Source organism: Arthrobacter sp. JUb119 (assembly GCF_024807995.1).
In the GTDB taxonomy this organism is placed as follows: domain Bacteria; phylum Actinomycetota; class Actinomycetes; order Actinomycetales; family Micrococcaceae; genus Glutamicibacter.
Genome location: NZ_JANUFE010000001.1, coordinates 1,260,299 through 1,306,681, shown reverse-complemented (window position 1 = coordinate 1,306,681; position 46,383 = coordinate 1,260,299). Strand labels below are relative to the sequence as shown.

The 46,383-nt window shown below is 62.3% G+C and carries 33 protein-coding genes and 1 pseudogene (1 of these 34 running past the window's edge); 16 read left to right on the top strand and 18 right to left on the bottom strand.

Translation table 11 applies throughout. The annotated features are described in order from the left end of the window. A pseudogene (locus M2368_RS06050) lies at positions 1 to 315 on the bottom strand (acyl-CoA desaturase); the annotation flags it as partial. Between the two features lie 127 nt (positions 316 to 442). Continuing rightward, positions 443 to 2,083 carry an ABC-F family ATP-binding cassette domain-containing protein gene (locus M2368_RS06045; RefSeq protein WP_498724183.1) on the bottom strand — a complete coding sequence of 547 codons (1,641 nt, stop codon included), beginning with the start codon at positions 2,081 to 2,083 and terminating at the stop codon, positions 443 to 445. An 83-nt stretch (positions 2,084 to 2,166) separates the two neighbouring features. Between M2368_RS06045 and M2368_RS06040 the strand changes: the two genes are divergently transcribed. From M2368_RS06040 to M2368_RS06020, 5 genes are all read left to right on the top strand, one after another. Beyond that, a complete protein-coding gene (locus M2368_RS06040) occupies positions 2,167 to 2,532 on the top strand; it encodes an ArsR/SmtB family transcription factor (protein WP_105658020.1) in 366 nt (121 codons plus the stop codon). A 27-nt stretch (positions 2,533 to 2,559) separates the two neighbouring features. Then, on the top strand, positions 2,560 to 3,804 hold the full coding sequence (locus M2368_RS06035; RefSeq protein ID WP_498724182.1) for an MFS transporter: 1,245 nt from the start codon (positions 2,560 to 2,562) through the stop codon (positions 3,802 to 3,804). Positions 3,805 to 4,114: 310 nt separating this feature from the next. Next, complete coding sequence (locus M2368_RS06030) at positions 4,115 to 5,350, top strand: CaiB/BaiF CoA transferase family protein (RefSeq protein WP_498724181.1); 1,236 nt, start codon at positions 4,115 to 4,117, stop codon at positions 5,348 to 5,350. After that, positions 5,347 to 6,228, top strand: a complete 882-nt coding sequence (locus tag M2368_RS06025; RefSeq protein WP_286134517.1) for a hydroxymethylglutaryl-CoA lyase — start codon at positions 5,347 to 5,349, stop codon at positions 6,226 to 6,228. Before M2368_RS06030 ends, M2368_RS06025 begins: the two co-directional genes overlap by 4 nt. A 93-nt stretch (positions 6,229 to 6,321) precedes the next feature. After that, a complete protein-coding gene (locus tag M2368_RS06020; RefSeq protein ID WP_105661065.1) occupies positions 6,322 to 7,725 on the top strand; it encodes a 2-hydroxycarboxylate transporter family protein in 1,404 nt (467 codons plus the stop codon). A gap of 81 nt (positions 7,726 to 7,806) precedes the next feature. On the opposite strand, the gene M2368_RS06015 is transcribed toward M2368_RS06020, so the two are convergent. Next, the gene (locus tag M2368_RS06015; RefSeq protein ID WP_105661066.1) at positions 7,807 to 8,451 is read right to left on the bottom strand and encodes an IclR family transcriptional regulator; all 645 of its coding nucleotides are present in this window, start codon (positions 8,449 to 8,451) and stop codon (positions 7,807 to 7,809) included. 210 nt (positions 8,452 to 8,661) lie between these two features. Here M2368_RS06015 and M2368_RS06010 point away from each other — a divergent pair, with 210 nt between their 5' ends. Beyond that, the gene (locus M2368_RS06010) at positions 8,662 to 9,756 is read left to right on the top strand and encodes an isocitrate/isopropylmalate dehydrogenase family protein (protein ID WP_105661067.1); all 1,095 of its coding nucleotides are present in this window, start codon (positions 8,662 to 8,664) and stop codon (positions 9,754 to 9,756) included. Positions 9,757 to 9,766: 10 nt separating this feature from the next. Continuing rightward, a complete protein-coding gene (locus M2368_RS06005; RefSeq protein ID WP_105661068.1) occupies positions 9,767 to 10,759 on the top strand; it encodes an NAD(P)-dependent oxidoreductase in 993 nt (330 codons plus the stop codon). 68 nt (positions 10,760 to 10,827) lie between these two features. Here M2368_RS06005 and M2368_RS06000 read toward each other — a convergent pair whose 3' ends face one another. The 5 genes from M2368_RS06000 to M2368_RS05980 all read right to left on the bottom strand — a co-directional run bounded on the left by M2368_RS06000 (position 10,828) and on the right by M2368_RS05980 (position 16,465). After that, the gene (locus tag M2368_RS06000; protein WP_105661069.1) at positions 10,828 to 11,490 is read right to left on the bottom strand and encodes a phosphoribosyltransferase; all 663 of its coding nucleotides are present in this window, start codon (positions 11,488 to 11,490) and stop codon (positions 10,828 to 10,830) included. A gap of 200 nt (positions 11,491 to 11,690) precedes the next feature. After that, complete coding sequence (locus M2368_RS05995; protein WP_181148970.1) at positions 11,691 to 12,137, bottom strand: HD domain-containing protein; 447 nt, start codon at positions 12,135 to 12,137, stop codon at positions 11,691 to 11,693. A gap of 187 nt (positions 12,138 to 12,324) precedes the next feature. Then, entirely contained in the window at positions 12,325 to 13,833 is a 1,509-nt protein-coding gene (locus M2368_RS05990; protein ID WP_498724179.1) for a carboxyl transferase domain-containing protein, read from the bottom strand. After that, positions 13,830 to 15,059, bottom strand: a complete 1,230-nt coding sequence (locus M2368_RS05985) for a CaiB/BaiF CoA transferase family protein (RefSeq protein WP_332488669.1) — start codon at positions 15,057 to 15,059, stop codon at positions 13,830 to 13,832. The genes M2368_RS05990 and M2368_RS05985 overlap by 4 nt, the downstream gene beginning before the upstream one ends. Positions 15,060 to 15,103: 44 nt before the next feature. Then, the gene (locus M2368_RS05980; protein WP_105658024.1) at positions 15,104 to 16,465 is read right to left on the bottom strand and encodes an SLC13 family permease; all 1,362 of its coding nucleotides are present in this window, start codon (positions 16,463 to 16,465) and stop codon (positions 15,104 to 15,106) included. Between the two features lie 153 nt (positions 16,466 to 16,618). Between M2368_RS05980 and M2368_RS05975 the strand changes: the two genes are divergently transcribed. The 3 genes from M2368_RS05975 to M2368_RS05965 all read left to right on the top strand — a co-directional run bounded on the left by M2368_RS05975 (position 16,619) and on the right by M2368_RS05965 (position 19,117). Continuing rightward, entirely contained in the window at positions 16,619 to 17,329 is a 711-nt protein-coding gene (locus tag M2368_RS05975) for a FadR/GntR family transcriptional regulator (protein ID WP_332498674.1), read from the top strand. Positions 17,330 to 17,790: 461 nt separating this feature from the next. Beyond that, positions 17,791 to 18,120, top strand: coding sequence for a PadR family transcriptional regulator (locus M2368_RS05970; protein WP_498724178.1), 330 nt, complete (start codon positions 17,791 to 17,793; stop codon positions 18,118 to 18,120). A 1-nt stretch (position 18,121) separates the two neighbouring features. Beyond that, the gene (locus M2368_RS05965) at positions 18,122 to 19,117 is read left to right on the top strand and encodes a permease prefix domain 1-containing protein (RefSeq protein ID WP_498724177.1); all 996 of its coding nucleotides are present in this window, start codon (positions 18,122 to 18,124) and stop codon (positions 19,115 to 19,117) included. A 429-nt stretch (positions 19,118 to 19,546) separates the two neighbouring features. On the opposite strand, the gene M2368_RS05960 is transcribed toward M2368_RS05965, so the two are convergent. Next, a complete protein-coding gene (locus M2368_RS05960; protein ID WP_498724176.1) occupies positions 19,547 to 20,443 on the bottom strand; it encodes a LysR family transcriptional regulator in 897 nt (298 codons plus the stop codon). Positions 20,444 to 20,569: 126 nt separating this feature from the next. On the opposite strand from M2368_RS05960, the gene M2368_RS05955 reads away from it, so the two are divergent. Both M2368_RS05955 and M2368_RS05950 read left to right on the top strand, forming a co-directional pair. Next, on the top strand, positions 20,570 to 21,985 hold the full coding sequence (locus tag M2368_RS05955) for a M20 family metallopeptidase (protein WP_498724175.1): 1,416 nt from the start codon (positions 20,570 to 20,572) through the stop codon (positions 21,983 to 21,985). 9 nt (positions 21,986 to 21,994) lie between these two features. Then, positions 21,995 to 23,308, top strand: a complete 1,314-nt coding sequence (locus M2368_RS05950; RefSeq protein ID WP_498724174.1) for an MFS transporter — start codon at positions 21,995 to 21,997, stop codon at positions 23,306 to 23,308. Positions 23,309 to 23,387: 79 nt separating this feature from the next. Here M2368_RS05950 and M2368_RS05945 read toward each other — a convergent pair whose 3' ends face one another. Beyond that, entirely contained in the window at positions 23,388 to 24,383 is a 996-nt protein-coding gene (locus M2368_RS05945; RefSeq protein WP_498724173.1) for a helix-turn-helix transcriptional regulator, read from the bottom strand. A gap of 94 nt (positions 24,384 to 24,477) precedes the next feature. Here M2368_RS05945 and M2368_RS05940 point away from each other — a divergent pair, with 94 nt between their 5' ends. Continuing rightward, positions 24,478 to 24,843 carry a VOC family protein gene (locus M2368_RS05940; RefSeq protein WP_498724172.1) on the top strand — a complete coding sequence of 122 codons (366 nt, stop codon included), beginning with the start codon at positions 24,478 to 24,480 and terminating at the stop codon, positions 24,841 to 24,843. Between the two features lie 126 nt (positions 24,844 to 24,969). Here the strand turns inward: M2368_RS05940 and hpaD are convergent, their stop codons facing one another. The 4 genes from hpaD to M2368_RS05920 form a co-directional block, all read right to left on the bottom strand. Further along, positions 24,970 to 26,067, bottom strand: coding sequence for a 3,4-dihydroxyphenylacetate 2,3-dioxygenase (gene hpaD / locus M2368_RS05935; RefSeq protein ID WP_105661547.1), 1,098 nt, complete (start codon positions 26,065 to 26,067; stop codon positions 24,970 to 24,972). A gap of 63 nt (positions 26,068 to 26,130) precedes the next feature. Next, positions 26,131 to 27,624, bottom strand: coding sequence for a 5-carboxymethyl-2-hydroxymuconate semialdehyde dehydrogenase (gene hpaE / locus M2368_RS05930; protein ID WP_105661074.1), 1,494 nt, complete (start codon positions 27,622 to 27,624; stop codon positions 26,131 to 26,133). Between the two features lie 78 nt (positions 27,625 to 27,702). Then, positions 27,703 to 28,362: a GntR family transcriptional regulator gene (locus M2368_RS05925; protein ID WP_332488680.1), complete on the bottom strand. Its 660-nt coding sequence runs from the start codon at positions 28,360 to 28,362 to the stop codon at positions 27,703 to 27,705. Continuing rightward, a complete protein-coding gene (locus M2368_RS05920; protein ID WP_166650849.1) occupies positions 28,362 to 29,885 on the bottom strand; it encodes a fumarylacetoacetate hydrolase family protein in 1,524 nt (507 codons plus the stop codon). The genes M2368_RS05925 and M2368_RS05920 overlap by 1 nt, the downstream gene beginning before the upstream one ends. A 547-nt stretch (positions 29,886 to 30,432) precedes the next feature. Between M2368_RS05920 and M2368_RS05915 the strand changes: the two genes are divergently transcribed. Further along, positions 30,433 to 32,061: a hypothetical protein gene (locus M2368_RS05915; protein WP_498724171.1), complete on the top strand. Its 1,629-nt coding sequence runs from the start codon at positions 30,433 to 30,435 to the stop codon at positions 32,059 to 32,061. 189 nt (positions 32,062 to 32,250) lie between these two features. Here M2368_RS05915 and M2368_RS05910 read toward each other — a convergent pair whose 3' ends face one another. Genes M2368_RS05910 through M2368_RS05900 form a run of 3 tightly spaced genes read right to left on the bottom strand, consistent with a single transcriptional unit; the run spans position 32,251 to position 35,259 of the window. After that, on the bottom strand, positions 32,251 to 33,486 hold the full coding sequence (locus M2368_RS05910) for an ABC transporter permease (RefSeq protein ID WP_498724170.1): 1,236 nt from the start codon (positions 33,484 to 33,486) through the stop codon (positions 32,251 to 32,253). Next, complete coding sequence (locus M2368_RS05905; protein WP_105658038.1) at positions 33,483 to 34,190, bottom strand: ABC transporter ATP-binding protein; 708 nt, start codon at positions 34,188 to 34,190, stop codon at positions 33,483 to 33,485. Before M2368_RS05905 ends, M2368_RS05910 begins: the two co-directional genes overlap by 4 nt. Further along, positions 34,180 to 35,259: an efflux RND transporter periplasmic adaptor subunit gene (locus M2368_RS05900; RefSeq protein WP_332488687.1), complete on the bottom strand. Its 1,080-nt coding sequence runs from the start codon at positions 35,257 to 35,259 to the stop codon at positions 34,180 to 34,182. The genes M2368_RS05905 and M2368_RS05900 overlap by 11 nt, the downstream gene beginning before the upstream one ends. Positions 35,260 to 36,094: 835 nt before the next feature. Between M2368_RS05900 and M2368_RS05895 the strand changes: the two genes are divergently transcribed. After that, positions 36,095 to 44,017, top strand: a complete 7,923-nt coding sequence (locus M2368_RS05895; protein ID WP_498724169.1) for an LPXTG cell wall anchor domain-containing protein — start codon at positions 36,095 to 36,097, stop codon at positions 44,015 to 44,017. A gap of 167 nt (positions 44,018 to 44,184) precedes the next feature. Here M2368_RS05895 and ilvD read toward each other — a convergent pair whose 3' ends face one another. Beyond that, positions 44,185 to 46,104: a dihydroxy-acid dehydratase gene (gene ilvD, locus M2368_RS05890; protein WP_402473836.1), complete on the bottom strand. Its 1,920-nt coding sequence runs from the start codon at positions 46,102 to 46,104 to the stop codon at positions 44,185 to 44,187. An 85-nt stretch (positions 46,105 to 46,189) separates the two neighbouring features. Here ilvD and M2368_RS05885 point away from each other — a divergent pair, with 85 nt between their 5' ends. Further along, positions 46,190 to 46,383, top strand: partial view of a helix-turn-helix transcriptional regulator gene (locus M2368_RS05885; RefSeq protein WP_426734791.1) — the 5' end (the start) only. 586 nt of this gene lie beyond the right edge of the window; only the first 194 of its 780 coding nucleotides appear in the window; the start codon lies at positions 46,190 to 46,192; its stop codon lies off the right edge, out of view.

Sequence of the window (46,383 nt, the reverse complement as noted above, 5' to 3'; positions counted from 1 at the left end):
CAGCTTGTCATTGCGCTTGTGCGAAGCCAGGATCTGGCGGTGTGCCGCCTCGTGCGCCAGGAACGCGAATTGGGTGAGCAGCAGGCCCAAGGCTGTGGCCATCAGCAACTGGAACCAGCTGTCTCCCAGGAGGATGAAACCGGTAACGGTGCCGGCTAGCAGCACCGTCAGCACGATGCCCAACCCGAGATAGTGCCCGCGGCGGCGGCCGACCAGTCCAGCTTCGGTGACCAGCTTCTTGACGTGGAAGAAGCTCTTGGGGTCGCCCGGCTTGACCGTTGGCCCTTGGGGATGGAGTGTTGCAGTGCTGCTCAAGAAAATATCCTTGGGTACTAGGCGTCGACCTCGCAGTCGAAAGAACTGAAAAACTCGGCTCCCATAGTGCCAATCCTACGTTGGATAGCTGTGAACTTGCCAGTGCAATAAGTGCCCAAGTGAGGCCCTAGAAATGGGCCGTTAGTTGACCCTGTGCAACTTCCCATCGGGCGTCCAGTCGCACATTCTCCAGCAAGCGCCGATCATGGGTGACCAGCAGCAGTGCTCCGGTGTACGCTTCCAGGGCTTCTTCGAGCTGTTCGATGGCCGGTACGTCCAGGTGGTTGGTCGGCTCATCGAGCACCAGCAGGTTCACCCCGCGGGCCTGGAGCAGCGCCATGGATGCGCGGGTTCGCTCGCCGGGGGAGAGCGAATCCACCAGGGCCGAGGACTGGTCGGCCTTCAAGCCGAACTTGGCAAGCAGGGTGCGCACCTCCGCGGCGGAGTACTCGGGCACTTCCAATTCGAAGGCTTCGCCCAGTGGCAGGTCGCCGGGCAGCTGGGTGCGCGCCTGGTCGATTTCTCCGATATTCACCGAACTGCCCAGGGATGCCGAGCCGCTGTGCGGGGCCAGCTTGCCCAGCAGCAGGTTCAGCAAGGTCGACTTGCCTGCTCCGTTCGGGCCGGTGATGCCAATCCGGTCCCCGGCGTTGACCTGCACCGAAACCGGTCCGAAAGCGTAGTCCCCGTGGGATACCGAGGCCTCGTTGAGCGTGCACATCACCGAGGACCCGCGCTCAGCCGCGGCGATGGAGAACTGCAGGACCCATTCCTTGCGCGGTTCGGCCACTTCGTCGAGCCGGGCGATGCGCGATTCCATCTGGCGCACCTTGGCGGCCTGCTTTTCCGAGGACTCGGAGTTGGCCCGGCGGCGGATCTTGTCGTTGTCCGGCGCCTTGCGCATGGCGTTGCGCACGCCTTGCGAGGACCATTCGCGCTGGGTGCGGGCGCGGGAGACCAGATCGGCTTTCTGGTTCTCGAACTGCTCGTAGGCCTCACGGGCATGGGTGCGGTTGATGGCCCGTTCGGCAAGGTACGAGTCGTAGCCGCCTTCATAGGTGGCTACCTGGTTCTGGGCCAGGTCCAATTCGATGATGCCGGTGGTGCAGCGGGAGAGGAACTCGCGGTCATGCGATACCAGGATCACCGGCGCGCGCAGGGAATTGATGAAATGCTCCAAATGCTCCAGGCCCTCGAGATCGAGATCATTGGTCGGTTCATCGAGCAGCACCGCATCGAAGCGGGAGAGCAGCAGGGCTGCCAGAGCCACGCGGGCTACCTGGCCGCCGGACAGGGCAGTCATCTCGGTTTCTACCGGGAGGGTGAAACCGAGCTTGGCCAGCACCTCGGGGATGCGGTCTTCCAGATCCATGGCGCCACAGGCCATCCAGTGGTCGAATGCAGCGGTGTAGGCGTCGTCCGCACCGGGCTTGCCGCTGCCAAGTTCTTCGGCGGTGGATTCCATGGCGGTGGTGGCGGCGGCGCAACCGGTGCGGCGGGCCAAATACGCGGTGATGGTTTCACCTGGAATGCGGTCGTGTTCCTGGGGCATCCAGCCGATGAACGCAGAATCCGGGGCGGTGCTTACCGTTCCGGCCTGCGGGGCCGCGGCCCCGGCAAGCAGCGAGAGCAATGTGGACTTGCCAGCGCCGTTGGCACCCACTACGCCGTAGACATCACCGGGTGCGGCGGTGAAGTTCAGATTCGAGAAGAGGGTTCGGTGGGCGTGGCCGCCAGTCAGGTCCTTGGCCACGAGCGTTGCAGTCATGGCTCCAATTCTAGTTCCAGTCGGACGCGGAATATTTCCGGTGTGCCCTAGGCAATACCGGGCGAGAGTATTAGTCTATTAGCATGCATGCAGATAATAAGATTTATGCTCCGGATCCTTCCTCGGATTTCGTGGAGCTGGCCGCGGAAGTCTTCGGCTTGCTGTCCGATGCCACCCGGATCCGGATTGTGCTGCATCTGCGCCGTGCCGGTGAGCTCTCGGTCAACGCGCTCGCGGAACTGGTCGAGAAGAGCCCTTCGGGGGTATCCCAGCACCTGGCCCGTTTGCGCATGGCGCGCATGGTGACCACGCGCCAGGACGGAACCAAGGTCCTGTACAGCCTCACCGATGAGCACCCGGCGCGTCTGGTCAGCGAAGCGATCAAGCAGGCGGAGCATTCGGTATCCAACGGACAGCTGCCGCTGCACCACGAAGCCCCGCAAGGCTAGCGGCAAAAGATACGGGAGTCGGCAAAGATGCTCGCAGTACTCAGGGACCAGGCGTACGCCAAGCTTTTCAGCGCCCAGATGATTGCGCTGCTGGGCACGGGCCTGCTTACCGTTGCCCTGGGCCTGCTGGCTTTCGATATTGCCGGCAGCAACGCGGGATTAGTGCTTGGGCTGGCTTTGACTGTGAAGATGGTCGCCTATGTGGCCGTTGCTCCTGTGGCCAATGCCCTGGTTTCCCATATTCCGCGCAAACCCGTGCTCATCGGGTCCAACATCATTCGTGGACTAGTGGCGCTCTGCCTCCCATTCGCCAGCGAAGCGTGGCAGATCTATGTGCTGATTTTCGTACTGCAATCAGCATCGGCGACCTTCACCCCCGCGTCCCAAGCGGTCATTCCCTCGATCCTGCCCGATGAGCGGGATTACACCCGGGCCTTGTCGCTGTCGCGGCTGGCCTATGACATGGAGTCGTTGGCCAGCCCGATGATGGCGGCCGCGCTGCTGACCGTCACCAGTTACCACAACCTCTTCGCCGGGACCGTGCTCGGCTTTGCCGCGTCTGCTCTGCTTGTTGCCGCGACGCGCTTCCCGGCGATCCCGCCGCCCCAGAAGTCGCTCTTCTTCCATCGCCTCACCGGGGGAACCCGGGCATTCTGGGCGGCACCGGAACTGCGCAGCCTGATGGCGCTGAATCTGGTGGTCGCCGCGATCTCCGCCATGGTCATCGTCAACACAGTGGTGCTGGTGAAGGGGGATCTGGGCCGTTCGCAGGTGGATGTGGCGCTGCTGCTCGGAGCATACGGTGCAGGTTCGATGGCGGTGGCACTGGGCATGCCGGGGTTGCTGGAGCGATTCGAAGACCGCAGCGTGATGCTCGCAGGCGCCGTGATGGTGCCGCTGCTGCTGTTCGTCGGTGCCGCTGTGATCGGCTGGGGCGAGGGTTCTGGCCAATGGGCCGGGCTCCTTGGCCTGTGGCTGGCCCTGGGTGCGGCGACCGCAACTATCCTCACGCCCTCGTCGAGGCTGCTGCGCCGCAACAGCACCGAGCAAAACCGCCCCGGTGTTTTTGCCGCGCAATTTTCCTTGTCCCATGCATGCTTCTTGCTGACCTATCCGGTGGCCGGCGCCCTGGGCGCTTCGATCCGCCTGTGGGGTGCGGCTCTGGTCCTGGTCGGCATCGGAGTGGTCGGTACGGTGCTGGCATTTGCCTCGTGGCGCCCGGAAACGGTTTCGGCGCACCAGGCTGATCCGATACCCAACGCCAATTCTTGAGCTGTCGTCTTCGGGATTTATGCGCGGCTGCACGGCAACAGGCCGGTGGATCGTGTTCCAAGTACCGTGCAGCGGCGGAGCGGTGCGCTCATCCTGCCACCGCCGGTCGGCCAATTACTAGCTGGCGAGGCACGGGCGCCGATGACAGGATGGTTGCCGTGTCTCGCGGGACGGTGAGATGAATCCACTTATTTCAAAAAGTTCTTGCTGTGTTGTGGCTCACTTGCTACAGTCTTACCGCTAAAAGGGATTCCGATCCCATTCAGTGGGAACACTTACCTTCAGATTAACATGAAAAGGGGTCATTCTGATGGACGATCAGCTGAACCTCGGCGAGAACAACCTTCCGTTAGCAGGCGTGCGCGTGCTGGAACTTGGAAACTTCATTGCTGCTCCCTTCGCTGCCCGGATCTTTGGCGATTTCGGCGCTGAAGTAATCAAGATCGAGCGACCTGATGGGGGAGATGAACTGCGCGACTGGCGCAAGGCCCGCGGTGAAACCTCCATGCTCTTCCGCACTATCGCGCGCAACAAGAAATCTGTCGAGCTCGATTTGCGCAGCGAGCTAGGTGCGAGGGCAATTAAGGAAATCATCAGGACCACAGATGTGCTGATCGAGAATTTCCGTCCTGGCACTTTGGAAAAGTGGGGGCTTGGCCCTGAGGTGCTCAGTGTAATCAACCCTGAACTGGTGATCGTGCGTATCTCGGGCTACGGTCAGACTGGACCCTATAAGGACCGCGCCGGATTCGGCAGTTCTGCTGAATCATTTGCCGGATTGCGCTACATCACCGGCGAACCCGACCGTCCCGCAGGACGGGCCGCCGCCTCCTTGGGTGATACCGTCGCAGGTCTCTACGGAGTCATCGGCGCCTTGATGCTGATGTTCAACAAGGCCAAGGGAGGGAGCAACCAGGAGCAGAACGTCGTCGATGTGGCACTGTACGAAGGTGTCTTCTCGCTGCTCGAATCACTGGTCCCGGACTACGATGCCTACGGCATGGTCCGCGAGCGTACCGGCGGCCGGCTTCCAGGAGTGGTGCCTACCGGCTCCTATACTTGCCAGGATGGCCTGGAGGTGGTTATCGGAGGGAACTCCAACTCGGTATTCACCAGGTTGATGCGCGCTGTCGGGCGCGAGGACCTGGCCAACGACCAGTCCCTTTTAACCACCGAGGCTCGCGGTTCCCGCGAGGCAGAGCTCAACGGAGCCATCGAGGCATTCACCGGATCCCTGCCGCTGCCGCAGGTGCTCGACGCGTTGGATGCGGCCGGGGTTCCGGCGGCTCCGGTCTACGACGCTGCCTCCATCGCCCAGGACGAGCACTACCTTGCCCGCGGCATGATCGAGACCCACGAAGTGAAGGTCGACCAGGAGCCCGAACTGATCCGCTTCCCGGGCGTGGTGCCAAGGATTCCCGGCCACCAGGGCGAGGTCAAGTGGGTCGGCCCGGACCTGGGGGAGCATACAGAGGAAGTCCTCAAGGACCTGGCTGGCTTCGATGAAGGGCAGATCCGGGCCATGGGCAACAAGGCGGTGAAATGATGCGGATCGAAATCACCGACGTGTTCTTGCGTGACGGATTGCAGGACGAACCGGTCATCGTTTCTACGGCCGACAAGGTGAAGATCGCCCGAGCCACCATGGACGCAGGTGTCGAGCGCATGGAGATCGCGTCATTCGTCAACCCGAAGCGCGTGCCGCAAATGGCCGACGCCAGCGACGTGTTGTCCGCGCTGTCCATGGAATCCAGGGTGCGTTTCACGGTCCTGGCCCTGAACGGCCAGGGCATCGCCCGGGCGGCAGCTGCCGGAGCGCGCGAAGTCCAGGTGGTGGCGTCGGCCAGCCAGGCGCACAGCAATGCCAACGCCGGTGCTGGCATCGAGAAGTCACTGGCCTCGCTCGCGGGCGATGTCGCAGCCCACCCGGAAACCGGATTCCACGCCGGGATCTCCACCGCCTTCACCTGCCCCTACGAGGGCGAGATCGACCCCTCTCGTCTCCTGCAACTGGTACGCGCCTTCAAGTCCATGGGCATCACGGACATCGGGCTGGCTGACACCCTCGGAACCACGCCACCGCAACGCCTGATCGACAGCGTGAAGCACATCCAGGACGCTGAACCCGACCTGGCCTACTCGTTGCACCTGCACAATGCCCACGGCCTGGCCCTGGACACGGTGAAATTGGCCATCGATGCGGGCATTACCCGCTTCGATGCCGCACTGGGCGGCTATGGGGGCTGCCCATTCGCTCCGGGCGCGGCAGGAAACCTGTCCACAGAAGAGCTCGTGGATTTTCTGCACGCCGAAGGGCACATCACAGGAATTGATCCTTCAGGGCTCGCAAAGGCCACCGATCTGGCCCGCGCAACGATCTCCAACGCACCACCTGTCCAAACAGATTCCCTCTCCATCCACTAGGCAACCAGGCCTGCCTTCACGGCTGGCCATGCAACGGCCTTCCGCGCAAAGACGCCGGTAGCCTTGCAAGCCACGAAACATCGGGAGAATACGATGTCAAAGACCAACCAGGAAGCCCAGCTTCCGCGTTCCATCCAGGGTGAAGACCAAGACCTTCTGCGGCGGCTGAACGAAAAGGCCCAGCTGCCCAAGGGCGCCCACCACGCCAACCCCCGGCACTTCGCCATCTCGGGCCTGCCGATCTGGCTTTACCTGACCATGGCCGCAGTAGTGCTCATCGCAGCCGTGACCGGCAAGCTTCCCGGCGGCATGTTGCCAGGCTTCGCCGTCGCGATGCTGCTGGGCGGCCTGCTGATCTGGTTCGGCAACCTGTTCCCGATAGTCCGTGACTTCGGGCTGCCGACGATCCTGTGCACCTTCGTCCCGGCGCTGGTGATGTTCTACGGGTTCATGCCGGAGGCGATCATTACCGTGGTCACTGACTTCATCACCACCCACGGGTTCCTTGACTTCTTCGTGGCCGCGGTGATCGCCGGCTCGATCCTCGGCGCGCCGCGCGCCCTGCTGCTCAAGGCAGGTCCGCGCTTCGCGATCCCGCTGGTTTCCTGCATCCTGATCTCCTTTGCTGCAATCGGACTGATCGGAGCCGTAGCAGGATTCGGTTTCTGGAACGCGATGCTCACCGTAGCGGCCCCGATCATGGCTGGCGGCCTGGGCCTGGGGGCGGTGCCGATGAGCGAAATGTACGGCGCCCAGACCGGGCAGGATTCCTCGGCATTCATGGGCGACCTGATGTCGGCTGTGGTCGTCGCCAATGTCTTCTGCATCCTCTTCGCCGGAATCCTCAACGGACTGGGCAAGCGCAAGCAGCTGTTTATCGGCTTCAGCGGCAACGGCGACCTGATGCGCGTGAAGGGAACCAGCAAGGAGCTGTCCAACCCGCCCAAGCGCACCATGGCGAGTTTCCTCACCTTGGGCAAGGGACTGGTGCTGACGGCAGGGCTCTACGTGCTGGGGGAACTGCTCGGCGGGTTCTTCGCATTCCTGCATCCCTACGCCTGGATGATCATCGTCGTGGCCGCGCTGAAGATCTTCGGGTTGCTGCCCAAGGATATCGAGGAAGCCACCACCGACTGGGGCGAGATGATCACCTCGGTGCTGGTCCCGGCGCTGCTGGTGGGCGTGAGCATTTCCTACATCGACATCAACGAGGTCTTGGCTTCGCTGGGCGACCCGATGTTCATCGTGCTGGTGGTCATTACCGTGCTGATCGCCGGACTGAGCGCCGGAATTGTGGGCTGGCTGCTGAAGTTCAACTTCGTCGAAGCGGCCATCACCCCGGGCCTGGTCATGGCCGACACCGGCGGTTCGGGCGACGTGTCGGTACTCAGCGCGTCGGAGCGCATGCACCTGATGCCGTTCGCGGCCCTTTCCAACCGCATCGGAGGGGCCTTCGTGCTCTTCTTGACTACACTGCTGGTGCCATTCATGGGCTAGCGAACCGCGGCGTGCTCGCCAAGGATCCGGTCCACGCATCGATGGCGGGGCCGGATCCTTTTGGTGATTGCCGGGGTGGCGCTACCTCTGGTCGCTGAAGGCCGCGGAGATCCTCGCTGCGGTGCCCGCTACCAGCTGGCCGTGATCGGTGCCGGGGGAGACTTCGCATCGCGAGAGCGGCATGGCCAGGCAGATCGAAGCAATGATGTGATCACTCTGGAGTACCGGTGCGCTCACCGATCCCAGCCCGGGAGTGCGCAGCCCCACGGATTCCACCCAGCCGTGGCTTTCGATCGAGGCCATGGCCTCCTGGTCGAAGGCCAGCAGCCGTCCGCTGGAACCATGCGGCAGGGCGAGGCTTGCTCCTGGGGGCAAGGTCGCCTTCAATTCGTGCCGGGAATCCACGGAGCTGATGCAAACCCGATGATCGCCGCGGCGAATCCATAGTTGCGCCGTCTCACCGGTCGCATCGCGCAGTTCGGTGAGGTGTCCGAGTCCGACCAGTTCAAGCCGGCTGCGCACGAACCGCCTCCCCAGGCTGTAGTTGCCCGACGGCTCGCGCTTGAGGAAGTCGTACTCGACTAGGCTCAGTGCCAGCCGGTGGGCGGTGGAAGTGGACAGTCCGGTTTGGCGGGCCAGCTCGCTGGCCGTTGCATCACCGAATTCGAGCGCGTCGAGGAGCTGGCAGATGCGTTCCAGCTGCCGATTGGTCGTGGGTTCAGTCATGGAGCGGGCCTTTCAGGGTAACGGGTAAACGGGCGGTGGCGTGGTCGGTGCTCGGGGATTGAATCAGTGATTCCTACTGTATGGGAAGTGGATTTCGCTGGCCAGTAATGAATACTGCCCTGGGGTCTAGTGATCCTCGATACGTACTGATATTGTATTCCCGCTGAATAGCAATTGAATCCCACTACATAGGAATATCAGGAGGTCGTCATGGCCAATTACAGGATTACGGTCATTCCCGGTGACGGGATCGGGCCGGAAGTCGTCGACTCGGCGCTGAAGTTGCTCGGAGAGGTCCAGGAGCAGTTCGGGTTCACCCTTGACTACGTCACCTACGATTTCTCAGCTGACCTGTACCGGCGCACCGGGCGCAAGATCACCGCTGCCGACATGGACGAGATTGGAAAGAGCGACGCAGTGCTCTTCGGGGCCATGGGGCTGCCCGACGTGCGAGACGAAGAAGGCCTGGAACTTGGAGCGCAGGTCGAGATGCGCGCCCACTACAAGCTGTTCGCCAGCCTGCGTCCGGTCAAGCTCTTCAAGGGTGTTCCGAACGCGGTACGGGCTGAGAACATAGACATGCTGGTGATCCGTGAGACCTCCGAGGGCATGTTCGCAGGTCTGCACGACAAGCATGAACCCAGCGATGTGGAAGCCACCGACCGGATGACCATCACGCGGGCGACCTGTGAAACGCTCTTTGCTGAGGCCTTCGACCAGGCCCGGTCCCGCCGCAAGCGCGGTACCCCCGGCCGGGTGACCCTGCTGCATAAGTCCAACGCCCTGCGCAGCAACGTGCTGATGGAAAAGGTCTTCGACGAAGTCGCAGCGAAGAATACCGACATCGATAGCAGCAAGTACTATATTGACGCCGGTTCGATGTACATGGTGACTGATCCGGGGCGGTTTGACGTGATCGTCAGCGAGAACATTTTCGGCGACATCACTTCGGAAATTGCCGCCGGTCTAGTTGGCGGACTGGGCGTGGCACCTTCGGCTGATGTGAGCCGGACCCACGGGGTCTTCCAGCCGTCGCATGGCAGCGCGCCGGATATCGCCGGCACTGGCAAGGCCAATCCCACAGCAATGATCCTCTCTGCCGCCATGATGCTCGACTGGCTGGGAGAAAAACGCGAGGATGAAGCGCTCGTCTGCGCTGCACGCAGCATTAACTCCGCTGTCCAAGAGGTGCTCGCCACCGGTCCGCGCTCGGCCGATCTGGGCGGGAATGCCAGCACCGGGGAAGTGACCGACGCGGTACTCCGCGCCCTGCAAGCCTCCGCAAGTATCCCGGCCGGATCCTGAAAGGATAATCATGACCTGGAAAGTCCTATTCATCAACCCATTAAATGACTACATCGACGGCCTGAAAGCATCGACTCCCGAAGGGTTCGAGCTGGTGGTATTGCCAGCTGGCACCAGCGTGGAGGAGCTGGTAGCCGAGGCAGCTGACGCAGACTTCATCATTTCGGGCATCGAGGTCCCCGAAGAAGTCTTCCGTGCAGCCACCCGCGCGAAGTTCATCCAGTACATGAGCTCGGGTTACGGCCAGCTGCCGTTGGGGGTGCTCAACGACCTGGGCATTCCCGTGGCGCAAATGAAAACCCATTCGATCTCGGTGGCCGAGCACGCGGTGAGCCTGATCCTTAACTTGTTGCGCCGTATTCCGTCCTCGATGCAGCTTTTGCGCGAGGGCAAATGGCGCCAGGACCTGGATGAAGCCTCCTATGCGGAACTGTATGGCAAGACCGTGGGAATCGTAGGCCTGGGAAATATTGGGCGTTGGGTTGGCAAGGTGGTGCACCATGGCTTCGGTGCCAACGTCGTCTACTACGACACTGCCCAGATCCCGCTGACAGTGTCCGAGCTGATCTCGGCACGGGCGGTGTCATTGGAGACTTTGATGCGCGAATCCGATGTTGTCTGCGTAAGCCTTCCGCTGAATCAGGGGACCGGCAAGCTCATTGGACGCGAGGAACTGGCCATGATGAAGGCGTCCGCCGTGCTGGTCAATGTCGGTCGCGGCGAGGTCATCGATGAAGAGGCATTGATTGACGCCTTGCGCACCGGGAGCATTGCCGGTGCCGGGCTGGATGTCTTCGAACTGGAGCCGCTGGAACTGGGCAGCGAGCTATTGAGCCTGGACTCGGTGATCTGCACGCCCCATATGGCGGGGGTGGGCTGGGAGAATGTGCAGCGGAGGCTGGCCACAGTTTGGGACAACATCGATGCCGTTTTGCGCTCAGAAGTTCCTCTTGGGGTCGTCACCGAAACCAGGCGCGTCCCGATAAGCGGTGCCGTAGGTTGATCCGCCGGTTGGCCAGGCCTGTCTATCCTGAACAGGAAGACCGGTTTGGCTGACTAGGTCCTGGGACCTCACCGCGCGGAGCGCAGCATTTCCAGGACCTGGTCCTGGCCCACTTGCCCGAAGTCCTCGTAGAAGGCTCCGACGGCAGTGAAATTTTCCGGGGTGAGCAGTTGGCAGATGCCATTGACCCGGGGTGCCAATTCGGCAGCCGTTCCAGGCGAAGCCACCGGAACTGCCAGCGTGATGGAGGCGGGATCCAGGTCCTGGATAAGATCCAGCGCGGCCTTCATCGTGGCGCCCGTGGCCATTCCGTCATCGCAAAGCAGCAGGTCGCGCTCGGCCAGATCGGGGCAGTAGTCCTTGAAGGTGCTGGCCAGAGCCAGCAGGTCGGCACCGGTGCCGCGTTCCAGGGATTCGAGTTCGTCCTTGCCGAAATACTGCAGAGCCCGGCGGTAGATCGCCTCGTTGATGTGGCGAGCGCTGCTAATCCCGTACCGGGCAATGGCGCCGAATGCCAGTTCGGGATTGCGCGGCACCCCGAGCTTGCGCACTGCCACCGCGCCCAGTGTGGCCCCGAGGGCCTTGGCCACTTCATGGGCGATGGGCACTCCGCCGCGCAGCAAACCCAGCACGGTGTATTCGCCGGCGGGCAGCAGGGTGGACAGCTTCATGCCCAGCGCGGCGCCGGCATGGCTGCGGTTTTCGAACACTGTGCTTCTGCCTGTTGCCATAGTCCAAGTCTTGCCCAATGGCGCCCGATTGCAAGGGGGCTGCGGGAAATATCCAGCATTCCGAGTTCTGCGCGGTGATCAGGTGCCGCCACCGGATGCCGGCGAAGAAGTGCTGGCCGTGCGTGGCGGGGAGCTTGAATGTTTATGGCCAGGAACTATTTCCGGGCAGACCCGGGTTGGACCCAGGATTCCGGGCGCTGCTAGAGACCCAGGAGGGACCGGGTGCGCTGGTATTTCTTGGCCAGCCGCTGCCGGGTAGCCTGATCCAGCTGGCTTGTGCGTTCCGGGTCGGTGTTATCGGCCAGGTCCGCTTCCTTGACCAGCAAGGCCAGCGCATTGCCGCGTACCCCGGCGCAATATTCTTCCAGGCTCTGCCCGGGCCGCTTGCTCAGCAGTTCCACCGCCACGATGACCGTGTCGGGAATGCCTGCGGCACGCAGGTCCGCCGCGCTCACGTCGCAATCCTCGATCACATCATGCAACCAGGCGGCTGCGATGGCTTCTGGCGAACCGCCGAGGTCGCGGGCGTGCCCGGCCACTCGTGCCGGATGCCCGATATACGCGGCGCCGAGCTTGTCGACCTGTCCTTCGTGGGCGCCGGACGCGATGTCCTTGGCCGTATCGATCATCGATTTGCGCTCGCGCATAGTCCGCCTCGCTGGGTAGTTCCTGTCGAGTCCCACTCTACGCAGGGCGGCCGGCATTTGGGGAGGTAGCCTGATCCTTGAACTTCCACGTGCCTGCAGGGTGCAGCCGGCCGGCCCGGCGAGGGCAGCCGAGCCAAGGGCCGGTCCAGCAGCCGTTGCCGGACCGGCCCGGTGTCCCAGTGCGGAACTAGCTGGAGGCTTGTCCCAAGTTCTGGAACTTTTTCTGCCGGCGCTCCAACCGATCTGCTTCGGGAATGGCAAGGGCCAGGGAGATTTCCGCAGCAATAGCCGTTCCGAGTTCCTGGCAGAACTCGCGCGGCCGGGTGGCAGCGTCGTCGAACTCGTCCACCACGTGGTCCACCAGGCCAAAGGCGCACAGCGAAGCAACGCCGATCTTCTGCTGGCGGGCCATATCCGGGGCATGGCTGGTACTGCGGTGCATGATGGCGCTGGCGCCCTCGGGTGGCAACGGCGAGAGCCAGGAATTGCGGGCTGCGATGGTCCGGTCCGCCGGCAGCAGCGCCAGTGCGGCGCCGCCGGTACCCTGTCCGAGGAGCACCGACACCGAGGGGGACCGCAAGCCGATCAATTCGCTGAGCGAACGGGCAATCTCTCCGGCCAACCCGCCTTCCTCTGCCTGCACCGAGAGCTCGGCGCCGGTGGTGTCGATGATGGTGACCAGCGGCAGGCCGAGTTCCTGGGCCAGTTGCATCCCGCGGCGGGCCTCGCGCAGCGAGGCGGGCCCGAGGCTGGCCGTGTCCGGGTGCCGCGGCCGCTGCTGGCCGAGCACCACGCAGCGCTGTCCTGCGAACCGCGCCAACGCCAGCATCAGCCCGGGGTCTTTCTCTCCCTGTCCGGTTCCGTTCAAGGGCAGCGCGTCGTCAGCTGAGGCCAGCAGCATCCGGGTGTCCGGTCGGCGCGGGTTCCGGCTGGCTTGCACAGAGCGCCAGGCGTCCTCGTCCGCACTGCACGAGATGCTGCCCACCGGTGCCGGGAAAGCGCCGGAATCTCGTACCGGCTGCAGGATCTGCAGTGCCCGGTCCACTAGCTGCGGAAGGTCCTGCGGCGGGACAACCGCGTCGATCAAGCCCTTGCGGAACAGGTTCTCCGAGACCTGGACGCCCTCCGGGAAGTCCTGTCCGTAGAGTGCCTGGTAGACCCGTGGACCCAGGAAACCCAGCAGCGCCCCTGGCTCGGCAACGGTGATGTGCCCCAAAGAGCCCCAGGAGGCCATGACACCGCCGGTGGTGGGATGGCGCAGGTAGACCAGATAGGGAAGTCCTGCCGCCTTGTGCCGGCGGACCGCATCGGTGATGGCGACCATCCCCAGGAAGGCCAAGGTGCCTTCCTGCATGCGGGTGCCCCCGGAAGCGGGCCCCGCCAGCAGCGGCAGTCCGGCCGCCGTTGCGCGCTCGATGGCCGCGACAATGCGCTTCACGGCAGCCTGCCCGATGGAACCGGCCAGGAAGTTGAATTCCGAGACGATCACCGCCACTTCGCGGCCCTGGATCAGCCCCTTGCCCGTGAGCACCGATTCATCGGTGCCGCTTTTTGCGCGGGCGGCATCGAGGTCGGCCGCATAGGATTCGCTGAGCTCGGGCTGCTGCGGCTGGCTGTCCCAGGACTCGAAGGAGTCTTCATCCAAGACGATGGACAGTAGCGCCGACGCGTCAATCCGTTGGGTTCTGGTGCTCATGACTGGTCTTCCTTCCGCTCTTCGAGCCAGCGGTCCACGTCCGCTGCATCTGCATTGAGCAGGGGCGGAGCGGTATGCGCCTTGCGGGTGGTCTCCTTGCTGGTGGCGGCATCGAAGAAACGCAGGGGAGGGCCGGGCAGGCTGACCCTGCCGAGCACTTCGTGCTCCACCTCCACGATGAGCCCTTGGGATTGGACCTGGTCCCAGTCATAGACCTCCTCGATGGAGCGCACCTTTCCCGCTGGAATGCCGGCTGCGTCAAGGGAGTTGAGCAGCTGCGCCGCATCGTATGCGCTAAAAGCCCGTTCGATTAGCTCATTGAGCGCCGCGCGGTTCTCCACGCGCTGGGAGTTGCTGGCAAAGCGGGGATCCCCGGCGGGCAAGCCGAACCGGGAGGCGAAGGCCTGCCAGAGCTTTTCGCTGCCGATGCTGATCTGCACTTTCCCATCGGCACAGGAATACAGGCCGTAGGGTGCAATGGAGGGATGGTGGTTGCCGATGGCTTGGGGATTCTCCCCGGCCACGGTCTGCCGGGTGCCCTGGAAGGCATGGACCCCGATGATCGAGGCCAGCAGGGAGGTGCGGACCACTTGGCCGCGACCGGTCCTTTCGCGTTCCAGCAGCGCTGCCAGCGCCCCGTACGCTCCATACATCCCCGAGAGCAGATCCGCGATGGGCACCCCGACCTTCTGCGGATCCTCCGGGCCGGAGCCGGTAATGGACATCAGCCCGGCCTCGCCCTGCAGGATCTGGTCGTAGCCGCTGCGGTGGGATTCGGGGCCGTCGTGCCCGAAGCCGGTAATGGACAGGATCACCAGCCGCGGATTCAATTCATGGAGCACCTCGACGCTGAAGCCGAGCCGGTCCAGCACGCCGGTGCGGAAGTTCTCCATGAGCACATCAGAGTTCCTGACCAGGTCGGCCAGCTTGGCTTGGTGCGCGGAATCCTTCAGGTTCAGCGCAACAGACTGCTTGTTGCGATTGCATGACAGGAAGTAGGTGGCCTGCCGGTTGTCTTCCGGCCCGACGAAGGGTGGGCCCCAGCCGCGGGTGTCGTCCCCGGTGCCCATCGCTTCGATCTTGATGACCTTGGCACCCAGGTCGCCCATCATCATTCCGGCATGAGGCCCGGCCAGTGCACGGGTCAGGTCAAGGACCACGTAGCCGCTCAGGGGGCCGGTGCCGGTGGCCAGGGTTTCTTCGGGTTGGACTGTAATCGAGCTCAAGAGATACCTCCTAGGAGTGGAAAGATTGGCGATTCCGCTGGTGCCTACAGCCAGCCGGGCAAGACCAGCAGCGCCCAGGCCAGGACAGGGCCGGCCAGGACGATGATGCCGCCGTAGCCCAGGACCTGCTTGTAGAAGCGGTCCTTGTCGGTGCCTTCCGGGGCGTTGGCAAGGACCAGGGCGCCGTTGGTGGAGAAGGGCGAGACATCCACGATGGTCGAGGCGATGGCAAGTGCGCAGATCAATCCGGTAGCGCTGATCGAGCCCGAGCCCAGGAACGGGATCGCCAGCGGGATGAGCGCGGCCAGGATGGCAGTGGATGATGCGAAAGCCGAGACAACGGCGCCGATGTAGCAGATGAGCAAGCCCGCAAGCAGCGGTGCTCCCAGGGTCGCCACGGCGTTCGAAGCGTATTCGATGGTGCCGGCTTCCTCCAGGACTCCGACGAAAGTGAGCATGCCGCAGATGAGCAGGACCGTGGACCAGCTGATCTTGTTGACCGCCCCCTTCTGGGCAGCGGGGTTGACCAAGGCCAGGACGACAGCGATGGTGATCGAAACGAAGCCGACGTCCACCTTGAAGCCCAACGCGATCACGGCCAGGGCGACCAGGCCGAGGATGGTCATTGCCTGGCCGAAGCGCTGGCCCGGGGCATGCGGCGCGGCGCCGTCGCCGGCAGGATCGCGGGGACCGTAGGTTCCCGAGCCGCTTCCCTTGAAATCGACATCGGCTGCCTGCGAGCCCACGGAGACCGACAGGCGGGCCTCGGCAACGCGTTCGGCGATGGCGCTGGCCCGCTGGCCAGCCAGTTTGCGCCCGCCCAGGACCAGGAACAGCACGATGGCGATCACCAGGTTGAAGGCGAAGCTGGTGAGGAACAGGGCGGTGGGGCTGAAGGCGAACCCGGCTTCCTGGATCAGCCCATTGACGATCACGCCGTAGACGGCGATCGGGGAGAAGCCGCCGGCTTGCGCGCCGTGCACGATGAGCATGCCCATCATGAGCGGGTTGATCTCGTATTTCTGCGCGAAGCGCAGGCCGATAGGGGCGATGATCGCCACCGCTGCCGGGCCCAGGGCGCCGATGGCGGTAATGGCTGCGGTGATGGCGAACATGACCCAGGGGATCAGCGAGATCCGGTTGTCGACAAGTTTCACCGCCCGGTCAACCAGGATGTCGATGGTGCCATTGTTCTGGGCTATGGCGAAGAGGTAGGTGACCCCGACCAGGGTCAAGAACAGCCCTCCGGGGAAGCTGGCGAGAATGTCCTTGGCATCCATGCCGAGGAATATCGTGCCGAGCAGGAAGGCGCCAACGAAGGCCAAGGCTCCCATGTTGATCGGGAACATCGTGGCAATTATGAACATCACCGCCAAGACGATGATGGAGACGAGTGCGACAGACATGGGAAATCCTTTTCGGGAGGCTTTGCACTGAATGGTTTTGGTGTGACGGGTGTCACTGGCTCACTGGCCTAGCCTCCTAGACTCTCGGTGTCTTGTCAAGGTAATTTTCGGTGTAAGTTTGATGAAGAACACATTTTCAGGTGGGGAGTGGTTGTGGCTGAAGCCAAGAAGGCCAGGGCGTTCGCGAAGGTGCAGCGTCCTCGGCTCTATGAGCAGTTGATGCAGCAGATCCTGGCTTTCGTCGAAGCAGAGCAGTTGGGGCCCGGTGACCATTTGCCGGCCGAGCGCGAGCTGGCAGAACAGCTCGGCGTCTCGCGAGCGACCCTGGCCCAGGCCCTGGTGGCGCTGGAAGTACTCGGGGTCATCGACGTGCAGCATGGAACCGGCGCGGTGCTCGTGCACCGTCCGAGCGTCGCCACGGTGCTGCGCGAACTGCGCGAGCACAAGAGCCGGTTGCCTGATATCGTCGAGGCGCGCAGTACCTTGGAGGTCAAGCTGGCCGCGCTGGCTGCCGCCCGCCGCACCGAGGCGGACCTGCGCAAAATCGATCACGCGCTGGAGGTGATGGCCGCGGAAATTGGCGAGGGCGGCCGTGGCGAGCGCGGTGATGAGCTTTTCCACGAGGCAATTACCGCTGCAGCTAAATCAGCGGTTTTGCAAAAACTCATGACGTTTATCGCCGAGATGGTGCTCGAAACCCGCATCGAATCGTTGGGGCAGCCAGGACGCCCGGAGCGCTCGCTGGAGTCGCACCTGAAAATCGCCGATGCGATTCGCCGCGGCGATGCCACGGGTGCCGCCGCCGCGATGGGCGAGCATATAGAAATGGTCTCCGACGTGGCCCTGCTCAGGGACGGCAGGTAGCCGCAAAGCCGTTCAGCCAGTTGCTGCCGGGCGTGGCTGGCGCTTTTCCGCCGGAGCCGTTTTCTTCGATGTCCGGGCGGCTCGAGGTGCTGCCGGCCGCTAGCTTTTGCTATTCTCCCGCGCGCAGTGCGCGGAAGGCCTCCGTGGCCGGAGGTTGGCCTGTTGCGGAAAGTTCGCAGTTATCAAAAGGCGATGGGCGATGGGCTGGAAAAGCGCGGCCACTGCCGATCTATGGACCACGCTGCGCTGGAATTCAACAGATCTTGGCACTCCAGTCCAGTCGCCAGTCCTGCCGCTACGCGATGCGTTACTTGCTGGTTTGCTTGTCCCGCCTCAGCGCCACCGCTCACTTCCGGCTGCAGCCCCCAGTTCTGCAACGAATAGCATTGAACACCTGTTCTCATCTTGTGACAGTAATGTGTGATTGACGATAGTGTGTGGCGCACGGTAATGTGAGCGGCATGGAAGAGTTCGACACCCAACTGCAAGAGCTGCGACGCGGCACCGTTGTGCTCGCTTGCCTGCAGCTGCTGCGCAGTGCAGGATACGGCTACAGCCTGCTGGAGCAGCTCGACGAGCACGGTTTCTCCACCGATGCCAACACCTTGTATCCGCTGCTGCGGCGTCTGGAGAAGCAGGGTTACCTCACCAGCGAGTGGAACACCGAGGAGGCCAGGCCACGCAAGTTCTACCGAACCTCGCCTGACGGTATCCGTCTTGCCGACACGTTGACCACGGAATGGCGATCACTGGCAACGGCGATCGCCTCGCTCACCGAAGAGGAGCACTGACATGACTGCCACATTGACCGAACGCTACATCTCGGCCACGATCCGCAGCCTCGAGCCCGGCATGCGGAACGACATCCGCGCCGAGCTCGAAGCCTCCATTGCCGACGCCATCGAGGCGCGCGTAGCCCAAGGCGAAGCCGCGCAGGAGGCAGAACGCCGCGTCCTGGCCGAACTCGGCGACCCCGGCATCCTCGCCGCCGGCTACGCAGACCGGCCGCTGCACCTGCTCGGGCCGAAGTACTACCTGGCTTGGTGGCGCCTGCTGAAACTGCTGCTGTGGATCGTGCCGCTCTGCGTGGCAGGGGCAATGGCGCTGGGTTTGCTGGTCTCTGGACAGGACGTGGGCGAAAGCATCGTCCAGTCGCTTTCCGTCGGGCTGCAGGTCATCGTGCACGTGGGCTTCTGGACCACGCTCGTGTTCGTCGTGCTCGAGCGCACTGGCGCGGACACTGGCGTGAAGTGGGATGTTGACCAGCTGCCGGAAATTCCCGAGGATGGCGCGGGCCGCAGCGAGTTGATCGCGTCGCTGGTATTCCTGGGCATCGCCGCCGGCGCGGTGGTGTGGGACCTGGTCCGAGGATTCTTCCCCACAGGCGGTGAACCGATCCCGATCCTCAACCCGGGGCTGTGGCCGTGGTGGATCGGCGTCCTGTTCGCACTGATCATCCTCGAGGCCGTCTTCGCCGTCGCGCTGTTCCGCCTGCGTCGTTGGACAACTGCCATGGCGGTGCTGAACACCGTGCTCGCCTTGGCCTTCGCGGCCTGGGCGCTGATCCTGCTGTTGCGCGGCGAGCTCGTCAACCCGGAATTCCTCTCGTTCGTTGCGGTTGCCGGAGGCGACGGGTTCGCAGCCGGAAACGCACAGGCCGCTGGCAATGGCGGCATCTTCCGCATTCTCGCCGTGCTGCTCGGGTGCGGAATCGCGGCCGGCATTGGCTGGGATATCGTTGACGGCTGGCGCAAGGCCGTGCGGGAACGGGGCACAGCCCGGGGGTGAACGCGCTGAATGGCAGGTGGGAGTCCGTGCCACCGTGTCCAGCGCTGAGCTGCCTGCCGGCAATGATACGAGCTCGCGGGTCACTGCCCCCGGCTTGTGTTCCGGCACGGAAGCCCCTCCATCAATTGGGCCGACAGTTGCTCGAAAGGCACCTAGGAAAGCACGTCATCACGATCAGGAAGAGCGCCGTCAACCACGACTGCTCCGAACGCTTCCGGCGCTCGCTCGGCTCCGCCTGCGCAAATACTCGCCGTTCGAATCCCGGGTGCACCCGACGAGCGAAGCCTCCGGCAATCAGCGATCCCTCGGAGGGGCCATCACGGTACATGCGACTGCCTCCGTGCCGCACCGCCATCCATTAGCTGGGGCCGCTGTTCGGCCAGTAGAATCCCATGCCGGCCCCTGCGGCGAGGCCGCCTTCTTCCCTGATCAGTATTCCTGCATCAGGGACGTGATCTGCTGGATCAGCGCACTGACCAAGGCTGGTTGCCGTCGTCGCGGCATGGTGAGGATCTGTGCGCTGCGTTCGGCCAGAGCCGGATGGTCAATCGGGATGAACCTCAGCCCTTGGCTCAGCCCATCGCGACGAGCGAAGCGGCTGAGCAAGGTCACCCCCGCGCCGGAACGCGCGAACTCCATGGCCGGATTGATGTGATCGGTAGTTAGCGCGATCTTCGGCGTGAGTCCGGCCATGGAGGTGGCGATGTCAAAAAGCTCGCGCTGGGTGATGCCCTTGGCCGGCATGGACATCGGGTACTCGCAGAGCTCGGCCAGCGACAGCTGCGTCCGCTCAGCCAGGGGGTGGTCGGCGCAAACCACGGCATAAGCCGGAGCTGGGCAGGAATGCTCGACGGTTACATGGCGCTGCGGGCCCAGGGCAAAAATCGTCGCGAGATCCGCAGTGCCTTCGATAACCTGCCTGGTGGCCTCGGCCGAGGGCAAGACGCTCAGGTGAACCGTCACCTCGGGATGTTCCTTGCAGAACGCGGAGACGGCGCGAGGAGTCACCGAGGCAGCAAGTCCTTCCGAGCTGGCCACCTCGATGACTCGTGAAGCCCCCGAGGAGAGCTCGCTCAGATCCTGAGCCAGTTGCTCGCCTTCGGAGAGCATGCGGCGGGTATGGGCCAGCAGCAGCACCCCGGCATCGGTCAATTCCATGCCGCGGGCATGGCGGCGGAAAATTGCCGCGCCGACGTGGCGTTCGAGCTGGCTGATCTGCCGGCTGATCGCCGACGCGGAAACATGTTGCGATTCGGCGGCATCGGAAATAGATCCCGTGCTAGCCACCTCATGGAAGTAGCGCAGCGCCGTTGGCAATGTTTGCATTCTCTTGTTCCCGTTCGATTAGCATTTTGCATTTAACTCAAACCTGATGCACGAAACGGCACTGGTTCCCGTCGCGCCCATCTCCTAATGTGATCTACAGTACAACACGCCGAGCGGGGAGAAATCATGCCGAATAGAGAAGATTTGCTAGTAGCTGCGGACAAGTATGTCGACTCGGGGGAGCTGTTCGAGGACTTGTCCGAGCTGGTTGCCTGCCCGACGGTCAGCACCGACCCCAGCCAGAGGGTTGCAACGAACTCATATCTGGATAAGAACTTACGATCGAGGCTCGAAGGCATGGGCTTTACTGTGCGGCTTGATCTGGACTGGCGGGGATCGGGCAATTCTTTCCTGCGCGCGGTTCGCACAGAACATCGGGATTACACTACGGTGCTGTGCTACGGGCATGCCGATGTGGTTGACGGCCAAGCGGGGCAATGGGAGCAGGGGCGCGATCCTTTCGTGCTGGATGCCCAAGGCGAGCGCTGGTACGGACGCGGCGCGGCGGATAACAAGGGCCAGCACCTGGTGAACCTCAAGGCCTTCGAGATGCTGCTGGCCCAGCGCGGGGAATTGGGATTCAACGCGGTCTTCCTGTTCGAAGCCGGCGAGGAAATCGGGTCCCCGCAGCTGGATGAATACGCCGCGGCGCACCGCGAAGAACTCGCCGCAGATCTCTTCATCGCCTCGGACGGCCCCAGATTGTCAGCCCAGGAACCCACGATATTCCTCGGCGCACGGGGTGGGGCGACCTTCGAACTCAGCATTCCGCTGCGCGCGGGCGGCTATCATTCAGGGAATTGGGGCGGCCTGCTGCGCAACCCCGCAACCACGCTGGCTGGCGCGATCGGTGCACTGGTCGATGGGCATGGGCGTATCCAAGTACCAGGGCTGCTTCCCGACGAACTGCCCGACTCGGTGCGCCAAGCGCTCCAATCGGTGCAGGTGGGCGGAGGAGCGCAGGACCCGCAATTGGCCGACGGCTGGGGCGACACCAGGCTGAGCGCGGCAGAACGGCTCTACGCCTGGAACACCCTGGAGGTGATCGCCCTGCAATCGGCCGACGTCGCCCGGCCGGTCAATGCCATCCCGGGTGAGGCCCGGGCGGTCCTGCAACTGCGCTTCGTCGTTGGAACGGATCTGGCGGGGCTGGAAGCGGCGATCCGGCGGGCACTGGACGAGGCCGGCTACCCGATGGTGCAGCTGGCCATGGGACAGTGCTTCCCGGCCAGCAGGACCAACCCCGACAACCCTTGGGTGCGCTGGGCCAGCGAGTCCATCCAGCGGAGCACCGGCGTGCCCGCGGTGGTCTTGCCCAATATCGGCGGTTCGCTGCCCAATGCGGTCTTCGAATCGACGCTTGGCCTGCCGACCTTGTGGGTCCCGCATTCCTATCCGGGGTGCCAGCAGCACGGGCCCAACGAGCACGCCCTGGAGCCGGTGCTGCGCCAAGGACTGAAAATGATGTGCGGGCTCTTCCATGACCTGGCAACGAAGACGACCTTGCCGCGCACGGTAGCCGCTAGCAGCGAGAAGATCTAGGACTCCAGCATGGAAAATCAGCAATTACCAGTTAAAGACCAGACAGCGCCGGCCCGACGCCAGTCCACCGCTCGCGGTATCGCCGCAGCCACCATTGGCAATGCGCTGGAGTGGTACGACATGGCCATCTATGCGCTGTTGGCAATCTATATCGGCCACAACTTCTTCCCCTCGGAAAATCCGGCCGTAGAGGTCATCCAGGCTTTTGCGGTCTTCGGTATCTCCTACCTGATCCGCCCTCTAGGTGGACTTGTACTCGGATCCTATGCGGACCGCAAGGGCTTGAAAAAGGGGTTGATCCTCACTATCAGGCTGATGGTAGTGGGTACGGCGATCATTGCACTGCTGCCGGGCTACGACACCATCGGCATCTTCGCTCCGCTGGGGCTCATCCTGGGGCGGCTCATCCAGGGCTTCTCCGCCGGTGGCGAGTTCGGTGCCGCCACCTCGTACCTCTTGGCGCAGGACAAGGGGCGCAAGGGATTCCTGGGCAGCTTCCAGTTCGCAAGCCAAGGCCTGGGCGCGATGATGGCTGCCATCACGGTGGTCGCTTTGACCAGTATCTTCACGACGGAGCAGATGAACGACTGGGCCTGGCGCATACCGTTCTTCATCGGTCTGCTGGTGGGCCCTGCCGGCTGGTGGATCCGTCGCCACGTCGATGAAGCGCCGCTGCCCGAAGCGGCCCCGGGGGATCGGCACAGCGCCAAGAACGCGGTGCATGCCCCGGTGCGCGAGCTGTTCCGCTCGAACAAGGCCTCGGCGCTCATCGCCGGCGGAGCGCTGGCTATTTCGACAGCGCTGAACTTCGTGCTGCAGTACATGCCGACTTTCGGCATCAGCCAATTGGGCATGAGCCCTACCGTTTCCTTCTCCTCGCTGATTATCTCCGGGGCGATCCTGACCTTCGCCACGCCAGTGGTGGGCCACCTTTCGGACCGCTTCGGACGATTGCGCATCATGATTCCCGCCGCCCTGGCGATCATGCTGCTGACCATCCCGCTGTTCCTCTGGTTGATTGCGGGCAAGACCTTCCTGGTCCTCGCGGTCGTAATGGTCATCCTGGGATTGCTCAAGGCTTTGTACTTCGGTGCGCTGCCGTCGGTGATGGCTGATGTCTTCAGCGATTCGTCGCGGGCCACGGGCCTGTCCTTCAGCTACAACACCTCTGTGGCGATTTTCGGCGGATTCACCCCGATGATTTGCGCCTTCCTGATCGAGGCCACTGGCCAGCCGATTGCCCCGGGCTACTACCTGGCGGTGCTGGCCATCGTGAGCATCGCGGCGCTGGGCTCCGCCTTCCGTTTCCGGGCGGTGCGCTGACCCCGCCACTGGTGAAGCAGCGCAGGAAGCACAAGGCCGGCAACCGCAGCGGTTGCCGGCCTTTGCGCGCTCGCGACGATCACGAACGATCCGGCTCTCCGGGCACCGGTGCGGCGGATGGATCCTGATGGCGCGAAACCAGATCGGTGGCCAGCGCGCGAATCATGTCACGTGCCGCTGGGGGACCAGTTACGTGGATATGGTCGGCAAATTGGAGCAGTTGGCGCACGTCTTGGATTTGCCGGAACACGATAGTGATCGGGTACCACCCTCCTTCGGCTGCGTCCACGTCCCGGAGACGCTCGCCCAAGATTCGCCGGGCCAAATCCAGTCGAGTTGCACGCAGGCGGGCCGTGATCATCACGTCCCCGGGTGCCTCTGTGCGTTCCTTGAGCGAGAGCCACACCGTGCGCAGGGTGGCATCGACCTGCAAGTTTGCCGGCGCCTGTAGGATTTCGAATGAGTAGAGCCGCTCCAACGAGAACAGCCGCTGCTCACCTTGCTGTTCGGCGACGAGATACCAGCGACCGGACTTGGCCACGAGTCCATAGGGATCCACGAGCAGGAACGCTGGGTGCGCCTCGGTACTGCGCCGATACTTGATGCGCAGCTGGCGCCGAAGCCGCAACGCGGTTGCCAGATCCGCGATATCGACCAGCAGGCTCCGGCCCGACATCCAGGCAGAACTATCCACCATGACAATATCGGCCAACGTAGCCCGGGGATGGGCCGCTGGAGCTGCGTCCTGCTTCAGCGCGACCTTGCGCGCCGCCGTAGCATGTGCGTCCCGCAAGCCCAGAAGTTCCAAATGCCGTTCATCGAGCCCCGCCACGGACAAGGCTTCCAGCTCCGGCGGCTCCAGATGGGCCAGATTCAATCGGGAGCCCGGCAGCAAGGCGATTCCTCCGTGGCGCCCGCGCTCGGCGTAGACAGGGACGCCAGCCATGGACAGCGCTTCGACATCGCGCAGGATGGTCCGTCGCGAGACCTCCAGCGTCTGGGACAGTTCCGAGGAGCTGATGCGCTGACGAGTCTGCAACAGCAAGAGCAGGTGCAACAGCCTGGAAGCTTTCATGACCTCCAAGTATCCCAGAAAAGAAGACATGTTCTGTCGTGATTTTCTGGTGGACTGCTAATGTCCACTAATTCATTGATCCCAGGAGTCCCCGATGCCCCGCCCGAACCTGTTCCTCGTTTATGTCATAGATGCCCGGAAAGCTGCCGAATTCTATGGCGATTTGTTCGATATGGATCCCGTCTTCGTCTCGCCGCGCTATGTGGCATTCGCCCTCAGCGAGCAGGTGAGCTTCGCTGTGTGGTCCGGCAAGAATGAAGATGCGGTCCCGGAAACCCCGCGCACCAGCGAGGTGGGTTTGATGGTCCCCGGCTCCGGCGGTGACGTTGACGAAACTTGCCGCCAATGGTCCGCCAAGGGAGTGCGCATCGTGCAAGAAGCTTACGACGAAGTCTTTGGCAGGACCTTTGTTGCCGCGGATCCAGATGGCAACCTGATCAGGGTCTCGCCGATGGACTAGGAATTAGCGTGGCCAATAAAAGCAGAATCCCGGGGCATCGGCGAAGAAATTCGCTGATGTCCCGGGATTCTTGTGTTGCAGCTCAGGGAAGCTGCCAAGCTCTGGGTCTAGAAGAGCTTGCCTGGCTTAGAGCTGGTTGCCCAGCTTGAAGCCCTTGGAAGCCTGGCCATGGTACGAGCCGTCTTCGTCACCGGCACGGGTGAAGGAGAAGCCGTCGGCGCCAATGGTGACTTCCAGTTCGGAGTCATCCGTGCGCTCGATGACTTCCTGCACGTTGCCATCCAGGTCCAGGACCTTGGAAGCTTCGGTGTACCACGATGGAACAACCGGGTTGCCCCACCAGTCGCGGCGCTGGTTGTCGTGCACGTTCCAGGTGATGGTCGGGTTGTCCGGATCGCCGGTGTAGTAATCCTGGGTGTAGATCTCGATGCGGTGGTCATCTGGATCCAGGATGTACAGGTAGAACGCGTTGGAGACGCCGTGGCGGCCGGGGCCGCGCTCGATGCGGTCCGAGATGCGCAGTGCGCCCATCTTGTCGCAGATCTGGATGATGTTGTGCTTCTCGTGGGTGGAGAAGGCCACGTGGTGCAGGCGCGGGCCGTTGCCGCCAGTCAAAGCGGTGTCGTGCACGGTGCCCTTGCGGTGCATCCAGGCTGCGTAGGTGGTGCCTTCGTCGTCCTGGATGTCCTCGGTGACGCGGAAGCCCAGGTCCTCGAGGTAGGCGCGCCCGCGCGGCACGTCCGGGGTGACCTGGTTGAAGTGGTCCAGGCGGACCAGTTCGCCGGCCGAGTACAGGTCGTAGCGCATGTGCAGGCGCTCAACGTGGGTGGTCTCGAAGAAGAACTCGTACGGGAAGCCCAGTGGATCCTCGACGCGCAGTGCATCGCCGATGCCCTTGACGAAGCCTTCCTTGCGGCGCTCGGTGCGGCAGCCCAGTTCCTTGTAGTAGGCCTCGGCCTTGTCGACCTCTTCGGCGCTGCGCACACGGAAAGCCATGGCCTTCAGTGCTGCCACCGGGCCCTTGGTCAGCACCAGGTTGTGGTGGATGAATTCCTCGAAGGAACGCAGGTAGATCTGGTTCTCGTCTTCGTAGGATACGTGCAGGCCCAGTACGTCCACGTAGAACTTGCGCGAGCGCTCCAGGTCGGTGACGACCAGTTCAGCGTAGGCGCAGCGCAGGATATCCGGTGCTGGAACCGAAGGGGTTGGGATCGGGTTTGCGATCTCTTTGCTCATGATTTGCTCCTTTGCAAGCAAGAAAAACTAGGGGCGGGAAGCGCGTGCTTCCTAGACGCCGAACTTAGGGGAGTGCGCTTCGTTCAGGGTGATCTGGATGGACTGCTGGGTGGTGTAGAAGTCCACCGAGCGGTAGCCGCCTTCGCGGCCCAGCCCCGAAGCCTTCACGCCGCCGAATGGGGTGCGCAGGTCGCGGACGTTGTTGGAGTTCAGCCACACCATGCCCGAATCGATCTGGTGCGCGAAGTTGTGCGCGCGCTTCAAGTTGCTGGTCCACACGTAGGCTGCCAGGCCGTACTTGGTGTTGTTGGCCAATTCCAGTGCTTCCTCGTCGGTGTCGAACGGGGTGATGGCAACAACCGGGCCGAAGATCTCGTCCTGGAAGATCTGCGCATCCGGGGCAACATCGGCGAAGACGGTCGGAGCAACGTAGTTGCCCTCTTCGAAGCCTTCGGCGCGGCCGCCGCCGGCCAGCAAGCGGCCTTCGGTCTTGCCGATCTCGATGTAGCCCATGACCTTCTCGAAGTGGTTAGGGTGCACCAGTGCACCGACTTCGGTCTTCGGGTCACTCGGCAGGCCAACGCGGATGTTCTTGGCGCGTTCTGCGAACTTGGCTACGAAATCATCGTAGATATCGCGCTGGACCAGCACGCGGGAACCGGCGGTGCAACGCTCGCCGTTCAGCGAGAACACGCCGAACACGGTGGCGTCCAGGGCAGCTTCCAGATCAGCGTCGGCGAAGACCACTGCAGGGGACTTTCCGCCCAGCTCCAGGGACAGGCCCTTGAAGAATGGCGCAGCCGCGGTGGAGATGGTGGCGCCGGTGGAGGAGTCGCCGGTGAAGGACACCAGCGGCACATCCGGGTGCTTGACCAGGTAGTCGCCGGCCACGCCGCCGGAACCGAAGATCAGGTTGAAGACGCCCTCTGGCAGGCCGGCTTCGCGGAAGATTTCTGGCCACAGGCCAGCGGAGAGCGGGGTGTAGCTGGCAGGCTTGAGGACCACCGAGTTGCCGGTGGCGATGGCCGGAGCCAGCTTCCAGGATTCCTGCATGAATGGAACGTTCCACGGGGTGATCAGCGCGGCGACGCCAATGGGCTTGCGGTTCACGTAGTTCATCTGGCGTCCTGGGACGCGGAAGGAGTTATCCACCTGCGCGACGATCAGGTCGGCGAAGAAGCGGAAGTTCTCCGCGGCGCGGCGGGCCTGGCCCTTGGCCTGGGTGATCGGCAGGCCGGAGTCGTAGGACTCGAGCAGCGAGAGCTCTTCGTCGCGGGATTCGACGATGTCAGCGATCTTGTGCAGCACGCGGGAACGCTCGCGTGGCAGCATCTTGGCCCAAGGGCCTTCCTTGAAGGCCTTGTTGGCGGCGGCAACTGCCAGGTTCACGTCTTCGGGCTGTGCCGAAGCCACGGTGGCGTAGTTGGTGTTGCTTACCGGTTCCTGCACGTCGAAGGTTGCTCCGCCGATGGAGTCAACGAATTCGCCGTTGATGTAGTGCTGCAGGTGGGTCGGAAGGTTTTCCGGTACGAAGTGCTTGCTCATGGCAGTTCCTTTCGTGCTGTTCCGGTGTTTTCACCGGATGGGTTGTGGCAAATCTATGAAAGTTCTCGGTGCTGCTGGCTAGATGGCGCTAGGTGCCATGCCGGCCGCTTTCAAATAGGCGTTGAGCGTATTCGAGCGGTGGTCCCGGCAGGCGGCTTCGATCTGCGCCGGGGTGGCATGGTTGCCGATCAGATCCAGCAGCGCCTCATGCTCCTGAACCGAGGCGCGAGCCCGGTTGGGAATGTGGGTGAAGCTGCTGGCCCGCATGGCCGCCAGCCGGCGCCATCCGCGCTGGACCAGGTCCAGGATGTGCGGATTGGGGCACTGGCCGTAGAGCAGCTGGTGGAATTCGGTATTCATCCGGGTGAAGGCCACCGGATCGAAATCCGCCAGGCACTGGCGCATGTTCTCGTTCAGCGCCCGCGCCTTGGCAAGCCAAGCGGCATCCATGGCATCGGCAGCCAGCGCGGTAGCGGCCGGCTCGATGACCATCAGGGTCTGCATGGTGTGCAGGTACAGGGTGGAATCCACGTGGGCCACCGTCGCCCCGACGTTGCGGGTGAAGTGCACCAGGCCCTCGGCCTCCAGCCGGCGGATCGCCTCGCGCACCGGAACCACGGAGCAGCCCAGCTCATCGGCAATGGTGCCCAGCACCAGCCGGTAGCCGGGGGAGTATGCCCCGTTGACGATGCGCTCGGAAACCAGCTGGTAGGCGGCTTCGGACTTGGAGGCGGTCATTACAGCGACCATGAGTCCAGATCCGGGCTGCCTGCGTCCTTCCAGGCGTTGTACTTGCTCTTCCACGCATCATTCATCGGGAACAGGCCCTCGATGCCGTGGCCGCGCTGGACCATGGCGAAGATGAATTCGTCATTGGATTCGGTCACCGCGGCTTCAGCGGCCACCTCGGCGACCATCGCTGGCGGGATGACCACGATGCCATCGGAGTCGGCCACGATCACATCTCCTGGCTGCACCGAAACGCCGCCGCAGGCCACGGTGATGTCCTTGTCCCAGGCCACGTGCTTGCGGCCGAGAACCGCCGGGTGGGCGCCGTTGTAGAAGACCGGGATTTCCAGGTTGGACACGGCATCCAGGTCCCGTACGCCGCCATCGGAGATGATGCCGGCGGCGCCGAGCTGCTGGGAGCGCAGGGCCAGGATGTCGCCCAGGGTGGCCGAGCCGGTCTCGCCGCGGGCTTCCATGACCAGGATCTCGCCGTCATTGAGCGAGTCGATGGACTGCTTCTGCATGTTGTAGCCGCCGCCGTGGGCCTTGAACAGGTCCTCGCGGTTGGGGATGTAGCGCAGGGTGCGGGCGGTGCCGATCACGCGCTGCATGCCCTTGGTGGCACCGGGGACTTCGATGTTCACGTTGTTCAGGCCGCGCTTGCGCAAGGTGGCGGACAAGGTGGCGGTAGCCACCGAAGCCAGCTGCTCACGGACCTTGTCGGTCAGCACGTCCTTGCCGGTGATGATCGGGGCCATGCCGGCGGTCTCGCGATCGCCGTAGGCATCTTCCTTGTCCTTGTCGGTGACCTTTGGCTGGTTGCCGAAAGCGGCGAAGGCCGCGGTGCCCTCGACGGCGGTGGTCTCCAGCTTGCCGGTCGTGGCGCCGGAGACCAGGTCGGTGACCTCGACCTCGACAACGTCGCCGGGGAAGAAGACGGTGGAGCCGGCCGGGGTGCCGGTGAGGATCATGTCACCTGGCTGCAAGGTCATCTGCTGGGACAGGTCGGCGATGATGGTTGCGAAGGAGAAGAGCAGCTCGGAGGTGTCGGCGTCCTGGGCGAGCTTGCCGTTGACCCAGGTCTGCACGCGCAGCTTGGCAGGATCCAAGGTGGCAGCATCCAGGGCGTTGGGACCCACCGGGGTGTAGCCGTCGCCGGACTTGGAGCGGATGTTCGAGCCCTTGTCCGCGTACTTCATGTCGTGCACGCCGAGGTCGTTCGATGCGGTGACCTGCCCGACGTAGCCCCAGGCTTCGTCTACCGAGACGCGGCGAGCGGTCTTGCCGATGATCAGTGCGATCTCGCCCTCGAAGGCGAGCAGCTCGGTGCCAGCTGGGCGTTCCACGGTGGAACCGCTGGCGGCCAGCGAGCTGGTGGCCTTCATGAAGTAGCTGGGGAACTTCGGGGTGCGTCCGCGCTGCGCCGCACGCGAGGAGTAGCTAAGGTGTACGGCCAGGATCTTGCCTGCCTGCGCGAAGGTCTCTTCGGTTACTGGGACAATATTGCTCACCGTTGATCGGCCTGCTTTCATCGAACATCATCTCGTACATCAAATCGTATACGATCAGTGTGCGCCGAATCTCAAACGGTGTCAAGCGGGCTTTGGAAATCTTTGGAAATGATTACCGTGCAGGCCTGGGAATCCGCAGGATCACGGGGAATTCTCCGGGAGCGGGAATGTTTCGAAAGGGGCAATTGCGGGGTGCCGGAGCGGATGTACTGCAGCACACAATCGATAGCTGGAATCCTGGCTAGCCAGTCGATCTGATGCCGGATTCCTTGCAGGGCCATCGTTGCCCTGTAGTCGGGAAAGGATGCCCGACCGGCGCTATCCTCTTGCCAGCTGGGCGGCAGTGGCAAGCTCGCTCGCGAACCGAAGCCGAGCTACGGCAGGCGCTCTTTTGCCGTTCGTGGAAATAGGCCATTTCACTGAGGGTGAGGGCAAGTGGAGTCATGGATTGTTCACGAGAAATATTCCGTTGCTTCCTCCTGCATGCCGGGTAATTGTAGATAGCCTGTATTTATGGGGAGTGTATTTAATATCCGAAACTCGCTGAGATGAGAGCGCAAGGAAAAAGATGTCTTCAGGTCAAAACACAGGCGTGATTGATTCGACGCTGCCGTCGCACCCCACCGAGGTCCACGCAAATAGCTGGATGTGGGGATCCGTGGCGTTGGTCGCCAGAGTTCCGGCATCTTCGATCACGGAACCTGATGGAAACTTGTGGTGGGTCCCGTCGAATGCCGCGGATATCACGTGGAAGATGTTCTGCAAAGATCTGCAAAGCGAAACCTCGGAGTTTCTCCAAAACGACGCGGGAAATCTGTATAAAGCATCAAAAAGCTGGTTCGACAAGACTTCGGTCGGACCTCATTTCCTGGCCATGACTGCCGACGCGAAGCAAGCACTATCGGGTGCTCCAACGTTTGCTTTCGACAACCAGAAGGTAATCAGCAAGCTGACCGGCGCCGGTATCCGGATCGCTGGAATTTCACGTTCTCGTAGTGAGGCGGAAACAGGAGCCGGCAACGCTGAATACGTCGCCTTGCACCTGAAGCTTTCGAAAGAGGCATTGCAAACCCCCGGTTGGGTGACCTCTGCGTTGCACCGGCCGACTCGTGCTGGGCTACTGCCGGGCACAAACATCGATGGCAAGGACTTGCGAGCGGGTGTAAACAACGCCTTGCGTTCAGCAGGCTTGGCAGTAGAACTGAATAATGGCGGCGCTCTGCAATCAAAAGACAAGCAGGATCCATGGGGGAACATCTATACGATCTCCACTTTTATTCCGCAAGACAAGATTCCTCAGTGCCAAAAACACTGGCACGGACCGAGCGCGATGGACAACCCTGCAGTGCGCTGGGCGCATGCACTGAGCATTGCTCAAACCGCCACGCCTAAGCCAACTTTGAGCGACTGGTCCGACCTCGGAGTTAGCAAAGCCCAAGTCTCCCTTGGCCCGTCAATTGGTTGGTGCAGTGATCGGGGGATGGGGATTGTTGCCCAGTCCCGTCCGGATGGCGATCCTGAACACTGGATCGCAGAGACTGGGCATACGGTGGCCTTAGCGCATTCAGTCTTCGTCGATTTGGCGGTCTTGACGATGCAGCAAGATGAATTCTTGACCCAGCGCGCGGGACACCTGGCCAATCTAGCGGCAACCGGAAACCTTGAGGATTCCGCTGCTTCGCTTAAGCGATACAAGGACATTCAAAAAAGGTTTATGGAGTTCCACGGCAAGCGCTGGTTGCAGGAGATACCCGGACGTGAATCTGCAACTCGGGTGCTGCAAGCCATGCAGAACGTGCGCATGCTGGAAGAAAGAATCAAGCATTCACTGATCGAGCAGAAATCCATCATGGATTATCTGGAAGCCAACCAGCGCGCCGAAGAAGAGCAGGTGAATCGCGAACGAGCCGAACAACTGCGCGAAGAGGCGGTTAAGCGTGAGAAGTTCAGTCACCGAGTGAATATTTTTGCGTTTATATTCCTGCCGGCCACACTGATTTTCACCGTTACCGGAGGTCTGGGGATCCAGTTATCCACACTTTGGGGAACTATTTGGATCGGCATCGCTGCTGTCACTACTATCGGGTTGATTGCTTGGATGAAGACGGAAGATGGAAAGAGGAAGAAGGATAGAAAACGCGCGTCCGGAGGCGCATCGCGCAGCGACGAATCCCTCCCTGCCGTGAGCAAGGGATAAACAGATCAGCTCAACACAGTTCGCGGCCACTGAGCTGGAGAAGAACCTCTTGGTTTGAGACCTCGGCGACGGAGGCTTTCTCAACGGTCCTCGGCTACCGCAGTTAATCAGCCGACTCACCAGAGATACGCAGAAGGCGCTGGAACGGAAGTCATGATTCCGTTCCAGCGCCTTAGCGGCATCTGCATATTAGACGCGAATAGCATCCACAATCTTGACTCGGGCTGCCACCAGCGCGGGAAGCACACCGGTCAGTGCGCCTACGGCGATGGAAACTCCCATGCCAAGTACGGCCGCACCGATAGGGAATGCCGGCATCTGGTCCAGCTCGGTAGCCATCACCATATTCAGCAGATTCTCGTTGGAGACCAAGGCAACGGAGATGAGCACGCCAATGCCACCTGCTACGGCCGTGGCCACGACGCTTTCCATCATCACCGAGAAGAATACGCGTCCGGTTGTTGCACCGAAGCTGCGTCGGATACCCACTTCGCGGATACGCTGCTTCATGGTCACCATGGCAACATTGAGCAGACTCAGGGAACCAAGCAGCAAGATGATGATTGCGATCCCGGCAACCACCATGGTCAACATCTTCAAGCTCTCATCAGCACCCCACATCAGATAATCTTCGCGGTGCGCATCAACTGTGAGACCAGGAAGTTCTGCCTGCATTTGCTGGCCGAAGTGCATGGCCAGCTCTTCGGATCCCTCGATGGGCACCCACAGCTTGTAGCTGACCTCATTGAGCGGAGCTTGCATGCCGAACCAGTGCTCATAGGTGGCCGGCAGCATCCACAGCTTGCCGCCCATGCCGTAGCTAGATGCTTTGGTGGTTCCGATGACCGTAACTGAGACGGTGTTCCCATTGCTCATCAAATCCACGGTTAAAGGCAGTCGCTGGCCTTCCAGTCCCAATTCTTTGATGAAGGTGTGGTCAACCACCGCCGCTGGGGCAAGATTCCGTGCATCTTCGGCTTCCAGCCAGCGGCCGTCAGTAACAACTAACCGGTGCATTGGAGCGTAGTCGGGATCAACCACCATGATCTCGGCATCAAGGCTCAGCCCTTGGGCTGAAGCTTTCTGGTCGTAGCTGCGTCCCATCATGGTGGTGTACTCGACCTTGAACCGGTCAATGGTCTTTTGAAAGGCCTCATCGATTTGGTCGTTGCCCGCAGGACCAGCATCCGAGTTCGGGTCGTAGGCGTAGACAACAATCATTGCTGGCCGACCCTCGCTTTCAAGGCTTTCGGTCATCATCTGACGCGCCATGCCAGCTCCGGCCAATGCCGTAGTCAACGAGGCCACCGCAATGGTGACACCAACCAAGGAGAGCAAGACGCGCAACTTGTGAATACGCAGTTCCTGCCATGCCTCCAGCAGCGCAGCAACAAAACCGGTTCCTAAGCGAGTTAAGGATTTCATCTTGCCGCCACCTCACTGAGCGGATGCAGCCGCCCGCCATCCAACTGCAGCTGTTCTCGGGCCAAGGCCGCAACATTGCTGTCGTGCGTGATGGTGATCAGGGCAGCGCCGGAATCAACCGTGGCGGAATCCAAGAGATCCATCACCGCACGTCCGGTAGTGACATCCAAGGCACCGGTGGGCTCATCGGCCAGTACGACTCGTGGCCGGCGGACCAGCGCGCGAGCGATGGCCACACGTTGCTGCTCACCACCGGAGAGGGTCTGGGGCATTGAATCCAAGCGTTTGCCCAGTCCCACGCGCTCCAAGGACTCGGTTGCTAGCTTGCGCCGATTCCAGAAGTCGCGTCCACCGGCGTACATCAGTGGAGCCATGACATTTTCCAGGGCAGTGCGTCCTGGCAGGAGGTTGAACTGCTGGAAAACGAAACCGAGGTCGCGTCCGCGAGCATGGGCCGCCTGTTTGGCGCTCAGCCGGGTCGCATCCTTGCCTCGCCACAGCAGGCTGCCGTTGGTGGGCCGATCAAGCAGGCCGAGGATATTCAGCAGCGTGGACTTGCCCGTACCCGAACGGCCGACAATGGCTATGTGATCGCCTTCGGACACCGTGAGATCAATCCCGTTGAGGATATGCAGCTCGCTGTCATCGGGCAGCAGGACGCTGCGCGTGACATTCTCGAGCTTCAGCAATGGCTCACCACTCATCTGAGTAGGACTCCATATCCATCATTTCTTCAGGTGCCGGGGTGGATCCTGGGACGAAGCGGAGAATTTCCGTCTCATCCTTCAGTCCTGAAATCACCTCGATGACCTTTCCGTCGGTCACGCCAAGCTCTACCTCGGTGCGGATTTCCTTGCCGTTTTCATCCAGCCTCCACACCGCACCCTGGCCAACCAGGCCGCGAACAGCCGATACCGGTACGGTCAATACGTCCTCGGCGGTGCCTGCATCAATTTCCATGTTCATGCTCAGGCCGTCGAAAACCACGATGTCTGCAGGTACGGCACAAGAAATCTCGCTGCCCGAAGAGCTCTCCGTGGATTCTCCGGATGCCATTGGATCCATCTGCGATTCCATGTCCTGGTCTGCGGAGCCGGCGCTGGTTTTCTTCGAAGCGCTGTCACCGACAGACAGGTCCTTGCAGGTGAATGGCTCCGGTCCGCCGTCAATGGTGATCGTTGCTTCGAGGCTTTCATCGAGCAACCGGTAGCGGTCCAGCGGATCGATCGAACCGGCGGCCAAGAATTCTTGGGGCTGGATCGCGCCGAGTCCTGTGCCCTTGGTGACGTCATCGCCAACCTCGATCTGGAAAGCGCCGACCTTGCCTGTGGCCGTTGCGTAGACGTCGTGGTACTTCACCACTGGCGCAGCTTCCTGCGGTTGCTGCTCGTCTTGTGAACCTTCACTATCCGAGTCGTTGGCCTCAACGCTCTCTGGCTGGGATTCGGCGCGGACCTGGAAGATTCGATCGCCGAGGGAGACATTGTCGCCTGGCTTGACGAAAGCCCAATTGACAACGCCGTCCACGGGCGCATTCAGCTCTTTCGATTCGGTGAGCTTAATGGTTCCGGGAATGGACAGCTTGTTCTCTACCGTGGCTTTCTCAGCAAAGATGGTCTCTGCCGGGATCTCTCCGGTGGGGAACAGGTCATCGTCGGCGCTGGCAGTGCCGCCGGCAAACGCGAGTTTCACGAGGCTGACGGCGATCAAGGCGCCGATAACTAGCCATGCAGCGGGAAGGAATATGCGACGGAACGCGCGTCGTTGGCTCATAGGGTTGCTCTTTTCACCATTCAATGATTACCAAAGTGTTCAGCAACTACCAAGCTCAAACGGAGAAAACACGCAACCTTTATCAGATTGAGATTTATTTTTACTTTGCAGGTCAGACCGGGTACTCAAATTAGTAGTTGAAGGTCGTAGTGAATCTTCTCGACGTCCCGGGGTGAAGCGGGGCAGTCTCCGGGGCTCGATGCCGCGGAGCTTTTCGGTGGATGTGGAGCTCCCGAGGCGCAGTGCCATTGCTTCTGTACTGGCCCCGGGGTCGGCAGGATTGTTCCAGGCCGGTTTCTGCCAAGCCTTTCGGGTGCCGCGGGCGAGCGGGGGTGCCGAAGCCGCTGTCGCAGAGCATCGACCTTCATTGCTGTCCGCTAGGGCCTGAATCGTGAATTTGGCAGGTGACAAGCACGTTTAATCCATGGGCAAAGAAGTGCACCGATTGCTTCATTTTCAGCCAAATTTATTTCCTTCCATTTGCTGGCACAAAGCCGAATGCCGGCGTAGGATGTCGGCATATCGTTGTCTTGAATTGGGGGATTTAAAGACGAATTGAAACACTCGCATTCATTTCGCATCTTTAGATGCATTGGGGAACTTATCCTGAGCAGTTGAGCCACATGGGGTGGCTGAATCATGGGCCAGGCTTTCATTATCTGAGGTCAAAGCCTTACTATAGCTCGCTCTTTTTCGGGTGGATCGCTCCTGCACGCCGCGCGATCCACTCAGGACATTCTTGTATGGGGGAGAAATGTCTAGGCATCAAAGGCGTGGCACTTTTGTGCCAAATTTGCGCCGTAAAACAGCTTTAAATAGATTATTAAAAGGATGCTTGGCGATAATTTCGTCGATTTCCTTGTGCTTTGTCATGACCATTCCGGGCATGGCAGTTGCTGCCGAAGCTTCTGTTGGGGAAGAAGTCGAGGCCAAACAGCAGGGGACTGAACCGGAGAACTCTGAATCGGTCCTGGCCACCGGCTCGGCCGAGGAAACCAAGGCCGAAGCCGACGAATCGTCCACGGCTGACACGGGGGAAGAACAGCCAGCTGCCGAAGCAGTAGACAGCGCCAAGACCTCGGCGCCAGAGGAAGAAGCAGCGGCCGAACCCGAGTCCGCCCCTGCACCGGCACCGGCAACTCAGAAGCCAGAAAAGCCAAAAGCTGTGGAAACCACGCAGCCGGCACCCGAAGCGCAACCTGTGGAATCAGCTGCGCCCAAGACAGAGAAGAAGCCAGTGGACAAGGCTTCACCGGAACTTGCGCAGCCGAAGGCCGAAGTTTCGGAATCGGAAGATTCTACCGGGTCCTCGACAGCGGCCCGCGAGCCGATCATGGCCGCTGCCCTTGAGTCAGGTGCTCCGCGGATTTGCGAGTACAACGAAGGAGACGGCTCGGTCGACACCTTCATGCAGAAGTCCGATGAGATGCCCGCCTTCGCCAACGGCAATGTCCACGACGGGCTCTATGAGGGCGGTGTGGTTCACCAGCGCTTGGAAATGACATTGCCCGCAGGCGAAAACGAGCTGGTCATCAATTACCAGGTCAAGCAGGCCGGCAAATGGGCCTATGACTATTTGCTCAACGAGACAGTGGACGGCGCGAACATCACCGGCTGGACTGTCGATGAAGGCGCCGGGAACGACCGCGTCGACACCGTCTTCATCACATTGATGGTCGACGGAGAAGAAGGCGACGAGTCAAGCGTCACCCTCTACTTCGATGCGCATATCGCCTCGGAGCTGGATCACGGCCCGGGTACCGGCGCTTCCTCAATCAACGGTTCGCCGTACCACGTCCTGATCTCGTCGTTGAACTGCAAGTCCGTTGGCCAACGCGATAACCAGATCCAGGCCGGGGCGGTCCAAGCAGGTTTCGTGACCGTCATCAAGGACGCGGTTCCTGCCGATGGCACTGATTTCGGGTTCACCCTCGCCGAGGACCGCTTCGGTGACTCGACGGCATTCAACCTCGATGACAGCGCCGATTCCGATACCGGTGCGAGCCTGCCAGATCGCGTTACCTACACCGTGGCGCCATCTACGGTAACCATTACTGAAGTAGACCTGCCAGCTGGCTGGAATCTTTCCTCGATCGCCTGCACCGGCGCCGCCGCCATCCGCAGCGGTTCGGCCATCACCTTCGAGCTGGGCGACAACGATGAAGTCACCTGTACCTTCACCAATACGAAGACCACCTACGACGAGCTCACGGTCCACAAGGATGTGCAGGCATCCTATGACCGCGACTACGACTGGGATCTGGACAAGTCGCTGGCCCAGGGCCAGCAAGCCACAGTGAAGGCCACGGCCACCGGAGTGGACGTCGACTACAACGTGGTCGCCACCGCCAGCGAGGCCCAGGACAGCAACTTCCAGCTCTCCGGCACCATTACCGTGATGAACCCGAATGACACGGCGATGTCCGGGATCACCCTGGCCGACCAGCTTGATGGAGCCAATTGCGTCATCTCCGCTGGCGGTTCGCCGATCGCCAATCCGGTGACCATCCAGCCCGGCGAGAATTCCTTCACCTATGAATGTGACCTGCCCGAGGGAACCAGTGCCTCCAGCGCCGGCACCAACACGGTCAGCGCAACCTGGGACCCGGAGGCCTACTATGGCACCGATGGACAAGCCAGCGCCTCGGCCGGCTACGATTTCGCGTCCGTCTCGCCAACGGTGACCGACGAGGAAGTCACCGTCACCGATAGTGAAATCGACCTTTCGGGCATCGCCGGCGGTAACACCGTTACAGCGGGGGAAAGCCCGAAGACCTTCGCATACACCATCGAGTGGGACGGCGTGCTCGGAGAATGCACCGACTACCAGAACATCGCCAGCCTCGCCGCAGACGACGGCGAAACGCTGACCGACAATGCCACCGTGGAAATCTGCATCGGCCAGGATCTGGCCATCGAGAAACTGGTCGTGTCCAGTTTCAACCGCAGCTACGACTGGAGCATCGCCAAGGACGCAGTAGGCGAGCAGCCATTCACCGCGGATCCGGAAACCGGCGAATTCACCGCGCAATACTCCGTCACTGTCACTCCCGAAAGCTATTCGGACAGCGACTGGGCCATGAGCGGAACCATCACGGTATCCAACCCCAATGACTGGCAAGCCATTGACGTGACCGTCACCGACCAGGTCGATGTGGGCGGGGACGCAACCTGCCAGGTGGTCGGCATTGCCGGCGAACCGGACACGATGGACGCCGATCCGGCCGCACCGGGCTTCCAGGCAACACTGGATGCCTCCCAAACGCTGACCTTCAGCTACAGCTGCACCTTCGGATCGCAGCCGAACTACGAGGGCAGCAACACCGCCGAAGTGACGTGGTCCTCCAGCGCGGCCTCCACCGCTTCGGGCAGCGCCACCGAAGTTGTACCGGTGGATGCAGGCGACTGGACGCAGACACCACTGAACCAGACGGTGACCGTGACCGACCCGCTGCATGAGTTCGATCCGGCCTGGACCATCAATTACTCCGATGGCCCGCAGACTCGGACCTATGAATACACCTGGACCGTGGACGAGGCCGGCACGTGCCAGAGCTTCATGAACACCGCCACGATCACCGGCAGCAACCAGCTGGTCAAGAGCGATGACGCCCAGGTCGAAGCGTGCCGCCAGGCAGGGCTGACCGTCACCAAGGACGTGACGGCCTCCTATGACCGCACCTACTTGTGGAGCATCGACAAGCAGCTGGCCGAGGGCCAGTCGCCAGATGCCGTGGTCGAGGAAGACGGAACCGCTACCGTTCACTACACGGTGCTGGTGGACAACACCGGCTACGAGGATTCCGGGCAGCAGCTTTCCGGATCCATTGCCGTGGCCAATCCCAACGAATTCGAAGACCTCGAAGTGACGATCAGCGACGAGAATACCCTCTCGGCCGCCTGCACCATCGTGGCCGAGGACTCGAATCCGGGGATGGAAGGCATGCAGCAGGTGGTGCCGCGCATCGGCTCGATCACCGTGGACTACAACTGCGATGCATCGGCCGTGGCGGAAGCCGATTACACCGGCCACACCAACACGGCGGTGGTCACCTGGGGTGATGGGCTGCAGGCTGAGAGCCAGCCGGTACCCATCGACTTCACCCTGGATGAGAGCACCGATGAATCCGTTGGCGTCTGGGATGACCAGGCTGATCCTTCCGGGGACCCGGTACTGCTGGGCACGGTCCACTACGCCGACGCCCCGCGGAGCTTCAGCTACGAGATCACCTACGAAGTGCCGCGCGATGAATGCCTGGTCTTCACGAATACCGCGTGGGTGGATCTGGCCGGCGAGGACATCGAGGACTCGCAGGACGTGGGCATCTGCGACCAGAAGAATCTGGTTATCACCAAGGACGTGGACGCCAGCTACGCACGCGACTACGACTGGTCGCTTCACAAGCAGGTGGACCGCAGCGAATTCACGGTCGCCGGCAACGGCACGGTCACCGCGCACTACACGGTAGTGGCCACCGCCGGCGAAGCGCAGGACAGCGCGAAGCAGGTGTCCGGGACCATCACCATCAGCAACCCGAACACGCAAGTCGGGGACCTGGCGGCCACGGTCACCGATGTGCTCTCCATCCCGTCGGCCAGCTGCACCATCGAGGGCACCGATGCGGATGGAAGCGCCGGCGGTTTCCAGCTCGTGCTCGGTGACGGGGAAAGCACCACCCTGGGCTACAACTGCCAGGTCCCGGCGGACACCGACATCACCGCCCAGTACACGAACACCGCAACCGTGGCCTGGGGCCAGGAGCGCCAGGCTGAAACGGAAGTCGATTTCGGGTTCGAGCAGGCCCTGCTGACCGACGGCGAAGTCGCCATCACCGATGACCAAACCGTTGAAGGCCAGGAAGTGGTGCTGGGCACCGCGATGGCCGGGGAATCGCCGAAGGCCTTCGAATACGACCTGGAACTGCAGGGCGTGGCCGGAACCTGCACCGAGTACACCAACACCGCGGTGCTCGATGAGGCCACCGGCGAGGGCGAGGAGAACACGGCTTCGGCCAGCACCACGGTGTGCGCCGGAGCAGATCTGGAAATCGCCAAGAACGTCGTGACCTCCTTCGACCGCTCCTACCTGTGGTCGCTGGACAAGGAGCTGCTCTCCGGGCAACCGCTGGCAGCCAACCCGAGTACCGGCGAGGCCACGGCGAACTACCGGATCACCGTGGCCCCCGAAGGCCACGAGGACGGCAATTGGGCGATGAGCGGAGAAATCACGCTGGCCAACCCGAACGACTGGCAGGACGCGCCGGTCACGGTGCAGGACTTCGCCGATGTCGGCGGGGACGCGGCCTGCACGATCACCGGGGTGCAGGGCGAAGCGGTGGCTGACATGTCCGCCGAGCAAGCCGGCTTCCAGACGGTGATCCCCGCAGGGACCCAATGGGTGATGGCCTACTCGTGCACCTTCGAATCCCAGCCGGACTACGAAGGCAGCAACACCGCCACCGTGGACTGGGATGCCCAGGCGCTGAGCACGGCCAATAGCCAGGACTCGGACACCGTAGGGATCTCGGAGCAGGACTGGAACCAGACGCCGCTGAACGACACGGTCACCATCACGGACAGCGCCCACGAGTTCGATCCGGCGTGGACAGTGGATGTGGCCGATGGGCCGCAAAGCCGGGACTACTCGGTGACGTGGAACGTGGAGGAGGCAGGCACCTGCCAGGTCTTCGAGAACGTCGCCACACTCACCGGCGATAACGGCTTCACCGCGACGGACAATGCGCTCGCCGAAGCCTGCCGCGAGGCGGCCTTGGAGATCAGCAAGACCGTCGAAGCCGCGTACGACCGCACCTACCAATGGCAGATCGACAAGTCCTTGGCCGAAGGCCAGGACCAGGAGATCACCACCAACGGGGCGGCCAGCGAACCGGTGGACTATGTGGTCAAGGTGGAGAACACCGGGTACGAGGATTCGGGATGGGTGCTGGAAGGCCAGATCACCATCACCAACCCGAACCAGTACACGGGCATTGACGCCACGATCCAGGACGTTGTCGATCTGGAATCGATCACCTGCACCACCTCCGAATCGCTGGTGGGCATCCCGGCCAACGGGACGATCACCGTCGGCTACAGCTGCGATGTCTCCGCGGGAGTCGATCCCGGCTCCTACAGCGGCGGCACCAACACCGCCACGGTCAGTTGGGGCGATGACCGGGCATCGAGCACGCAGGTGCCCATCGAATTCGCCATTGATTCCCACATCGATCGGCAGGTCGAGATCTGGGATGACCAGTCGAATCCCCAGGAGCCGGTGCTGCTGCGCACCGTGGACATCGATGATTCGCCGGTGCTCATCGAGTACCAGCTGGAGCATGATGCTCCGGCCGGTGAATGCATGAGCTACACGAACACCGCCTGGGTCGATATCCAGGCAGGGGAGGATCCGAGGGATGCGGCGACCGTGCAGCTATGCGGCTTGCTCGATCTGATGATTGCCAAGGATGCCGAAGCCAGCTTCGATCGGACCTACCTGTGGGAGCTGGAGAAGAAGGTTGACCGTACCGAAGCTGTCGTCGCCGAGGACGGCACCGCCGACTTCTCCTACACCGTGTCGGCCATTCCGGACGGAGCGGAGGATTCCGGCCATGAAGTGCACGGCATGATCGTGCTGGTGAATCCGAACCGCTTCGCATCGGCCTCGACGGTAGCCACCATCACCGATGAAATCAGCATCGAAGGGGTCACGTGCACCATTGACGCCGAGGACGCCGATCCGCAAACCGGGGGCCTGCAAGTCGCGGTCCCGGTGGGCAGCGACGGAACCGGAGCCACGGTGCAACTGCCCTACAGCTGCTCGGGTACCCCGGAACAGCTGCACGGCAGCAACACGGTTACGGCAACCTGGGGCGAGGATTCGGTGGCCACGTCAACCGCACCGGTGGACTACCTGCTGGATGCTGAAACCGATCAGCAGGTCACCGTCATCGATGACAAGACCAACCCCGAGTCGCCGGTAGTGCTGGGCGAAGCGATCTGGAATGCCGAAGGCACCCCGGTCGACTTCGACTACACCCTGCGCCACCAAGCCCAGGCGGGCACCTGCACCGAGTTCACCAACACCGCGGTGATCCAGCAGACCGGGGCCGAGGATTCGACCACCGTCACCCTCTGCGGACAGAAGGCCTTGGGCCTTCAGAAGACCGCGCAGGGGCTGGTGGACTTGGATTACGAATGGGAGGTAGAGAAGCGGATCGACCAGAGCAAGCTCACCGCGAACGAGGATGGAACCTTCACCGCGCACTACTGGGTTCAGGCTCGCAACACCGCAGTCGCCGAGCAGAACTTGCGGCTGGCCGGTGAAGTGATGGTGCAGAACCCGAATGATTTCGGTTCCATCACCGCCACCTTGGAAGACCGGATCGATACCGCTGGCACCAGCTGCCGGATCGATGCGGAGGATGCCGATGAAGCGGCCGCTGGATTGCAGGTCGTGCTCGATGCCGGGGAGAACTTGGGGGCCCGGTATGAATGCGACCTCGCTAGCTGGCTCACCACCGATGCCTTCGAGGGAGCAGTCAATACGGTGATTGCCACCTTCGATGACCGCGAAGTGCGTGCCGAGGCACCGATCGGCTTCACGATCGATGCAGTCACGGACGAATCGGTGAGAGTCACCGACGACATGATGGATCCTGGCGCCGAACCGAAGGTGCTCGGAGAAGTCCACGTCCCGCAAGCTCCCATGCAGTTCGAATACGAACAGGTGCTGGAACCCGAAGCGGGAACCTGCACGGTATACACCAATACCGCGGCAGTGCATGAGAGTACCGACGGCAACGGCAAGGACGAATCCTCGGTGGACCTGCAACTGTGCATTGAGCAGGGCCTGATGATCGCCAAGAGCGCCGACGCCCAGTACGTCAGGGACTACGACTGGTCGGCCCGCAAGGAGGCGAAGGAAACGAAGTTCGAGGTTGACCCGGACGGGCAGGCCACGGCCAAGTACACGGTCCAGGCGATGCTGGAGGGCTACGAAGACCAGGACTTCACCGTCACCGGTGAGATCACCGTGGCCAATCCGAATGACTTCAAGGACACGCAAGTGCTCCTGGAAGACAAGCTATCCATCGCCGGGGCCAGCTGCTCCATCGAAGGATTGGCGGAGGGGAAGCTGGAGCTTGCGGCCGGGGAAACCCGCACCGTGAAGTACAGCTGCACCTTCGAAACACCTGTTGCCGAGGCCGACTACACCGGCCACGAGAACACGGTGAACGCCAGCTGGACCGACGTGGAAGGGACAACCCGCACGGTCAGTGCCAAGGCTCCGCTGGAATTCGAGGCGGCAACGGCCACCGATGAAATGGTGACGGTCTTCGATGACTACACCAATCCCGGCCAGCCGCGGGAACTGGGCACGGCCAAGGCCGAAGAGCAGAGCAAGAAGTTCACGTACGAACTGGTCTTGGACGGCGTAGCCGGCAAGTGCCAGACGATGACGAATACGGCCTCGATACCGGAGAAGTCCGGCGAGGATGGGAACAATTCGGATTCGGCGGACGTGGAAGTTTGCTCCGAGGCTCCGCAGGCAGCGCCACCGGCACCACCGGTTCCTCCGGCTCCGCCAGCGCCGGCAGCACCACCTGCCCCGCCAGCGCCGGCAGCACCACCTGCCCCGCCAGCACCGCTTGCGGCAACCGGCCTTGACCAGGGCTCGTTGTGGCTGGCAGGGGCTGCAGGGATGGTGATTATCGCCGGAGCATTGATCCTGCTTCGGTACCGTCGCCGGAACCCATAGTCCGCGCGCCAGCTGGATGCCGGTCTTGCCTTTCGGGGCAGGGCCGGCATTCGGCGTGCGGGGCAGAGTCCCTGCTGCTTCGGGGCTAGTGCCTTGGAAACAGAACAGGCCCGGTCCGCTTATTCGCATAAGAGGACCGGGCCTGTTGCCGTGGTCAAGCCTTCTGGCTAGATTTGGGCCGCGCTTTGGGCTGCAGCTTCACGCTCATCGGCTTCGCGCATGGCACGCTCTACGCGATCCACGTCGCGGACTGCACCCTTGTCAGCGGACAACGCCATGGCGGCGTAGGCCCGCAACGCAGGGGAGACCACGCGCTCGCGGCTCTTCGGACGGTAGCCGGTGGTCGCGATCAAGCGCTCGCGGCGTTCTGCCAAGACCTCGTCAGAGACGTTCAGGGTCAGCTCGCGGGTCGGGATATCGATGGAGATGGTATCGCCATCTTCCACCAGGGCGATCATGCCGCCGGAAGCGGCCTCGGGGGAGACGTGCCCGATGGACAGGCCCGAGGTACCACCAGAGAAGCGGCCATCGGTGATCAGTGCGCAGGCCTTGCCCAGGCCGCGGCCCTTGAGGAACGAGGTGGGGTAGAGCATTTCCTGCATGCCCGGCCCGCCCTTGGGACCTTCGTAGCGGATGACTACTACGTCGCCTTCCTTCACCTGCTTGTTCAGGATCTTCTCGACGGCTTCATCCTGTGATTCGCAGACCACTGCTGGGCCGGAGAAGGTCCAGATCGAAGGGTCAACGCCAGCGGTCTTGACCACTGCACCGTCCACGGCGATGTTGCCGCGCAGTACGGCCAAGCCGCCGTCCTTGGAGTAGGCGTTCTCAACCGAGTGGATGCAGCCTTCTGCATCATCGGTGTCCAGCGCCGCCCACCGCTCGGACTGCGAGAAGGCGGTGGAGGAACGCACGCCGCCCGGGGCTGCGTGCCACAGGTCGAAGGATTCCTCCTTGGCCTTGCCGCTGCGGATATCCCAGTCATCGAGCCATTCGCCCAGGGTTGCCGAGTGAACCGTGTGCACGGTTTCATCCAGCAGGCCGCCGCGGCGCAGCTCGCCGAGGATTGCGGGGATGCCACCGGCACGGTGGACATCTTCCATGTAGTAGATGGTGCCGTTGCCGGCAGCGTTGGGTGCAACCTTGGCCAGACACGGGACACGGCGGGACACTTCATCGATCTCATCGAGGCCGAATTCCACGCCGGCCTCGCGGGCGGCGGCCAGCAGGTGCAAGATGGTGTTGGTGGAACCGCCCATGGCGATATCCAGCGCCATGGCGTTGCCGAAGGCCTTCTTGGTGGCGATGCTGCGTGGCAGGACCGTCTCGTCGTCTTCGCCGTAGTAGCGGTTGGCGATATCGACTACCAGCTTGCCGGCGTTTTCATACAGGTCCTTGCGGGCCGTGTGGGTAGCCAAGGTGGAGCCGTTGCCCGGCAGGGACAAGCCCATGGCCTCGGTCAGGCAGTTCATCGAGTTGGCGGTGAACATGCCCGAGCAGGAGCCGCAGGTTGGGCAGGCCGACTCTTCGATGCGCAGCAGGTCTGCATCCGATACGTTCTCGTTCACGGCCTCGGAGATGGCGTCCACCAGGTCCAAGGTGCGCACGGTGCCGTCAACCAAAGTGGCGCGGCCGGCTTCCATCGGTCCACCGGAGACGAAGACCGTAGGGATGTTCAGGCGCAATGCGGCCATCAGCATGCCCGGGGTGATCTTGTCGCAGTTCGAGATGCAGATCAGCGCGTCGGCACAGTGGGCATTGACCATGTATTCCACGGAGTCGGCAATGAGGTCGCGCGATGGCAGCGAGTAGAGCATGCCTCCGTGGCCCATGGCGATGCCGTCGTCCACGGCAATGGTGTTGAATTCGCGGGGGATGCCACCGGCGGCAGTGATGGCGTCGGAGACAATGCGGCCTACCGGCTGCAGGTGGGTGTGCCCTGGAACGAATTCAGTGAAGCTGTTGGAGACAGCGATAATCGGCTTGCGCCCGAGGTCAGCGCCGTTCACGCCGGCTGCGCGGAACAGTGCGCGAGCGCCGGCCATATTGCGGCCATGGGTGACAGTGTGTGAACGAAGTGTGGTCATACCTAAAATCTCACCATATATTTGCCCTCAAACCCAGACGGTGACGATACTAGTAGTACTACTACCATGCAATGAGGTTTACCCCGTGACTCCAAGTCAAAGACGTCGCGAAGAACTCGCCGCGTTCCTCAAGGACCGCCGAGCCCGGGCTGACAGGGCTTCCCATGGACTGCCGGAGATCGGACGCAGCCGGGTGCGCGGCCTGCGCCGCGAAGAAGTCGCCACCTTGGCCGGCGTTTCTGTTACCTGGTACACCTGGCTTGAGCAGGCCCGCGACAT

Bases quoted from the DNA above. Each gene is read 5' to 3' on its own strand.
- M2368_RS06045 (WP_498724183.1), bottom strand. From the start codon at position 2,083: ATGACTGCAACGCTCGTGGCCAAGGACCTGACTGGCGGCCACGCCCAC.
- M2368_RS06040 (WP_105658020.1), top strand. From the start codon at position 2,167: ATGCATGCAGATAATAAGATTTATGCTCCGGATCCTTCCTCGGATTTC.
- M2368_RS06035 (WP_498724182.1), top strand. From the start codon at position 2,560: ATGCTCGCAGTACTCAGGGACCAGGCGTACGCCAAGCTTTTCAGCGCC.
- M2368_RS06030 (WP_498724181.1), top strand. From the start codon at position 4,115: ATGGACGATCAGCTGAACCTCGGCGAGAACAACCTTCCGTTAGCAGGC.
- M2368_RS06025 (WP_286134517.1), top strand. From the start codon at position 5,347: ATGATGCGGATCGAAATCACCGACGTGTTCTTGCGTGACGGATTGCAG.
- M2368_RS06020 (WP_105661065.1), top strand. From the start codon at position 6,322: ATGTCAAAGACCAACCAGGAAGCCCAGCTTCCGCGTTCCATCCAGGGT.
- M2368_RS06015 (WP_105661066.1), bottom strand. From the start codon at position 8,451: ATGACTGAACCCACGACCAATCGGCAGCTGGAACGCATCTGCCAGCTC.
- M2368_RS06010 (WP_105661067.1), top strand. From the start codon at position 8,662: ATGGCCAATTACAGGATTACGGTCATTCCCGGTGACGGGATCGGGCCG.
- M2368_RS06005 (WP_105661068.1), top strand. From the start codon at position 9,767: ATGACCTGGAAAGTCCTATTCATCAACCCATTAAATGACTACATCGAC.
- M2368_RS06000 (WP_105661069.1), bottom strand. From the start codon at position 11,490: ATGGCAACAGGCAGAAGCACAGTGTTCGAAAACCGCAGCCATGCCGGC.
- M2368_RS05995 (WP_181148970.1), bottom strand. From the start codon at position 12,137: ATGCGCGAGCGCAAATCGATGATCGATACGGCCAAGGACATCGCGTCC.
- M2368_RS05990 (WP_498724179.1), bottom strand. From the start codon at position 13,833: ATGAGCACCAGAACCCAACGGATTGACGCGTCGGCGCTACTGTCCATC.
- M2368_RS05980 (WP_105658024.1), bottom strand. From the start codon at position 16,465: ATGTCTGTCGCACTCGTCTCCATCATCGTCTTGGCGGTGATGTTCATA.
- M2368_RS05970 (WP_498724178.1), top strand. From the start codon at position 17,791: ATGGAAGAGTTCGACACCCAACTGCAAGAGCTGCGACGCGGCACCGTT.
- M2368_RS05965 (WP_498724177.1), top strand. From the start codon at position 18,122: ATGACTGCCACATTGACCGAACGCTACATCTCGGCCACGATCCGCAGC.
- M2368_RS05960 (WP_498724176.1), bottom strand. From the start codon at position 20,443: ATGCAAACATTGCCAACGGCGCTGCGCTACTTCCATGAGGTGGCTAGC.
- M2368_RS05955 (WP_498724175.1), top strand. From the start codon at position 20,570: ATGCCGAATAGAGAAGATTTGCTAGTAGCTGCGGACAAGTATGTCGAC.
- M2368_RS05950 (WP_498724174.1), top strand. From the start codon at position 21,995: ATGGAAAATCAGCAATTACCAGTTAAAGACCAGACAGCGCCGGCCCGA.
- M2368_RS05945 (WP_498724173.1), bottom strand. From the start codon at position 24,383: ATGAAAGCTTCCAGGCTGTTGCACCTGCTCTTGCTGTTGCAGACTCGT.
- M2368_RS05940 (WP_498724172.1), top strand. From the start codon at position 24,478: ATGCCCCGCCCGAACCTGTTCCTCGTTTATGTCATAGATGCCCGGAAA.
- hpaE (WP_105661074.1), bottom strand. From the start codon at position 27,624: ATGAGCAAGCACTTCGTACCGGAAAACCTTCCGACCCACCTGCAGCAC.
- M2368_RS05925 (WP_332488680.1), bottom strand. From the start codon at position 28,362: ATGACCGCCTCCAAGTCCGAAGCCGCCTACCAGCTGGTTTCCGAGCGC.
- M2368_RS05920 (WP_166650849.1), bottom strand. From the start codon at position 29,885: ATGAAAGCAGGCCGATCAACGGTGAGCAATATTGTCCCAGTAACCGAA.
- M2368_RS05915 (WP_498724171.1), top strand. From the start codon at position 30,433: ATGTCTTCAGGTCAAAACACAGGCGTGATTGATTCGACGCTGCCGTCG.
- M2368_RS05910 (WP_498724170.1), bottom strand. From the start codon at position 33,486: ATGAAATCCTTAACTCGCTTAGGAACCGGTTTTGTTGCTGCGCTGCTG.
- M2368_RS05905 (WP_105658038.1), bottom strand. From the start codon at position 34,190: ATGAGTGGTGAGCCATTGCTGAAGCTCGAGAATGTCACGCGCAGCGTC.
- M2368_RS05900 (WP_332488687.1), bottom strand. From the start codon at position 35,259: ATGAGCCAACGACGCGCGTTCCGTCGCATATTCCTTCCCGCTGCATGG.
- ilvD (WP_402473836.1), bottom strand. From the start codon at position 46,104: ATGACCACACTTCGTTCACACACTGTCACCCATGGCCGCAATATGGCC.